Annotated in this window: 55 protein-coding genes, 1 tRNA gene and 1 pseudogene (2 of these 57 cut by a window edge); 31 read left to right on the forward strand and 26 right to left on the reverse strand. The window is 70.2% G+C overall.

Translation table 11 applies throughout. From position 1 onward, the window contains the following. Both ACFUCU_RS07215 and ACFUCU_RS07220 read right to left on the reverse strand, forming a co-directional pair. Nucleotides 1-1,367 carry the 5' portion of a lipopolysaccharide biosynthesis protein gene (locus tag ACFUCU_RS07215; RefSeq protein ID WP_377971700.1) on the reverse strand. The gene continues 88 nt to the left of window position 1, outside the view, so 1,367 of the gene's 1,455 nt are visible here — the first part of the coding sequence; the start codon lies at nt 1,365-1,367; its stop codon lies beyond the left edge, outside the window. Further along, nucleotides 1,364-2,539, reverse strand: coding sequence for a glycosyltransferase (locus ACFUCU_RS07220; RefSeq protein WP_377971701.1), 1,176 nt, complete (start codon nt 2,537-2,539; stop codon nt 1,364-1,366). Before ACFUCU_RS07220 ends, ACFUCU_RS07215 begins: the two co-directional genes overlap by 4 nt. 167 nt (nt 2,540-2,706) lie before the next feature. On the opposite strand from ACFUCU_RS07220, the gene ACFUCU_RS07225 reads away from it, so the two are divergent. Further along, nucleotides 2,707-3,300: a DUF1992 domain-containing protein gene (locus ACFUCU_RS07225; protein WP_290256220.1), complete on the forward strand. Its 594-nt coding sequence runs from the start codon at nt 2,707-2,709 to the stop codon at nt 3,298-3,300. A gap of 15 nt (nt 3,301-3,315) precedes the next feature. Here the strand turns inward: ACFUCU_RS07225 and ACFUCU_RS07230 are convergent, their stop codons facing one another. From ACFUCU_RS07230 to ACFUCU_RS07255, 6 genes are all read right to left on the reverse strand, one after another. Continuing rightward, nucleotides 3,316-3,957: an NADPH-dependent F420 reductase gene (locus tag ACFUCU_RS07230; protein WP_377971703.1), complete on the reverse strand. Its 642-nt coding sequence runs from the start codon at nt 3,955-3,957 to the stop codon at nt 3,316-3,318. 111 nt (nt 3,958-4,068) lie between these two features. Continuing rightward, entirely contained in the window at nt 4,069-4,398 is a 330-nt protein-coding gene (locus ACFUCU_RS07235) for a DUF6221 family protein (RefSeq protein ID WP_377971705.1), read from the reverse strand. Nucleotides 4,399-4,507: 109 nt separating this feature from the next. Next, nucleotides 4,508-6,382, reverse strand: a complete 1,875-nt coding sequence (locus ACFUCU_RS07240; RefSeq protein ID WP_377971707.1) for a Na+/H+ antiporter — start codon at nt 6,380-6,382, stop codon at nt 4,508-4,510. A 42-nt stretch (nt 6,383-6,424) separates the two neighbouring features. Beyond that, the gene (locus ACFUCU_RS07245) at nt 6,425-7,795 is read right to left on the reverse strand and encodes an ammonium transporter (protein WP_377971708.1); all 1,371 of its coding nucleotides are present in this window, start codon (nt 7,793-7,795) and stop codon (nt 6,425-6,427) included. A gap of 267 nt (nt 7,796-8,062) precedes the next feature. Further along, nucleotides 8,063-9,484, reverse strand: coding sequence for a S8 family serine peptidase (locus tag ACFUCU_RS07250; RefSeq protein WP_377971710.1), 1,422 nt, complete (start codon nt 9,482-9,484; stop codon nt 8,063-8,065). Nucleotides 9,485-9,662: 178 nt separating this feature from the next. Next, a complete protein-coding gene (locus ACFUCU_RS07255) occupies nt 9,663-9,914 on the reverse strand; it encodes a DUF2630 family protein (RefSeq protein ID WP_290256214.1) in 252 nt (83 codons plus the stop codon). A gap of 267 nt (nt 9,915-10,181) precedes the next feature. On the opposite strand from ACFUCU_RS07255, the gene ACFUCU_RS07260 reads away from it, so the two are divergent. Further along, on the forward strand, nt 10,182-10,748 hold the full coding sequence (locus tag ACFUCU_RS07260) for a type 1 glutamine amidotransferase domain-containing protein (protein ID WP_364133985.1): 567 nt from the start codon (nt 10,182-10,184) through the stop codon (nt 10,746-10,748). 193 nt (nt 10,749-10,941) lie between these two features. Further along, a complete protein-coding gene (locus ACFUCU_RS07265) occupies nt 10,942-11,355 on the forward strand; it encodes a VOC family protein (RefSeq protein ID WP_364133982.1) in 414 nt (137 codons plus the stop codon). Here the strand turns inward: ACFUCU_RS07265 and ACFUCU_RS07270 are convergent. After that, nucleotides 11,352-11,594, reverse strand: a complete 243-nt coding sequence (locus ACFUCU_RS07270; RefSeq protein ID WP_377971712.1) for a hypothetical protein — start codon at nt 11,592-11,594, stop codon at nt 11,352-11,354. The genes ACFUCU_RS07265 and ACFUCU_RS07270 overlap by 4 nt on opposite strands. A 196-nt stretch (nt 11,595-11,790) precedes the next feature. Between ACFUCU_RS07270 and ACFUCU_RS07275 the strand changes: the two genes are divergently transcribed. From ACFUCU_RS07275 to ACFUCU_RS07285, 3 genes are all read left to right on the forward strand, one after another. Then, entirely contained in the window at nt 11,791-12,132 is a 342-nt protein-coding gene (locus ACFUCU_RS07275) for a cupin domain-containing protein (protein ID WP_377971714.1), read from the forward strand. Between the two features lie 180 nt (nt 12,133-12,312). Beyond that, complete coding sequence (locus ACFUCU_RS07280; protein ID WP_377971716.1) at nt 12,313-13,161, forward strand: alpha/beta fold hydrolase; 849 nt, start codon at nt 12,313-12,315, stop codon at nt 13,159-13,161. Beyond that, entirely contained in the window at nt 13,158-13,838 is a 681-nt protein-coding gene (locus ACFUCU_RS07285; RefSeq protein WP_364133970.1) for an alpha/beta hydrolase, read from the forward strand. The genes ACFUCU_RS07280 and ACFUCU_RS07285 overlap by 4 nt, the downstream gene beginning before the upstream one ends. Here ACFUCU_RS07285 and ACFUCU_RS07290 read toward each other — a convergent pair. Next, nucleotides 13,835-14,569, reverse strand: a complete 735-nt coding sequence (locus ACFUCU_RS07290) for a GAF and ANTAR domain-containing protein (protein ID WP_364133967.1) — start codon at nt 14,567-14,569, stop codon at nt 13,835-13,837. The genes ACFUCU_RS07285 and ACFUCU_RS07290 overlap by 4 nt on opposite strands. Before the next feature lie 299 nt (nt 14,570-14,868). Between ACFUCU_RS07290 and mgtA the strand changes: the two genes are divergently transcribed. The 3 genes from mgtA (at nt 14,869) to ACFUCU_RS07305 (ending at nt 19,488) form a co-directional block, all read left to right on the forward strand. Beyond that, nucleotides 14,869-17,604, forward strand: coding sequence for a magnesium-translocating P-type ATPase (mgtA, locus tag ACFUCU_RS07295; RefSeq protein WP_377971717.1), 2,736 nt, complete (start codon nt 14,869-14,871; stop codon nt 17,602-17,604). 102 nt (nt 17,605-17,706) lie between these two features. Continuing rightward, the gene (locus ACFUCU_RS07300) at nt 17,707-19,059 is read left to right on the forward strand and encodes a phosphoribosyltransferase family protein (protein WP_377971719.1); all 1,353 of its coding nucleotides are present in this window, start codon (nt 17,707-17,709) and stop codon (nt 19,057-19,059) included. Between the two features lie 3 nt (nt 19,060-19,062). Next, complete coding sequence (locus ACFUCU_RS07305; protein ID WP_364133958.1) at nt 19,063-19,488, forward strand: DUF302 domain-containing protein; 426 nt, start codon at nt 19,063-19,065, stop codon at nt 19,486-19,488. 36 nt (nt 19,489-19,524) lie between these two features. Here ACFUCU_RS07305 and ACFUCU_RS07310 read toward each other — a convergent pair whose 3' ends face one another. The 3 genes from ACFUCU_RS07310 to ACFUCU_RS07320 all read right to left on the reverse strand — a co-directional run bounded on the left by ACFUCU_RS07310 (nt 19,525) and on the right by ACFUCU_RS07320 (nt 21,106). Next, nucleotides 19,525-19,791, reverse strand: coding sequence for a DUF6480 family protein (locus tag ACFUCU_RS07310; RefSeq protein WP_290256203.1), 267 nt, complete (start codon nt 19,789-19,791; stop codon nt 19,525-19,527). A gap of 101 nt (nt 19,792-19,892) precedes the next feature. Continuing rightward, complete coding sequence (locus tag ACFUCU_RS07315; RefSeq protein ID WP_364133955.1) at nt 19,893-20,615, reverse strand: hypothetical protein; 723 nt, start codon at nt 20,613-20,615, stop codon at nt 19,893-19,895. A gap of 17 nt (nt 20,616-20,632) precedes the next feature. Beyond that, nucleotides 20,633-21,106 carry a universal stress protein gene (locus ACFUCU_RS07320; RefSeq protein WP_364133953.1) on the reverse strand — a complete coding sequence of 158 codons (474 nt, stop codon included), beginning with the start codon at nt 21,104-21,106 and terminating at the stop codon, nt 20,633-20,635. A 159-nt stretch (nt 21,107-21,265) separates the two neighbouring features. On the opposite strand from ACFUCU_RS07320, the gene ACFUCU_RS07325 reads away from it, so the two are divergent. After that, entirely contained in the window at nt 21,266-22,138 is an 873-nt protein-coding gene (locus ACFUCU_RS07325; RefSeq protein ID WP_290256200.1) for an NAD(P)-dependent oxidoreductase, read from the forward strand. Between the two features lie 8 nt (nt 22,139-22,146). Continuing rightward, nucleotides 22,147-23,178, forward strand: a complete 1,032-nt coding sequence (locus ACFUCU_RS07330) for an aldo/keto reductase (RefSeq protein WP_364133950.1) — start codon at nt 22,147-22,149, stop codon at nt 23,176-23,178. 19 nt (nt 23,179-23,197) lie between these two features. Here the strand turns inward: ACFUCU_RS07330 and ACFUCU_RS07335 are convergent, their stop codons facing one another. Next, on the reverse strand, nt 23,198-24,001 hold the full coding sequence (locus tag ACFUCU_RS07335) for an FCD domain-containing protein (protein WP_364133947.1): 804 nt from the start codon (nt 23,999-24,001) through the stop codon (nt 23,198-23,200). Between the two features lie 133 nt (nt 24,002-24,134). Between ACFUCU_RS07335 and ACFUCU_RS07340 the strand changes: the two genes are divergently transcribed. The 7 genes from ACFUCU_RS07340 (at nt 24,135) to manD (ending at nt 31,539) form a co-directional block, all read left to right on the forward strand. Continuing rightward, nucleotides 24,135-25,430: a sugar ABC transporter substrate-binding protein gene (locus tag ACFUCU_RS07340; protein WP_364133944.1), complete on the forward strand. Its 1,296-nt coding sequence runs from the start codon at nt 24,135-24,137 to the stop codon at nt 25,428-25,430. 110 nt (nt 25,431-25,540) lie between these two features. Continuing rightward, nucleotides 25,541-26,509 carry a sugar ABC transporter permease gene (locus ACFUCU_RS07345; RefSeq protein WP_364133941.1) on the forward strand — a complete coding sequence of 323 codons (969 nt, stop codon included), beginning with the start codon at nt 25,541-25,543 and terminating at the stop codon, nt 26,507-26,509. Beyond that, nucleotides 26,506-27,399, forward strand: coding sequence for a carbohydrate ABC transporter permease (locus tag ACFUCU_RS07350; protein ID WP_290256195.1), 894 nt, complete (start codon nt 26,506-26,508; stop codon nt 27,397-27,399). The genes ACFUCU_RS07345 and ACFUCU_RS07350 overlap by 4 nt, the downstream gene beginning before the upstream one ends. Before the next feature lie 6 nt (nt 27,400-27,405). Continuing rightward, nucleotides 27,406-28,554 carry a galactonate dehydratase gene (gene dgoD / locus ACFUCU_RS07355; RefSeq protein ID WP_377971723.1) on the forward strand — a complete coding sequence of 383 codons (1,149 nt, stop codon included), beginning with the start codon at nt 27,406-27,408 and terminating at the stop codon, nt 28,552-28,554. A gap of 5 nt (nt 28,555-28,559) precedes the next feature. Then, the gene (locus ACFUCU_RS07360; RefSeq protein ID WP_377971724.1) at nt 28,560-29,231 is read left to right on the forward strand and encodes a bifunctional 4-hydroxy-2-oxoglutarate aldolase/2-dehydro-3-deoxy-phosphogluconate aldolase; all 672 of its coding nucleotides are present in this window, start codon (nt 28,560-28,562) and stop codon (nt 29,229-29,231) included. Continuing rightward, nucleotides 29,228-30,247 carry a sugar kinase gene (locus ACFUCU_RS07365; RefSeq protein ID WP_377971726.1) on the forward strand — a complete coding sequence of 340 codons (1,020 nt, stop codon included), beginning with the start codon at nt 29,228-29,230 and terminating at the stop codon, nt 30,245-30,247. The genes ACFUCU_RS07360 and ACFUCU_RS07365 overlap by 4 nt, the downstream gene beginning before the upstream one ends. Before the next feature lie 62 nt (nt 30,248-30,309). Continuing rightward, a complete protein-coding gene (gene manD, locus ACFUCU_RS07370; protein WP_290256191.1) occupies nt 30,310-31,539 on the forward strand; it encodes a D-mannonate dehydratase ManD in 1,230 nt (409 codons plus the stop codon). A 176-nt stretch (nt 31,540-31,715) separates the two neighbouring features. Here manD and ACFUCU_RS07375 read toward each other — a convergent pair whose 3' ends face one another. Further along, nucleotides 31,716-31,925 (reverse strand): hypothetical protein, encoded by a 210-nt coding sequence (locus ACFUCU_RS07375; protein ID WP_290256190.1) that lies wholly within the window; start codon nt 31,923-31,925, stop codon nt 31,716-31,718. Nucleotides 31,926-32,161: 236 nt separating this feature from the next. Between ACFUCU_RS07375 and ACFUCU_RS07380 the strand changes: the two genes are divergently transcribed. Further along, entirely contained in the window at nt 32,162-32,944 is a 783-nt protein-coding gene (locus tag ACFUCU_RS07380; protein ID WP_377971728.1) for a phosphatase PAP2 family protein, read from the forward strand. A gap of 23 nt (nt 32,945-32,967) precedes the next feature. Here ACFUCU_RS07380 and ACFUCU_RS07385 read toward each other — a convergent pair whose 3' ends face one another. Beyond that, nucleotides 32,968-33,273: a MerR family transcriptional regulator gene (locus ACFUCU_RS07385; RefSeq protein ID WP_377971730.1), complete on the reverse strand. Its 306-nt coding sequence runs from the start codon at nt 33,271-33,273 to the stop codon at nt 32,968-32,970. A 170-nt stretch (nt 33,274-33,443) separates the two neighbouring features. Between ACFUCU_RS07385 and ACFUCU_RS07390 the strand changes: the two genes are divergently transcribed. The 4 genes and pseudogenes from ACFUCU_RS07390 to ACFUCU_RS07405 all read left to right on the forward strand — a co-directional run bounded on the left by ACFUCU_RS07390 (nt 33,444) and on the right by ACFUCU_RS07405 (nt 36,392). Next, nucleotides 33,444-33,869, forward strand: coding sequence for an Hsp20/alpha crystallin family protein (locus ACFUCU_RS07390; protein ID WP_290256484.1), 426 nt, complete (start codon nt 33,444-33,446; stop codon nt 33,867-33,869). Nucleotides 33,870-33,966: 97 nt separating this feature from the next. Further along, nucleotides 33,967-34,119: pseudogene (locus tag ACFUCU_RS07395) on the forward strand (DnaJ domain-containing protein); the annotation flags it as partial. A gap of 237 nt (nt 34,120-34,356) precedes the next feature. Further along, nucleotides 34,357-34,746 (forward strand): hypothetical protein, encoded by a 390-nt coding sequence (locus ACFUCU_RS07400; RefSeq protein ID WP_377971828.1) that lies wholly within the window; start codon nt 34,357-34,359, stop codon nt 34,744-34,746. A gap of 119 nt (nt 34,747-34,865) precedes the next feature. Beyond that, a complete protein-coding gene (locus ACFUCU_RS07405) occupies nt 34,866-36,392 on the forward strand; it encodes a GH1 family beta-glucosidase (RefSeq protein WP_377971732.1) in 1,527 nt (508 codons plus the stop codon). On the opposite strand, the gene ACFUCU_RS07410 is transcribed toward ACFUCU_RS07405, so the two are convergent. Beyond that, nucleotides 36,389-37,459: an App1 family protein gene (locus tag ACFUCU_RS07410; RefSeq protein ID WP_377971733.1), complete on the reverse strand. Its 1,071-nt coding sequence runs from the start codon at nt 37,457-37,459 to the stop codon at nt 36,389-36,391. The genes ACFUCU_RS07405 and ACFUCU_RS07410 overlap by 4 nt on opposite strands. Nucleotides 37,460-37,479: 20 nt before the next feature. Then, on the reverse strand, nt 37,480-38,250 hold the full coding sequence (locus ACFUCU_RS07415) for a DUF72 domain-containing protein (RefSeq protein ID WP_377971735.1): 771 nt from the start codon (nt 38,248-38,250) through the stop codon (nt 37,480-37,482). A 42-nt stretch (nt 38,251-38,292) separates the two neighbouring features. Between ACFUCU_RS07415 and ACFUCU_RS07420 the strand changes: the two genes are divergently transcribed. The 4 genes from ACFUCU_RS07420 to ACFUCU_RS07435 all read left to right on the forward strand — a co-directional run bounded on the left by ACFUCU_RS07420 (nt 38,293) and on the right by ACFUCU_RS07435 (nt 42,455). Continuing rightward, nucleotides 38,293-40,086 (forward strand): glycoside hydrolase family 15 protein, encoded by a 1,794-nt coding sequence (locus tag ACFUCU_RS07420; protein WP_377971737.1) that lies wholly within the window; start codon nt 38,293-38,295, stop codon nt 40,084-40,086. 110 nt (nt 40,087-40,196) lie between these two features. Then, nucleotides 40,197-40,496 carry a DUF1508 domain-containing protein gene (locus tag ACFUCU_RS07425; RefSeq protein WP_290256181.1) on the forward strand — a complete coding sequence of 100 codons (300 nt, stop codon included), beginning with the start codon at nt 40,197-40,199 and terminating at the stop codon, nt 40,494-40,496. Next, entirely contained in the window at nt 40,483-41,175 is a 693-nt protein-coding gene (locus ACFUCU_RS07430) for an HAD family hydrolase (protein ID WP_377971738.1), read from the forward strand. Before ACFUCU_RS07425 ends, ACFUCU_RS07430 begins: the two co-directional genes overlap by 14 nt. A 104-nt stretch (nt 41,176-41,279) precedes the next feature. Then, on the forward strand, nt 41,280-42,455 hold the full coding sequence (locus tag ACFUCU_RS07435; RefSeq protein WP_377971739.1) for a zinc-dependent alcohol dehydrogenase: 1,176 nt from the start codon (nt 41,280-41,282) through the stop codon (nt 42,453-42,455). Between the two features lie 13 nt (nt 42,456-42,468). Here ACFUCU_RS07435 and ACFUCU_RS07440 read toward each other — a convergent pair whose 3' ends face one another. Further along, the gene (locus ACFUCU_RS07440) at nt 42,469-43,410 is read right to left on the reverse strand and encodes a CHAD domain-containing protein (protein ID WP_377971740.1); all 942 of its coding nucleotides are present in this window, start codon (nt 43,408-43,410) and stop codon (nt 42,469-42,471) included. An 84-nt stretch (nt 43,411-43,494) separates the two neighbouring features. Between ACFUCU_RS07440 and ACFUCU_RS07445 the strand changes: the two genes are divergently transcribed. Next, entirely contained in the window at nt 43,495-44,253 is a 759-nt protein-coding gene (locus tag ACFUCU_RS07445; RefSeq protein ID WP_377971742.1) for an SDR family oxidoreductase, read from the forward strand. A gap of 97 nt (nt 44,254-44,350) precedes the next feature. Here the strand turns inward: ACFUCU_RS07445 and ACFUCU_RS07450 are convergent, their stop codons facing one another. The 3 genes from ACFUCU_RS07450 to ACFUCU_RS07460 are packed head-to-tail and all read right to left on the reverse strand — an operon-like array spanning nt 44,351 to nt 47,312. Then, nucleotides 44,351-44,716 (reverse strand): sterol carrier family protein, encoded by a 366-nt coding sequence (locus ACFUCU_RS07450; protein ID WP_377971743.1) that lies wholly within the window; start codon nt 44,714-44,716, stop codon nt 44,351-44,353. A 4-nt stretch (nt 44,717-44,720) separates the two neighbouring features. Next, on the reverse strand, nt 44,721-45,737 hold the full coding sequence (locus ACFUCU_RS07455; RefSeq protein WP_377971745.1) for an asparaginase: 1,017 nt from the start codon (nt 45,735-45,737) through the stop codon (nt 44,721-44,723). Between the two features lie 36 nt (nt 45,738-45,773). Then, nucleotides 45,774-47,312: a molybdopterin-dependent oxidoreductase gene (locus ACFUCU_RS07460; RefSeq protein ID WP_377971829.1), complete on the reverse strand. Its 1,539-nt coding sequence runs from the start codon at nt 47,310-47,312 to the stop codon at nt 45,774-45,776. Between the two features lie 166 nt (nt 47,313-47,478). Here ACFUCU_RS07460 and purD point away from each other — a divergent pair, with 166 nt between their 5' ends. Together purD and ACFUCU_RS07470 are read left to right on the forward strand one after the other, a co-directional pair. Further along, nucleotides 47,479-48,783, forward strand: a complete 1,305-nt coding sequence (gene purD / locus ACFUCU_RS07465; RefSeq protein WP_377971747.1) for a phosphoribosylamine--glycine ligase — start codon at nt 47,479-47,481, stop codon at nt 48,781-48,783. 2 nt (nt 48,784-48,785) lie between these two features. Further along, the gene (locus tag ACFUCU_RS07470) at nt 48,786-49,727 is read left to right on the forward strand and encodes a phosphoribosylaminoimidazolesuccinocarboxamide synthase (protein WP_377971748.1); all 942 of its coding nucleotides are present in this window, start codon (nt 48,786-48,788) and stop codon (nt 49,725-49,727) included. Between the two features lie 31 nt (nt 49,728-49,758). Here ACFUCU_RS07470 and ACFUCU_RS07475 read toward each other — a convergent pair whose 3' ends face one another. Then, nucleotides 49,759-51,042 (reverse strand): helix-turn-helix domain-containing protein, encoded by a 1,284-nt coding sequence (locus ACFUCU_RS07475; protein WP_377971750.1) that lies wholly within the window; start codon nt 51,040-51,042, stop codon nt 49,759-49,761. 131 nt (nt 51,043-51,173) lie between these two features. Between ACFUCU_RS07475 and ACFUCU_RS07480 the strand changes: the two genes are divergently transcribed. After that, nucleotides 51,174-51,392 carry a hypothetical protein gene (locus ACFUCU_RS07480; protein ID WP_290256171.1) on the forward strand — a complete coding sequence of 73 codons (219 nt, stop codon included), beginning with the start codon at nt 51,174-51,176 and terminating at the stop codon, nt 51,390-51,392. A gap of 167 nt (nt 51,393-51,559) precedes the next feature. Here ACFUCU_RS07480 and ACFUCU_RS07485 read toward each other — a convergent pair. The 3 genes from ACFUCU_RS07485 to ACFUCU_RS07495 all read right to left on the reverse strand — a co-directional run. Then, nucleotides 51,560-51,636, reverse strand: a tRNA-Pro gene (locus ACFUCU_RS07485). Nucleotides 51,637-51,760: 124 nt separating this feature from the next. Next, nucleotides 51,761-53,641: an ABC transporter ATP-binding protein gene (locus ACFUCU_RS07490; RefSeq protein ID WP_377971752.1), complete on the reverse strand. Its 1,881-nt coding sequence runs from the start codon at nt 53,639-53,641 to the stop codon at nt 51,761-51,763. Further along, a protein-coding gene (locus ACFUCU_RS07495; protein WP_377971753.1) for an ABC transporter ATP-binding protein crosses the window boundary here: on the reverse strand, nt 53,638-54,805 show its 3' portion. It continues 650 nt past the right edge of the window; the window shows 1,168 of its 1,818 coding nt (coding positions 651-1,818); its start codon lies off the right edge, out of view — the gene reads right to left on this strand; the stop codon is at nt 53,638-53,640. Before ACFUCU_RS07495 ends, ACFUCU_RS07490 begins: the two co-directional genes overlap by 4 nt.

Below are 54,805 nucleotides of genomic sequence, written 5' to 3' on the forward strand. Positions count from 1 at the left end.
ACGACCACCAGCACCATGCAGGGCACGGACCCCAGTTCCGGAGCCAGGAGGTTCCCCAGACCGGTCAGCGCCACCGCGGCACCGCAGACCAGACCGGGGGCGATGGCGCCCAGCAGTGCACGGGGCCGCAACTGGATGACCTTCGCCGCGACCACCTGCATTCCCACCGCGAACACCACGGCCACCACCAGTTGCGCCACCGCCACGCCCACGATGCCCCAGCGCGTGGAGAACAGCAGGACGGGCAGGAGGATCAGGAGGCGGACCAGGGACACCACGATCGAGAGCCCGGGCCGGCCCAAGGCCTTGTAGACATCATTGGCGCCCGCACCGAGGGATCGGGCCGCGGCGTAGAGGGCCAGGAAGACCAGCGGCAGCACGGCCTCGTCCCACTTGTCGCCGAACACCAGCGGCACCAGCACCGGCGCCACCACGGAGAGGCCCACCCCGGCTGTGACGCCGTAGAGGGACTGGATCCGCACGCTGGTCAGGTAGCCGGCACGGAGCCGTTCGGGTTCGCCGCGGACGCGGGCGTAGAGCGGGAAGAGGACTGTTGAGAGGACGAAGAAGACGTTGAGGATCACGACCTCCGGAAGCCGGAACGCCAGCGTGTAATAACCAAGGGCCTGGGCGCCCAGGATGATTCCGATGATCAGGTAGTCGATGTCGAAGATCAGCCGGGCGAGCAGGCTGCTTCCGGCCACGGGTGCGCCGTACTTGACGTTGGCCATCAGCGCTGCCTTGCTGATCCGCCAGATCTGCCAGGGTGCCTGCCTCCCGACCAGATACCAGCAGGTCGCCGCATACGCCACGGACCCGGCGGCGGTGCCCACAGCCAGCGACCATGCACCGTGGCCGGTGAACGCCAGGGACAGGGTCACCGTCCCCATGGTGACGGCCTTCAGGACCGGGGCGGCGGTGAGCTTCTTGAAGTGCAGGTCCCGGCGCAGCAGTGCCTCGGGGACCGCGCCCAGCGACGTGGCCAGCACGGAGACGCCCAGGATCTGCACCAGGGGGACCACATCCGGGAGCTGGAACAGATCGGCGATGAGGGGAGCGGCGAGGAAGGCCGTGAGCCCAAGCAGGGAGCCCAGGATCGCGGAGATCATGAGCGCGGACCGGGCGATGATTCCGGTCCGGGGGAGGTACACCAGGGCCTGGGCGACGCCGGCGTCGGCAATCGTCTCCGCGTAGCCCATCAGGACCAGGGCCAAGGCCACCAGGCCGTATTCGTGCGGGGACAGCAGCCGGGCCAGGACCACGGTGGTGATGAGGACGATGATGCGGCCGCCGGCGAAGGCAAGGCCCTGCCACATCGCGCCGCGCACGCCGGTCCGGGCCAGTTCCCCCGGCGGGGCCTGCGTCATGCGGAGCTGCTCCGCGCCGGAAGCCCCGCCCCCGCAGAGCCGATGGCCGACTGCAGCTCCGCCAGGTACTCCAGCGTTGCGGTCTGCCAGGAGCGGACCGATGCCGTGGTCTCGGGTCCTGCCGTCCCCGCGCCGGTCCCGCGGTTCTCGAGCGCCTCCACGACCCGCCGGGCGAAGACCTCCGGGTCCCCGACGACGGTCAGCAGCGGGTGGGCTTCCTGCTCCCGGGCCGCCACCGGGGTGGCCACGACGGGCACGCCGGCGGCCAGGGCCTCCCGCACCGAGTTGCGGATCCCGACGCCGTGTTCGTCCGGGAAGGCGGCCACGTCAGAGGCCCGGTAGACGTCCAGGACGGAGGGCACGTTGCCGGCGACCTCCACCCGCGGGCCGGCCAGGGCCAGGACAGCCGGGTCAGGCCGGCGCCCGGCGAGAACAAAGGTGGCCCGCGGGACGCTTTCCCAAACCAGCGGGGCGATGGTCCGGACCAGGACCCGGGCGCTGTCGATGTTCGGGCCGTAGTTCAGGCTGCCGACGAAGCAGACCACGGGGTCCTCGCGCCGGGCGGCGGGCTGATCCGCCTGGTCGGCGCCGTTGGGGATGCTGCGGACAGGGCGGCCCAGGCTGGCGGACCACCGGGCGGCGTCCTTGGCTCCGACGGTGAGCAGGCGGGCCCGGGCGGGGAGCCGGCGTTCGGCGCGCAGGGCCAGGAATTCCCGGGCCCGGTAGGCGGCCTTCAGCCGGCCGGCGATGGCGGTGTCCATCTGCGTCCGGACGGACCAGGGGTCAACGGTCTGCAGCACCAGGGGACCGTGGACGTACCGGGAGAGGAACAGGGCGTGTGGGCCGTGGATGAGGGTGGCGTCGGCGCGGGCGGAGAGCGAGGCGGTCAGCTCCGTCGCCTCGCGCGTCGCCCGTTCCTGCCGGCCGGCACCGTTGAGGCCGCCCAGGGAGCGGATGAGGGCGGCCGCACGCGGGCGGGGGGTGAGCATCTGGACCTCCGCGCAGCGCTCGCGGATCTCCTCCGGCAGCCCGACCCGGCCCTCGAAGCTGAGCAGGGTCACGTCGACGTCGCCGGGCAGATTCCGCAGGATTTCGTACGGGATCATGGAGCTGCCATCCCCGTACACGGGGTCGCGGTTGGGCGCACTTTCTGTGATGTACAGAAGCCTCATTGCATGAGTGTACTTGACCCTACCTACCCGTTATCGGGGGCCACATGGCCCTGTTCATAGGGACAAGGAGGGTCTAAGTTTCCGCCTGCGAGATGCAGGGGTTCCGTCGTCGTGGCCCGGCTGGTCATACTGGGAGAAAGGCATCGGACCCGGGAAGGGGTGCAGGTATGGTCGACGGCGGGAACCCGGCATTCCGGCGCCGGGTGGAACGGGCCGCCGAGCTGAGGTCCCTCCGGATCAGCGGCAGTTCGGTCGAGGAACAGGCCGAGTTGGACGCCGCCGAGGAGAACCTGAGGCGGAAGCGCGCCGCAGTGGACGACGCCGCCCGGGCCGAGTACCTGGTCCGGGACGCCATGGCGCAGGGGAAGTTCGACAATCTGAAGTACGCCGGCAAGCCGATTCCGGGCCTGGGCGAGGTGTACGACCCGGACTGGTGGGTCAAGGGGCTGCTGCAGCGTGAGGACCTCAGCGGACTGGGTCCGGCGGCGATCCTGCTGCGGACCGAGGATGCTGCGCTGGACGACCGGCTGGACCAGCAGGTGGCGGAATCCCAGGTGCGGGAGATCATCGCCGACTTCAACGCCCGGGTCATCGAGGCCCGGCGCCAGTTGCAGGGCGGTCCGCCGGTGATTACGAAGACCCGCGACGCCGACGTCGAGGTGGCCAGGTGGCGGGAGCGTCGTGCCGCGGCGGAGCCGGAGGTCCCGGCAACGGAGCCGGACCGCCGGCGCCCGTGGTGGCGCCGGCGGTCCGGGGGATAGCGCCGGAGAGCTCGGCTAGAGGGTGCGGGGCGCCTTGGCCAGGTTCTCGCGCAGTTCCTCGGCGTTTTGGCGGCTGCCGTAGGCAGGGCGGTCGCGTTCCACGCGCCAGCTCTCGGAGAGCGGGCCGATGTTGACGGTGTCGAAACCGAACTCGTCGTACAGCCGGGTGACCAGTTCCGCGGCCTCCGGGTAGTCACTGGCGGTGGCCAGCGCCCGGCGGTTGTCGGTGCCGGCCGGGGTGCCGTCGGTGGTGATCTGGGTGTACATGATGTGGTTGAAGCCCTTGGCCACCTTGGACTGCGGCAGGAGGTCCTGCAGCATGCCGGAGGTGGTGGCCTCGCCGTTATCCAGCGCGGCGATGCGGCCGTCGCGCTCCCAGTAGTAGTTGTTGGTGTCCACCACGATCTTCCCGGCCAGCGGTTCGGCCGGGATGTCGCCGATGTTCTTCAGCGGGACGGTAACGACGGCGAAGTCGCCGGCCGCGGCGGCTTCGGCGGCCGTGGCCGCGCGGGCCTTCGGCCCCAGTTCCGCGACGAGGTCGCCCAGCGTCTCGGGTCCGCGGGAGTTGCTGATGACGACGTCGTAGCCGAGTTCGACCGCCTTGCGGGCGACCTGGCTGCCAATGTGACCTGCACCGATGATTCCAATAGTTGTCATAGTGGGGGCAACGGCCCGAGGTCCCGGGATATTTCGTGGTGTGCGGGCCGTTCGCTCTGCGCGGAGCTTTCCTTGCCCGGACGAACCATCAGACGCGTCATGGCCGGCGCGTCAGAGCCTCAGCCAGTCCTCGTTGAAGTCGGGGTGGTCGACGTAGGGCATCGCCACCGCCCGCAGCGACCGTTCCATCCAGTCCAGTGACCGGGGCGCCCAGCCGCCGTCCCCGGAGCCCCCGTCAACCGATTCGGTGACCATGGCCGTCAGGGCGGATTGCCGGGCGGCCTCCACCACCTGGATCAGCCGCCGTTTGGCCTCGCACTCGAGCAGCAGCCGCTGTTCGTACCATTCGCCGGACTTGGAGAGGGTCCTGTCGGTCAGCAGCGATTTGGCCGCGGCCTCGTCCTCGCCGATCCGTTGGGACAGGAATTCAACGATGTCCACAGCTCCGAGGGTACGCCCGGGTACCACCGGCAGGCACGTGCCGGCGCCGGGATCCGTGTGTCCGGATCGTGATCCCCGGCGGCCCCGGCCGGTGCAAGCGAAGCGGTGCCTAGCCCAGCAGGTCGTCCTCGTAGCACCAGCGCCACTCCTCGCCGGGTTCGGCGCTGCGCATCACGGGATGGCCGGTAGAGCGGTAGTGCTTCGTGGCGTGGGTGCCGGGGGAGGAGTCGCAGCAGGCGACGTTTCCGCACGCCAGGCACATCCTGAGGTGGACCGGCGTCGTGCCCTCCCGTCGGCATTCGGCGCAGAAGGGGTCCTCGGGGACCTCGCGCTCCGGGGCGGATTCCAGGTGCCCGCAGGCGCCGCCGGGCTGCGCGACGCCCTCGCCGCCGCCGTCGCCGGCCGTGTCCAGCTCATCGAGGGAGATATCCAGCATGGATTCCTCGACGTCCAGCCGGTCCAGGACCTCGCTCAGCACCTCGTGGGCGTACTCCCCGCCGCGCCTAAGCTCCAGCACCTTGGCACGTTCCGCCTCCAGCATGGCCAGGCGCAGCTCCGCATAGCGCTGGCTGGGGGTGGCGGCCTCGGAGGTGGGCCGGCCCAGGCGCTCCCACGCCGCCAGGCCGCGCTCCTGGGTGCGCCGCTTCAGCATCGCCATCACTTCGGGCGGGTCGTTGTCGGTGCGCAGTTCCTGCAACCGCTCCACGCCCGCCGCCGTCGCCAGCTGCATCAGGGACGCCTGGTTGAGGGCATCCTCGCGCCGGTCCGGGCCCTGCACCCGCAGCCACCGGACCAGCGGGGGCAGCGTGAAGCCCTGCAGGGTGAGGGTGCCGGCCACCACCACCAGGGCGGCGAGGATCAGCACGGAGCGGTGTTGCAGGTCCGCCGGCAGCACCAGCACCGCGGCGAGGGTCACCACCCCGCGCATGCCCGCCCAGGACACGATCGCTGCGAACTGCCAGGGCGGAGCCGGGTCCTTGCGCCTGATGCTGGGAATCAGCCGCGGCAGGTAGGTGGCCGGGAAGACCCACACCGGCCGAAGCACCAGCACCGCCAGCAGGATCACGGCGCACCCGGCCCAGATCCGGCCCGCGCCGAGCGAATCGTCCTGGACGCCCTCGATGATGGTCCGGACCTGCAGGCCGATCAGCAGGAAGACGGAGTTCTCCAGCAGGAACTGCACGGTGTTCCAGTTGCTGCGCTGGCTGAGTCGGGCCGCGCCGTTGGGCATGGACGGCGCCTTCATCCCCATCACCAGGCCGGTGACGACGACGGCGAGGACCCCGGAGGCGTGGATGGCCTCGGCCGGCAGGTAGGCGACGAACGGGGCCATCAACGACGTCGAGGTGTTGATCGCGACGTTGCGGATCCGTTTGCGCAGCATGGTCAGCACGTAGGCCGCGGCCAGGCCCACCACCAGGCCACCGCCTGCGGCGAGCACGAAGCCCCCCGCGATGCCGGCCGCGGAGACGGTTCCGGCGATGGCCGCGATGGCGCTGCGCAGGCAGACCAGGGCGGTGGCGTCGTTGACCAGTGACTCGCCTTCCAGGATGGTCACGATGCGTCGCGGCATGCCCACCTTACGGGCGATCGCGGTGGCGGCCACGGCGTCCGGCGGGGCGACGACGGCGCCGAGGGCGATCGCCGCCGCGAGCGGGATTTCCGGGAACAGCCACCAGACCACCAGCCCCACGGCGATGGTTCCGAAGATCACGTAGCCCACCGAGAGCAGGCCGATGGCGCGGCGGTTGGAGCCGAAGTCGAACAGCGAGGTGCGCAGCGCCGCCGCGTAGAGCAGCGGCGGCAGCAGGCCCACCAGCACCATTTCGGGGTTCAGTTCGATGTCCGGGACGAAGGGAATGAAAGACCCCGCGACGCCGGCCAGGACCAGCAGCAGCGGGACGGAGATGTCCAGCTTCCGGCCCAGGGCGCTTCCGGCGCAGACAACCGCAACGAGCACCAGCAAACCGAGGGCTATGTCCATAGGCTCATTCTGTCAGGCGCTCACCGCGGTGCGGGCCGGCACTCAGGCGGCGTTGCCCGCCGTGACGGACTCTTTGACACGACCATGTTCTTCTGCCGGTTCCCCGGTCCGTTGGTGGTCCGACGGAGCCGCCGCGTGCACCGGGTGGGGGAGGCCGTGGTGGCCGAAGGGGTTGAAGCGGCTGTGTGCCAGGCCGTCGAATTCGTAGGCGGTCTCGGCGTGCTCGGAGCGGTCGACGCCGGCCACCTCGGCTTCGTGGCTGACCCGGAAACCGATCGTCTTGTGGATGGCCAGTCCGATGACCGCCGTCGCCAGTGCCGAGAGCAGCACGGTGATCAGCACGGCAACCGTCTGGGCCACCAGCTGCTGCAGTCCGCCGCCGTAGAACAGCCCGCCGCCGTGGCCGTCCACGGGCAGGGCGATGAAGCCCAGGGCCAGGGTGCCGATCAGGCCGCCGCCGAGGTGGACGCCGACGACGTCGAGCGAGTCATCGAAGCCGAAGCGGAACTTCAGGTCCACGAACACGCAGCAGGCGGCGCCGGCCAGCAGGCCCAGGCCGACGGCGGCGAGCGGACTGACGTCGGCGCACGACGGTGTGATGGCCACCAGGCCCGCGACGACGCCGGACGCGGCGCCGAGCGAGGTGGGGTGGCCGTGGCGGACCTTCTCGACGGCGAGCCAGCTGAGCATGGCGGCGGCCGGGGCGGCGAGGGTGTTGACCCAGATCAGCCCGGCCTGTTCCACGGTGGTGGCGGCGCCGGCGTTGAAGCCGAACCAGCCGAACCAGAGGATGCCGGCGCCCAGCATGATGAAGGGGATGTTGTGCGGGCGGTGCGAGGGGTCCTTTGCGAAACCGTGGCGGTTGCCGACGATCAGGACCATGACCAGGGCTGCGGTGCCGGAGGCGATCTCGACGACGGTGCCGCCGGCGAAGTCGATGACCTGGCCGAAGATCTTGCTGACGGCCCCGCCGGGGCTCATCAGCCCGCCGCCCCAGACCATGTACGCCAGCGGGCAGTAGACGGCGGTGATCCACACCGGGACGAAGAGGGCCCAGGCGGAGAATTTGGTGCGGTCTGCGATGGCCCCGCTGATGAGGGCGACGGTGATGATGGCGAAGGTGGCGCTGAAACCGGCCTTGATCAGGTCCGGGGAGCCGATCAGCCGGGAGAGCCCCGCGTTGGCGAACGGGTCTCCGAAGATGCCCAGCACGCCCTGGCCGGTGGACATCGAGTAGCCCCAGAGGACCCAGACGACGCCGACGATGCCCGCCGAGACGAAGCTCATCATGATCATGTTCAAGGAGGCCTTGGCGCGGGTCATGCCGCCGTAGAACAGGCCCAGGGCCGGGGTCATGAGCAGCGCGAGGGCTGCAGAGATGATGATCCAGACGCTTCCCGCGGTGAGCTGCACCTGCGTGTCCCTTCGTCAACCGTCGTACCGGGACACTTCGCCGCCGGCCCCCAACCGGGTTTAATCCTCGCGTCGGAGTGTTTCAGGCAGTCGGGCTCTGCGTTGCAGGAAAGTTACAGGATTCAGGCTTTCGTGTCGGGGCGTTAACGGGTATGTTTCGGGGATGTTAACGAACGCTCACGGATGCGCCGATTCGACGGTTCCCTGCCGACTCGACGTTTGGAAGCGTCGAAACTGCAGGGAACCGTCGAAACGGGCGGGACAGACTCAGAAGCGGGCGATCTCCGTCAGGTAGCCGTAGTACTTGGCGTCAACGGGCCGGAGCGGGTCGCCGGTGAAGCCGAAGTCCCGGTGCCGGTGGTTGTACGCCTCGATGTGGTCCAGGAATTGCTCGCCCACCTCGGCCCCGGAACCATGGCAGGCCCCGTCGCTGATGCAGAGGGCGACGGCGCCGGCCACGGCGGGGCTGGCGAAACTGGTTCCGTGGTTGATTCCGTAGCCCCCTGGTGCGGTGGAGAGGACGCAGACCCCCGGCGCCGCCACCGTATGGCGGCGCTCCTTGGCGGCTACCGCGTAGTTGGAGAAGAAGGCCGGGGCGTCGTCCTTCTGGCCGAAGATGCCGAAGTCCACCGTCCCGCAGACGGTGCCTGCGAGTCCGCCCGGCTGCCCGTCAAAGTCGGCGATCGCGGTGGCAGTGAGGACCTCGTGGTAGCTGGCCGGAACGGTGCCGGCCAGGTTGGAGGACTCGTTCCCCGCGGCCACAGCGTAGGTGACGCCGGCGCGGATCGAGCGGCAGATGGCGTAGTGCATCGGGTCGGTGCCCTTGCCGCAGTTGGCCGTGTCCGAGCCGGGGCCGCCGATGCTGATGTTGGCCACGGAGATGTCGTTTGTCGGGTCGTCGTCGCGGCGGGTGGAGGTGACCCAGTCGATCGCGCAGATGAGGCTCGCCTCGGTGATGACGTCGTCGTCCGTCACTACCCGGACCGACCAGAGCGGGGTGCCGGGCGCCGTGCCGATGATGCCGAGGTTGTTGTTGCGGGCGCCGATGACGCCGGCCACGGCCGTGCCGTGGCCCAGCTTGTCGATGGGGGTGACTTTGACGGGCTGGCCCGAGGTGCAGTCGACGCCGCCGCGGACGTTCAGGTCCGGGTGGTTGCCGTCGATGCCGCTGTCGATCACGGCCACGTTCACGCCGGTGCCTTTGTCGCGGGCCGGGTTGGCCCGGGCCGATTCCTGGGCCTCCTCCGGGTCGCCGCCGATGCGCTGCCACCACGCCGGCGCCACCTGGGACCCGGCCGGTTTCGGCTCGTCAGGCTGGCCGAAGCGCCGGTCCGCGGTGACGAAGTCCACGCGCGGATCCTTGGCCACCTGGGCCGCCTGGGCTTGGGTCATGGTGCCGGCATAGCCGCTGACGGCGTTGCGGTAGACGGTGGCGGCGGTGACTCCGAAGCTGCTCCGGTGCGCGGCCGCGATTTCCCCGGCGTCGCCGGTGCCGTCCTTGAGGACCACGATGAAGCTTTGTGTGGGTGCGGCCGCGGAGGCCGGGGAGCCGCCCAGGGTCGCCGCTCCGAGCGCGACGACGACGGCGGCGGCCGCTGCCCAGGGCCGGGAGCGGCGGGGGCGGCCCGGCGGGGCGGCCACGGACTCCTTCTGCGCCGACGGGAAAAGTGTGCGGACAAAAGTGAACATCGTGGCCTCCATTAAGCGACAGCGCTTCCGGGTGCCCCCCCGTCCATATGGTAGGCCGGTGCCACCGAAAAATCAGGGGCCCTTTGGTCCTTGGCCGCCCCCATAAAGTGCCGGCCGCCGTCGGGCGCCGCCTTCGTGCGCCGCGCCAACCAAGGGCGCCTCGGCCGCCCGCGCCGCGTCAGCCCTTGTAGCCCTCCACCTGGCTGACCGGGCGGGCCTCGGCTTCATCCGGGTTCTCCCCGTACTGCCGCTTCGCGCGCCGCTGCCGGAGCAGGTCCCAGCACTGGTCCAGGTCCTCCTCGAGCTGCTGGAGGCGGAGACGGTCCGGAGCGTGGTCGTGGTCCGGGCTGGACGCCTCGGCCTGCTCCCGGAGTCCGCGCTCCTCGTCCACCAAGGCGGTGATGCGCTGCAGAATGTCGCGTTCGTCCATGATTGCCTGCTTCCTGCGGTGAGCCCGCGGTTCCGGTGCCGGATTGACCCCGCCAGCGTAGCCACCGCCCGCCCCTGCTGAATAGAGGGCTGGTCCAGAGGGCCGGTGTGCCGGGCGGCGACTCCGGGCGGCTTACACCCATCATATGATCAGCTTGCTTATTATTTTCGAAGTTCCTAGAGTGGGAAAGGCAAGCCACCAATCTTTCTGCGCGGGGCAGCGCGGCCGGCAGGCCGCCAGCGACGCGCACCGCTTAGAGGAGGACGTATGTCGGAACACAACATCTCGGGCAAGAAGGTCGCTTTCCTGCTGACGGACGGCGTCGAGCAGGTCGAGCTGACCGGCCCCTGGAACGCGGTCAAGGAAGCCGGCGGCGAGCCCACCCTGGTGTCGCCGAAGAGCGGCACCCTGCAGGGCTACGACGGTACCGACAAGGGTGAGACGTTCACCGTGGACCTGACCGTCGACCAGGCCAACGCCGACGATTTCCACGCGCTGGTCATCCCCGGCGGCGTCGTCAACGCCGACCACCTCCGTGCCGACAAGGGAGCCCAGGCCTTCGCCCGCAGCTTCTTCGAACAGCACAAGCCGGTCGCCTCGATTTGCCACGGCCCGTGGCTGCTGATCGACGCCGGTGTGGCCAACGGCCGCAGCCTGACCTCGTACTACACGCTCGAAACCGACCTCAAGAACGCCGGCGCCAACTGGTCCGACGAGCAGGTCGTGGTCGACCAGGGCCTGGTCACCAGCCGGACCCCGGACGATCTCGAGGCTTTCAACGCGAAGCTGATCGAAGAGATCGCCGAGGGCGAGCACGCCGGCCAGACCGCCTAGCAGGCAGCCCCAGCCGCGCCGCAGGCCGCGTCCCCATTACGGTGGGAACGCGGCCTGCGGCGTTTGGACCCTGTGCAGCGCGACCTCGATCCGGCAGGATGTCACCCAGCGGGAACCGGTCCCTCCGCGGGGTCCGGCACCCGCGGGCAACTGACCAGCAACAGCACCAGACCAGCACCGGGAGGCCGGAACTATGACCACGCTGAACCCCTACCTTGGCTTTCGCGACACCGCCAGGGACGCCATGACGTTCTACCAGTCGGTCTTCGGCGGCGAGCTGACCATGAGTACCTTCGCCGACTTCCACGCCAGCGAGGACCCCGCCGAGCAGCACAAGATCATGCACGCCATGCTGACGGCGGACTCGGGCATGGTGCTGATGGGCGCGGACACGCCCAACAGCATGGACTACACGCCCGGCAACAACTTCTCCGTGTCCCTCAGCGGCGCCGACGAGGCCGAGCTGCGCGGCTACTGGGACAAGCTGTCTGACGGCGGATCGGTCACGGTCCCGCTTGACCGGGCGCCATGGGGCGACATGTTCGGGATGTGTAAGGACAGGTTCGGGGTGGACTGGCTGGTCAACATCGCCCCGCCCGCGACCTAGTCCGGCGTGGTGTCGGTCGTGAGGCCGCGGTCATCCGTCGTCTCGGCGTCGTCCTCTTCAGCGGGGCCGGGGACCTTGCGCGAGTCGGGGGTCCCGCCGCCGTCTTGCTGACCGTCCGTCCCAGGCTCGCCGGCGGACCGGCCGGCGGCGTTGCCTTCCTCGTCGCGGGGGACCGGATTGCTGCCCTCTTGCACTCCGTCGTTGACGATCTCTTCGGGCTCAACCGGCTTGTCGCTCACGTGTTCCTCCGATGACTCGCATTTTCCGATGACTCGCGCGGACCGGGGGCCCGGGCCGTCCTGCCACGCTACAGGGACCCGCCGCGGCGGTACAGGCCCGCGGCTGCCGTGACGTGGCTGTACCGGCGCGGCGCCGCGGGGACGGCCGGGCAGTAAGGCCGTGGTGCCCGGGGCCGTCCGGGGCTACAGTCCGGACATGAACCAGGATCCCGTGGAGACCAACCCTGCCCTGTACCGGGTGGTCTTCGAAAATGAGAGGGTCCGCGTCCTGGAATACGTCGATGCCCCGGGCGACAAGACCGTGGAGCACCGGCATCCGGACTCGGTGATGGTCACCCTCAGCAGCTTCCGGCGCCGCCTCACCGCCAACGGACGGGAGACCGCCGTCGAGCTCCCCGCCGGGCAGGCGCGGTGGCTGCCCGCCCAGTCCCACTCCGGGGAGAATATCGGCGCGAGCGCCACGCACGCCCTCTTCGTTGAACTCAAGGAACCGGCTCCGTCCCCGTCCACCGGCCCGGCGCCGCTCGGTCCGGCCTAGCCGCGCTGACCGGGGCGGGCGCCGCAACCGACCCGCCCGCGGCAAACCCCGATTCGACGGTTCCGCGCCGGATCGACAGTTCCGCGCGTCATATGGGCAGGGAACCGTCGAAGCGGCGCCCAGCACCCGCTCAGGTGTAGTCAGTATGCTTACGGGACGCCGAAAGAAACGAGATACCCCATGAGCAGGCCCGTGCGCATCGAGGTTAAGGTGGCCGGGCACGTGGGCCACGTGTTCGCCTCCCGCAGGACCGCGGACACCGACGACGCCGGAACCGCCGGCAACGGCATCGGAACCAAGGGCACCGCGGAGTCTGCGCCGGGAGCGCCCGCCGTCGTCCTGATCCACGGAATCGGCGCCTCCCACCGCTACCTAGAGCGGCTGCACCGGAACCTCGCCGCGACGGTGGACACCTACTCGATCGACCTGCCGGGCTTCGGGGCCACACCGGAACCGGACCACATCCTCAACGCCGCCGAACAGGCCACCTACATCATCGGCGCGCTGGAGCGGCTGGGAGTGCTGGACTTCGTCATCGTCGGGCACTCGATGGGCACCCAGTTCGCCACGGAGGTGGCCGCGCAGCAGCCGGCCCGGGTCCGGCACGTGGTCCTGATGGGGCCCGTGGTCAACGACCGCAGGCGCACCGTGGCCCGGCAAGCGCTGGCCCTGGGCCGGGACTGCCTGTTCTTCGAGAGCCCGTCCTCAAACGCCGTCGTCTTCACCGACTACCTGCGCTGCGGACCCGCGTGGTACCTGAAAAACCTCAGGGTGATGATGGACTACCGCCTGGAGGACCGGATTATGGACGTGTCCGCCCCGGTCCTGGTGCTCCGCGGCGAGCACGATCCGGTGGCGCCGCGGGACTGGTGCCACCGCCTGGTGGCCGGGGCCGCCGCGGGTGCGTTCCTCGAGATCGAGGGCACCGGACACGTGGTCCAGCACAATAAATCCGTCGAAGTGGCCGAGGCGATCCTCCGCTTCGCCGGCCGGACCGAAGCCGTCAACGCCGCGGAGCCCGCCGCATGAGCAGTCCTCTCCGGGTCGCCGGCTGGTGGGCGCTGGACTACGTGTACGCCGTCGGCCGCCAACTGCGAAGCGCCGTCTCCCGGGTGAGCCCGGATGAATTCCTCAGCGGGACGGGCCGCCCCGTCCTCGTCATTCCCGGCATTTTCGAGGACTGGCGCTTCATGCTGCCGCTGATCCGGACCCTGCACGACGCCGGGCACCCGGTGCACGTGGTGACCGTGCTGCAGCGGAACCGGCTGGCCGTGCCGAAGGCCGCCGAACTGATCGCCGGATACCTGCGGGACCGGGACCTGACGGACACCCTGATCGTGGCGCACAGCAAGGGCGGCCTGATCGGCAAGTACGCCATGATGGCCCTGGACCCCGAGCGCCGGCTGGTCCGCATGGTGGCCGTGGCCTCGCCGTTCTCGGGCTCGCGCTACGCCGGGTATCTGTTGCTGCCGAGCCTCCGGGCGCTCTCCCCGCGCAGCGCCGTGACCCTCCAGCTCTCCCGCGAGCAGCGGGTCAACGAGCGGATCACCTCCATCTACGGGCTCTTTGACCCGCATATCCCGGAAGGCAGCGTCCTGCCAGGGGCGCGGAATATCCAGCTCGACACCGGCGGACACTTCCGCATCCTGGCCCATGAACAGGCCCTGAAGACCGTTCTCGAGGAGGCGGCCGCCCCGCCGGCCTAGCTGTCGAAGTGCGTCCGCGCCGGTCCCTGCCCGAGGGAATCGACGATGCTTGCCGCCACGGTGTGCAGCTTGACGTTGCGGGTGCTGGAGGCGGTCTTGAGCAGCTCGAATGCCTCCGCCTGGCTGCAGCGGTTCTGCGCCATGATGATGCCGACGGCGACGTCGATGCCCGTGCGGGTCTCCAGGGTCGCCTTGAGGTTGCTGGCCTTCTCGCTGTAGTGGGCGAACCGGACCGCGAGGCGCAGCGCCATGGAGGTCTGGTTCACGAAGCCGTGAGCCAGATCGCGGGCCCGCTCGTCGAAGCGGTGCGGGCGGCGCGAATACAGGTTGAGCGCGGCCCGGGTGTCGCCGTCTAGGAGGAACGGGACCGCCAGAATCGAGCGCATGCCGTGTTCCCGGATCCGCGCCGTGCACTGCGGCCACCGGTCGTCCGCTTCCAGGTCCTCGATGTGAACCGGGACCTGTTCGCGGGATGCCGTGACGCACGGGCCGTCGCTGAAGCCGTACTGGATCTCGTCCATGGCCTGCGCCGCAGCGCTGCTGCTGGCCACGGTGGCAGCCTTGCGTTCCCTGAGGAGGGTAATGCCGCAAAGTACCTCGTCACCGTCCTCGGAGAGGGTGCGTGCGGAGACCTTCGCCAATTCGCCGAGGAACTCTTCCATGTCAGCGCTGGTGAGCACGAATTGGTTCAGGTGTTGGCTGATCGAAGCCACAGATGAATCACTTGCCACTGTTTGATAATGCCGTTTCGCTCGAGGTGTCGATCCGGCAGCTGCGGCACCACGGCGAGCAAGTTCACGGTGGGAACGGTGGCAGGGCCGGACCAAATTCGTCCAACGGCCTTCTGCTAAACCGTACCGAGAAAAAGTATATACAGGACGCCGGACTCTTTTGGCGACGACAAATCCGGCCGGCCGCCGGCAGCGGACGGCGCCCCGACCGCTGACGGCAAATCCGCCAAACCGCATGACGGGTGCCGGTGCCGGTCGTAGTCTTAGGCCTAACTGGCAGGCACTCGGACGGACACCGCATGTCACAGCTTGAACTACGGGAGGCCGCCTCCCCGCCGTTGACCATCACCGACGCCGCGCGGCAGGCGCCCGACGCCGTCCTGGCCGCCCTCGGCTCCGGGCCGGACGGGCTGTCCCAGGCTGCGGCCGTGGAGCGGCTGGACGCGGTGGGTCCCAACGCGGTACGGACCCACGAGGCCAGTGCCTGGTCCGTGCTGGCGCGGCAGTTCCGCAGCCCCATCCTGATCCTGCTGCTGATCACCGCCGGGCTCTCGCTCTTCCTGGGCGACGCCACCAACTCCCTGGTGATCGGCGTGATCCTCCTGGTCAGCGTCGGCCTGGGGTTCAGCAATGAATTCCGCGCCGAGCGTGCCGCCGAGGCCCTGCACTCCCGCGTCACCCACACCGCCGTCGTGGTCCGGGAGGGGGCGGCCGCGGAGCTGGACGTCACCGCCCTGGTCCCGGGCGACGTCGTCCGGCTGGGCCTGGGCGCCATCATCCCGGCGGACCTCCGCCTCCTCGCCGCCAAGGACCTGCTCTGCGACGAGAGCATCCTCACCGGCGAGTCCCTGCCGGTAGCCAAGACGCCCGCGCCGGTGACGGAGAAGGCCTCCCTGGGCGACCTGACCTCCTGCCTCTTCATGGGCACCGTGATCCAGTCCGGCAGCTGCACCGGGGTGGTGGTCGCCACCGGCGGACGGGCCGAATTCGGCCGGATCGCCCTGGGACTGGGGGAGCGGCAGCCGCAGACGGAATTCCAGCTGGGACTCAAACGCTTCTCCTTCCTGTTGCTGCAGGTCGCGATCGGGCTGACCACCCTGATCTTCGCCGCCAACCTGCTCCTGCAGAGGCCGGTGATCGAGTCGCTGCTGTTCTCCCTGGCGATCGCCGTAGGCATCACCCCGCAGCTGCTGCCCGCCGTCGTCAGCACCAGCCTGGCCACCGGTACCCGGCAGCTGGCCCGCCGCCGCGTGCTGGTCAAGCGGCTGGTCTGCATCGAGGACCTCGGCGACATGGACATCCTGGTCACGGACAAGACCGGGACCCTGACCGAGGGCCGGATCACCTTCACCGCCGCACTGCCCGTGGCCGCCGGGCCGGACCCCGGGGAGCTGTTCACCCTCGGCCTGCTGGCCACGGAGGCGGACTACACCGCGGCGAAGGCCTCGGTGATCGGCCAGAACCCGCTGGACGCCGCGCTCTGGGAGTCCCCGCAGGCCGCCGGCTTCACCCCGGCCGGCCACGAACGGCTGGACATCATCGGTTTCGACCACCTCCGGCGCCGCACCTCGGTGCTGGTCCGCGACGGCGCCGGCACGCCGCGGATCATCACGAAGGGATCCCCGGAGGACGTCCTGGCCCTCTGCGGACCCGTCACGGCCGAGGTGCAGGCGCTCCTGGACGCACAGTTCGACGCCGGCTCCCGCGTCGTGGCGGTGGCCGCCCGGGAAGCGCCCGGGCTGGCAGACCTCACCCCCGCCGACGAAACCGGGCTGCGGCTGGCCGGTTTCCTGGTCTTCCTCGACCCGCCCAAGGCCAACGCCCGCGAATCGCTGGACCGGCTGGAGGCACTCGGCATCACGGTCAAGATCGCCACCGGGGACAACGCGAAGGTGGCCGAGCGGGTCTGCGACGAACTCGGCGTGCTCTCCGGCGGCACCATCACCGGCGCCGAGGCCGAGGCCATGTCCGACCCGGAGTTGAGCGCCGCCGCCCGCGAGGCCAGCATCTTCGCCCGCGTCTCGCCCGAGCAGAAGGCCCGGATCATCCGGCTGCTGCGCCAGAGCGGCGGGGCCGTGGGATTCATGGGTGACGGCGTCAACGACGCGCTCGCGCTGCACCAGGCGGACATCGGCATCTCCGTGGACAGTGCCACCGACGTGGCCAAGGACGCCGCCGACGTCGTGCTCCTGGACAAGGACCTGGGCGTCCTGGCCGACGGCGTGATGGAGGGCCGCAGGATCTTCGCCAACACCATCAAGTACGTGCTGATGGGGACCTCCAGCAACTTCGGCAACATGTTCAGTGCCGCGACGGCCTCGGTGGTGCTGAGCTTCCTGCCGATGCTTCCGGGCCAGATCCTGCTCAACAACCTGCTCTACGACACCGGCCAACTGGCCATCCCCGGCGACCGGGTGGACCGCGAACAGCTGCTGGCCCCGGCGCACTGGAACATCGGCTTCATCCGGCGCTTCATGTTCCTCTTCGGCCCGATCAGCTCCCTCTTCGACTTCGCGACCTTCGGCCTGATGCTGTTCGTCTTCAACGCCGCTCCGGGGGAGTTCCGGGCGGGCTGGTTCATCGAATCGATCGCCACGCAGACGCTGATCATCTTCGCCATCCGCACGCGACGGGTTCCCTTCCTCCGCAGCCGGCCCTCCATGGGACTGCTCGGCGCGTCCCTCGGGGTCGTGGCCCTGGGCATCTTCCTGCCGCTGTCCCCGCTGGCCGGGCTGCTGGGATTCGACCCGCTGCCGGTGCCTTTCTTCCTGGCGCTGCTGGGCATGACCGTGGTGTACCTGGTGCTGGTGGAACTGGCGAAGCAGTGGTTCTTCGCCCGGACCGCCCAGCAGCCCCCGGCGCCGGTCCTGCCCCGCGTCCGGCGCCGCGGCCGGGACCACCGCATGGCCCGCCGCGCAGCCCGCTTCAGCACCCCCGGGGCGGCCCGCCGGGGCCCGCTGGAACCGCGCCGCGGCAGGGCAAACCGGCGCAAACGAAACCGGGTCCAAGGGCCCTCACGCCCCCGAAAGCCGTGAACGATAGTGAGATGAAGCGGCCCGGCCGGGCATCCACCGCCCCCGCGGCCCGCTCCGCCGGCATCGCCCGGCGGCCGCACGCCTGATCGGAAAGCCGGGACCATGAGCATTTTTGAAGACCGGGTCGACGCCGGGCGGCAGCTGGGGAGGCGCCTCTGGGACCTGCGGGGCAAGGAAATCGTGGTGCTGGGACTTCCCCGCGGCGGCGTGCCCGTGGCGGCGGAGGTGGCCGCGGCCCTGGACGCCCCGCTGGATGTGATCGTGGTCCGGAAACTGGGCCTGCCCTACCAGCCGGAACTGGCCATGGGAGCGATCGGGGAGGGCGGGGCCCGGGTCCTCGAACAACACGTCCTGGCCCAGTCCCGGGTGGGCGAGGACGAGCTCCTTGCCGTCGAGGACCGCGAGCGTGCGGTCCTGGAGAACCGGGTGGCCCGCTTCCGCAAGGGCCGGCGCCGCCAGGACCTGACCGGCCGGATCGCCGTGATCGTCGACGACGGGATCGCCACCGGCTCCACGGCACGGGTCGCCTGCAAAATCGCCCGCCAGCTGGGCGCCGCCCGGGTGGTCCTGGCCGTCCCGGTGGCGCCCGCGGACACGCTCGCCCGGCTGGTGGAGCCCGACGAGGTGATCTGCCTGGCCACCCCGCGCCAATTCACCGCCGTCGGCTACCACTACCGGGACTTCTCACCCACCGAGGATGACGAGGTGGTCCAGCTCCTCGACGCCGCAGCCCGCCGGCTCCACGACGCCCCGTCTTATCAGGGCACGGGCACGGCCGAGGCACCGGAACCGGCGGAGGTCGAGGAAGAGGTAGAGATCCCGGCCCACGGCGTGCGGCTGGCGGGACAGCTGCACCTTCCGGTCCCGGCGCGCGCCGTCGTCGTCTTCGCGCACGGCAGCGGCAGCAGCCGGCACAGCCCCCGGAACCGCTTCGTGGCCGGGGTGCTGCAGCACGCCGGGCTGGGGACCCTGCTGCTGGACCTGCTGACCCCGGCCGAGGAACGCGACCGGGCGAACGTCTTCGACATCCAGCTGCTCGCCCGCAGGCTTACGGCCGCCACGGAATGGCTGGGTACCCGGGAGGACACCGCAGTGTGCGATGTGGGCTACTTCGGGGCCAGCACCGGCGCGGCGGCGGCGCTGTGGTCCGCCTCCGAACCCTTCGCCCGCGTCACGGCCGTGGTCTCCCGCGGCGGCCGGCCGGACCTGGCCGGCCCGCGGCTCGCCGCCGTGCGCGCCCCGACGCTGCTGATCGTGGGCGGCCTGGACACCGAGGTCCTTGAACTGAACCGCCAGGCCAAGGCCCAGCTGCGTTGCCCGAACCAGCTGGCCGTGGTCCAGGGGGCCACGCACCTCTTCGAGGAACCCGGAACCCTTGCCGCCGCGGCCATCCTGGCTAGAGACTGGTTTGGCAAGCACCTCGCCCCCGCCAGGGCCGCCACCGTCAAGGAGTGATGCATGCAGTACACCTACACCGCCGTCGTGCCGGCCAGCTGGGAAGAAGCAGTGGCGAGGACCAAGGCGGCGCTCGCCGCCCAGGGCTTCGGGGTGCTGTCCGAGATCAACGTCCGCGACACCTTCGCGGCAAAACTGGGGGAGGACGCCGCGTCGGCCGTGGGCGACTATGTGATCCTGGGTGCCTGCAACCCGCACCTGGCCAGCAAGGCGCTCGCCGCCGAACCGGAGCTCGGCGCCCTGCTTCCGTGCAACGTGGTGGTCCGCCGCGGGGCGGGGGATCCGGCCACGACGGTCCAGGCGATCGACCCGCAGACCATGGTGCAGCTCAGCGACAGCGATGCGGTGCGTGAGGTGGCGGACGACGCCGGCACCCGGCTCCGTGCAGCCCTCGACGAACTGGTGCAGGGCTCCGACGCCGGCTCATAGGACCGGGGCCGGGCCGGAGTCCCTGCCTGGAAACCGCTACTCGGCGTGCCCTTGGTCCCGGCTCATCTGGCCCTCCGCCGGGGGAGTCTCGCCGGGCGGAACGCCGCCGCCGGGCTCCAGCCCGGTGATGTTTCCCTCCAGCGGGTCCGGGTTCGGGGACGCCGCGGCATCGGGCTGGCCGTCGCCGCGGGCCGCGGCATGCCGGGCCTTCAGCGCCTCCGCGGCCTCCGGGTCCGCCGAGCCGCCGCCGGGCTTGGGCGGGTCCGGGTTGGCCGGGTCATTTTCGGGGTGGTAGCTGCTCATGGTGGTGCCTTCCGTCGGGCCTGCTCAGGACGCTTTGATAAGCATGCTGACTATCCTAACCGCCCGCGGCACCCGCCGGACAGCCTCCCGCCGAACCCGGCCTAGATGCCGTGCCGGCGGTTGCCCCCGTGCCGGTGCGCACGGACCGCGTAGGCGAGCAGCGCGACGCCGGCGAGGATCACCACCGCCGGGACAACGACGGCGGACGGTACCAGGACGGCGGCGGCCTGCACCAGGAACGCCAGGCCCAGCACGCCCAGTACGGCCGCCGGCGCCAGCGGCCACCGCATCCGCACTTGCCGCACGGGGGTTCCGCCCGCGGCGGCGGCACGCGACGCCCCGGACTCCGGTTCCCCGTGGACCGGGACCAGGGCAAGCACGGCGAAGGTCACCGCCAGGCCCAGGAAGAAGACGGCGGCGGTGGTGGCATCCGGGAGGCCTGCCGGCAGGGCCACCACCACCGCCAGGGTCAGCATCACCCCGCACGGAATCAGCGCCCACCAGAAGCCGGGGACCCGCAGGAAGGCGGCCGCGAACCCCGCCGCCATGAGGACGAACAGGAAGGCGCCGGCCCGGCCGCCCGCGCCGGCCTGGCCGGCCAGGATCACGGCGGCCAGGCCCAGGAAGACCGAACCGGGTATCGCCGCCCACCAGAAGGCCCGGTCCCGGACGAACAGCACCGCGAAGGCCACGCCCACGGCCGCGAAGATCAGCGGCGGGATCACGACGGCGCCCGCCAGCACCCCGAGGACGTCGAGCAGCCACAGCAGCCCGACGCCCATCAGGGCCAGACCCGCTACGATGCTGGTTCGCGCCGACTGCATGGGTTGCCTCCCGGGCGTCACGCCGTCCCGGCAGCCCCGGCCTGTGCGGCGTCGTCCTGGCCCACGATCAGGACCGGGCACTTAGCGTGGGCGGCGCAGGCGCCGCTTACCGATCCCATCACCTGGGCGAGGAAGCCGCCGCGGCCCCGGCGGCCCACCACCAACAGCTGGGCGTCGGCGCTTTCGTCGACCAGCACCTTCGCCGGGGGGCCGAACCTCACCTCACGGCTCAGCCGCTCCGGGCGCTCGCTGCCGAAGGCCCGCTCCAGCGTCTCCTCCAGCAGCCGTTTGGCGGTCTCCTCCAGCTCTTCGGTGGACGCGGCGCGCTCCTCCGGCAGGTGGGAGGCGAAGAAGTGGTCGGAACTGCCCAGGCAGGTGACCACGGCCAGGGGGGCACCCAGACCGTCGGCCATGCGCCCCGCGAGGCGCAACGCAGTCGTCGAGAATTCCGAGCCATCGACACCCACGACAATCCGCTGATCTGCGCCCATGCCCCCACGATCGCCGCCGCCCCGGCCGCCGCCTAGGGCCGAAAGTCACCGCGGGAGGAGCGCGTGTAGCACTGTCCTCTGGGCGGACCCTGTGTGCGGCGGGGCCGCGGCCGATCTAGGGTGGAGCCACGGCAGCGTCGCGATCACCGAGGAGAACCGATGAGAATTGCACTAACCGGAGCAAACGGAAAACTGGGACGGCACGTGGTCCGCAGGCTTAGGGCCGACGGCCACCAGGTGACAGCCCTGGACCAGACCGGGGAACGGGACCCCGGTTTCACCCGGGTTGACCTGCGCAACTACGGCCACGTGGTGGACGTGATCCTGGGCCTGGACGACCGGCACGAGGGATTCGACGCGATCGTGCACCTGGCCGCCATCCCGGCGCCCGGACTGGCCCCTGACGCGGCCACCTTCGAGAACAACATGCTGGCCACCTACAACGTTTTCCAGGCCGCCCGCCGGGCCGGCATCAAGAAAATCGTCTACGCCTCCAGCGAGACCGTGCTGGGCCTGCCCTTCGACATCGACCCGCCCTACATCCCGGTGGACGAGGAATACCCCGCCCGCCCGGAGAGCACCTACTCCCTGGTCAAGCACCTGGAGGAGCAGATGGCGATCCAGCTGACCCGCTGGGACCCCACCCTGAGCATCAGCGCCCTGCGGTTCTCCAACGTCATGGACGCCGAGGACTACGAGGAATTCCCGTCCTTCGATGCCGACGCCCGGCTCCGCAAGTGGAACCTCTGGGGCTACATCGACGGCCGCGACGGCGCACAGGCCGTGGCCCGGGCGCTGGCCTACACCGAACCCGGCTTCGAGGCCTTCGTGATCGCCAACGCCGACACCGTCATGAGCCGGCCCAGCGCCGAACTCGCCGCCGAGGTCTTCCCCGGTGTGAAGGTGGTCAAGGACCTCGGCGAGCACGAGACCATGCTCTCGATCGACAAGGCGCGCCGCGTCCTCGGGTACGAACCGGAACACAGCTGGCGCGACTACCACTCGCTCGAGACCACCCCCACCGAAGACTGAGGACCCGCATGGACTACCGCACCCTGGGCGCCAGCGGCGCCGTCGTCTCCAACTACGCCCTCGGGACCATGACGTTCGGCGCCGAGGCCACCGAGGAACAGTCGCACGCGATCCTCGACCGCTACGTCGCCGCGGGCGGCAACTTCATCGACACCGCCGACGTGTACTCCGCCGGCGTCTCGGAGGAAATCATCGGCCGCTGGCTTGCCGCCCGTCCGGACGCGCGGGACTCGGTGGTGATCGCCTCCAAGGGCCGCTTCCCGATGGGGGCGGCACCCAACGACGTCGGCACCTCCCGGCGGCACCTGACCCGGGCGCTGGACGATTCGCTGCGCCGGCTGGGCGTGGACCACATCGACCTCTACCAGCTGCACGCGTGGGACCCGATCACCCCGCTGGAGGAGTCCCTGCGGTTCCTCGACGACGCCGTGCGCAGCGGCAAGATCGGCTACTACGGCTTCTCGAACTTCCTCGGCTGGCAGCTGACCAAGGCCGTGCACCTGGCCCGCGCCCACGGCTGGAACCCGCCGGTGACCCTGCAGCCGCAGTACAGCCTGCTGGTGCGCGAGATTGAGTCGGAGATCGTGCCGGCCTCCCTCGACGCCGGGATCGGCCTGCTGCCCTGGTCGCCGCTGGGTGGCGGTTGGCTCTCCGGCAAGTATCGGCGCGACCAGGCCCCGCAGGGCGCAACCCGCCTGGGCGAGAACCCGAAGCGCGGCATGGAGGCATGGGAGGCACGCAACGCGGATCCGCGCACCTGGGAGATCGTCGACGCCGTGCACGCGATCGCGGAAGGGCACAACGTCAGCGACGCCCAGGTGGCGCTGGCGTGGCTGGCGGAGCAGCCGGCGGTCACCTCGGTGATCCTGGGCGCGCGGAGCGTGGAGCAGTTGGAGGACAACCTCGCGGCGGCCGGGCTGGAGCTCTCCGCCGACGAGCTGGCGCGGCTCGATGAGGTCAGCGCGCCCCGCGTCGGCGTCTACCCGTATGGGCCGATGGCCCGGGAACAGCGCAGCCGCAAGATCGCCGGCGGCCGCTAGCGCAGGGTTGCCTCCCGGCTTACGGGGCGGCGGCCGTCCCCGGTTGCGGGGCGGCCCCCGGCCCGGGGGCGGCCGCGGCGTCGTCCTTGCCGGCGTTTTGCTGGTGGCTGCTGGACCAGATGTCGCCGATTTCCTCGGTGGACTGCTCCACAATGCGCCGCATGGCGGCGTGGGCGGCGTCCATTTCGCCGCGCTGGATGGCGCTGGCGACGTCGACGTGCAGCTGCAGCGCCTCGTGCTGGGGCAGGTGCGGCATCAGGCCGTGCTCGGTGCGGCCGGTGAGGACCTCGGCCACCAGGTTGTGGAGCTGGGAGAACATCGGGTTGCCCGAGGCCCGGAGCACGGCGGCGTGGAACTCAATGTCCAGGCGGAGGAACTCGTCCTGATTGCCGCGCTGGCCGGCCGCCCAGAGGCGGGCGGCCTGCGCCACCAGGTCGCTGCCGGCCTCCCAGGTGGCCCGCTCCGCGGCGAGCCGCGCCGCCTGCGGTTCGATGGCGCCGCGCAGTTCGTTCAGGGCCCGGAGCTGGTCCACCCGGCGCGACGAGGCCAGGCGCCACCGGATCACCTGCGGGTCGTAGAGGTTCCAGCATTCCTCCGGCCGGACGACGGTGCCGAGCCGGCGGCGGGATTCCAGCATGCCCATGGCCGAGAGCACCCGGGTGGCCTCGCGCACCACGGACCGGGACACCCCGTGCCTGGTCTCGAGTTCATCCAGCCGCAGGATTGAGTGCGGCGCCAGGGTCCCCTCGGCAATGGCGAGGCCCAGCGTCTGGACCAGCACGGAGTGCAGGTCAGCTGAAGACTCCGCCTTTGGGGTTTGCATGAATAAAGCATACGGGTGGGCGCAAGGGGTTGTTTAAGTCTGCTTTATTTCACTAGGATCGCTCCAGAGCAGATGTAAAGATGCATCCGCGCACGGCTGGACCGGGTCCGGCCCTGAAGACAAGGGAGTCGTAATGAAGCGGCGTTCTATGGTGAAATACGCGGCGGTGGCCGCGGCCCTCTCGCTCGGACTGACAGCCTGCGGCGGTGGCAGCGGCAGCAGCGATGCCAAGGCAGCCGGCACCGTCCGGGTCACCCTGGCCAACCACGTGTGGACCGACGGCATCAAGGCCGCGATCCCCGAGTTCGAGAAGGCCACCGGCCTCAAGGTCGAACTCACCCAGCTCGGTGAGGACCAGCTCTCCGACCAGTACAACGTCAAGCTCAACGCCGGCAGCGACGAGATCGACGTCATGATGTACCGCCCGCTCCAGGAGGGCAAGGCGTTCGCCAAGAACGGCTACCTCGCGGACCTGACCTCCAAGGTCACCGGCGACGCCGGCTGGGACTGGAAGGACTACCAGGAGGGCCCGGTCAAGGCTTCCACCGTCGACGGCAAGGTGGTCGGCGTCCCGATCATCACCGAGCGCGAGGTCCTCTACTACCGCAAGGACCTGCTGCAGGCCGCCGGTATCGAGGTTCCCAAGACCATGGACGAGCTGCAGGCCGCCGCGCAGAAGATCTCGACCGCCAACCCTGACACCGCCGGCTTCGTGGCCCGCACCGGCAAGTCCGCCGCCGTCACCCAGTTCTCCAGCTTCCTCTACAGCTTCGGCGGCGACTTCATCGATGCCAACGGCAAGTCCGCCATCGGCAGCGACGCGGCCAAGAAGGCCTACTCCTTTTACGGCGGCCTGATCAAGAACTCCGGCCCCAAGAACGTCAGCACCGACATGAGCTGGCCCGAGGCGATGGCCATCTTCACCCAGGGCAAGGCTGCCTTCTACACCGAGGCCGACTCGCTCTACAAGAACGCCACCGACCCGGCCAAGTCCAAGGTCGCCGACAAGGTGGGCTTCGCCGCCCTCCCCGCCGGCCCGGCCGGTTCCAAGCCGTACAACATCCCCTCGTGGGGCCTGGCCATCAACAAGGCCTCCAGCAACCAGGACAACGCCTGGAAGTTCATCCAGTGGGCCACCAGCAAGGACCGCACCCTGGCCGCACAGAAGGCCGGCGTCCCCGGTCCGCGCGCCTCGGTCTGGGCCGACCCGGCCGGCACCTCCACCTACCCGAAGGACCTCGCCGACGCGATCGCCGTCAGCGCCAAGAACGGCGTCGGCCACGACCGTCCCGAGGTGGTCACCGTCGGCAAGGCCCGCGAAATCGTCGGCGCCCCGATCGTCGCCACGATCACCGGCGCGGATGCCTCCACCGAGGCCTCCTCGGCGTCGGACGCGTTCCAGAAGTTCCTGGACAGCGAAAAGAAGTAGCGCTCCCTCCTCCGCGGGACGGCCGGTTCTCCGGCCGTCCCGCAGGGGACCGCTCCACTCCGGGCCGGACCGCCGGCCTCACCTTCACCCCCTGACTCCTTAGGTGAACCATGTCTGTTCTGAACACCACCCGCAGCGACACGCCGCCGGGGACCGCCGGCCGCGGCCCGGCCCGCTCGGCCGGCCCGCAGCGGAGCTTCTCCGCCTGGGCCAACCGGCACCGCAAGTGGCTCTTCGCCGCCCCGGCGATGATCTTCGTCGGCGTCCTGATCATCTTCCCGCTGGCCTGGACCCTGTACCTGAGCCTGACCGACTCGCAGGGCTCGGTCCGCGCGGCGTCGGAGTTCATCGGCCTGGACAACTACGTCACGGTGCTCTCCGACGTCGAACGGTTCTGGCCCGCCGTCGGCCGCACCCTCTCCTTCACCGGCGTGGCCCTGATCTGCGAAGTAGTTCTGGGCATGGGCATCGCCCTGCTGCTCTGGCGGCCGTTCCGCGGCGAGAAGTGGGTCCGCGTCGCGATCCTGCTCCCGCTGGTGGCCACCCCCGTGGCGGTCGGCATGATGTGGCGCCTGATCTTCGACCCCAACATCGGCTTCGTCAACCAGCTCCTGGGCATGATCGGCATCCCGCCGCAGCCCTGGCTCTCCGGCCAGGACACCGCCCTGGGAACCACCATCTTCATGGACATCTGGCAGTGGACGCCCATGGTGGTGCTGATCCTCCTCGCCGGCCTGACTTCGCTCTCGGACGAACCCGACGAGGCCGCCCGGATGGACGGCGCCAACTCCTTCCAACGGTTCTTCTTCATTACCCTGCCGCTGATGATGCCGACCGTGATCGTCGCCATCCTGCTGCGCGGCATCGACGCGCTGAAGACCTTCGACATCCTCTACGCCACCAAGGGCAAGGGCGGCGGCTCCTTCCACGAGGTGGAGACCCTCAACGTCTACGCCTACGGCCTGAGCTTCGACTACAACCAGTACGGGCTCTCCTCCGCGGTGCTGATCCTGTTCTTCATGATCATCATCGGCACCATGTGGCTGCTGACCATGCGCAAGAAAGCGGTAAGCAAATGACCGTCCCCACCCAGACCCCGGCCGGCACCGTCCCCGCCCCGTCCGCGGCGCCCCGTCCCGCCCGCCGCCGCAAGCCGCTGGCCACCCGCGCCTATAAGGTCTTCCGCGTCGTCGCGCTGATCGCCGTCGTGCTCTTCCTCATCGCCCCGCTGATCTGGATGCTGCTGGCCTCCTTCAAGACCAACGTGGACATCTACGACACGGCCAAGTCCTTCGTCTTCACGCCCACCGGCGAGAACTACGCCAACGTGCTGCAGCGGAACAACTACTTCATCTTCATCTTCAACAGCTTCTGGGTGGCCTTCGTCTCCACGGCGCTGTCCCTGGTGCTCGGCGTCCCCGCCGCCTACGCCATGAGCCGGTTCACCATGCACCGCTCTGCCCTGGTGGTCCTGATGGCCCGCGTCATCCCCGGCGTCTCGCTGCTGGTGCCCTGGTACTACGTCTTCTCCAACCTGAAGATGGTGGGCGGCTTCGAGGTGCTGATCCTCAGCCACATGTTCGTCGCGCTGCCGCTGATCGTCTACATCATGATGAGCTACTTCGACTCGCTGCCGCTGGAGCTGGAGGAATCCGCCCAGGTGGACGGTCTCACCCCGATCGGGGCGTTCCGCCGGATCACCCTGCCGCTGTCTGTCTCCGGCATCGCCACGGCCGGCATCCTGTCCTTCATCTTCTCGTGGAACAACTTCATGTTCGCCCTGGTGCTCTCCGGCTCCAAGACCAAGACCCTGCCGGTGGCGATCTTCGACTTCGTCTCCTACGCCAGCATCGACTGGGGCGGACTGATGGCCGCGGCCACGGTGGTCACCATCCCGATCATGATCATTGCGCTCTTCACGCAGAAATACATCGTCTCCGGCCTCACGGCCGGGGCCACCAAGGGCTAGGCACGAATGACACGCATCAGCAGAATCGAAACCTTCCTCGTCGCGCCGCGCTGGCTCTTCGTCCGGATCGAGACCGAGAGTGGAATCGTCGGCTGGGGCGAGGCCACCTGCGAGGGCCGCAGCGAAACCGTCCGCACCGCCGTGGACCAGCTCTCCGAGGTCCTGATCGGCCAGGATGCGCTGCGGATCGAGGACCACTGGCAGGTGATGACCAAGGGCTCCTTCTACCGCGGCGGCCCCATCCTGGCCAGCGCCGTCTCCGGCCTGGACCAGGCCCTCTGGGACATCGCAGGCAAGCACTTCAACACCCCCGTGCACCAGCTCCTGGGCGGCCACGTCCGGGACCGGATCCGGATGTACGGCTGGGTGGGCGGTGACGAACCCAACGAGGTGGCGGACCAGATCAGCGCGCAGCTGGAGGTGGGCCTCACCGCGGTGAAGATGAACGCCAGCGGACGGATGAGCCCGCTCGCCTCCGTGGCCGAGCTCGACGGCGTCGTCCGCCGGGTCGCCGCCGCGCGCGAGGTCCTGGGCGACCACCGCGACGTCGCCGTCGACTTCCACGGCCGCTTCAGCCTGGCCAACGCCCGCCGGGTGGCGCCGCTGCTGGAGCCCTACCGGCCGTTCTTCCTCGAGGAGCCCGTGGTGCCGGAGAACACGCACCTGCTGCGGGAGTTCACCGCCTCCACCACCACCCCGGTCTCCACCGGCGAGCGGCTCTACAGCCGGCAGGAATTCCTGCCCGCCCTGCAGGCCGGCATCGCCGTGGCCCAGCCGGACCTCTCCCACGCCGGCGGCATCACCGAGGTACGCAAGATCGCCTCGCTGGCCGAAATCTACGAGGTCCAGCTGGCCCCGCACTGCCCCCTGGGGCCGCTGGCCCTGGCCGCCTGCCTGCAAGTGGGGTTCGCGACGCCGAACTTCCTGATACAGGAGCAGAGCATCGGCATCCACTACAACCAGGGCGCCGAGGTCCTGGACTACGTGGTGGACAAGACGCCGCTGAAGTTCGTCGACGGCCACATCGAGCGGCTCACCGGCCCGGGCCTCGGCATCGAGATCGACGAGGCCGTGGTCCGTGCCGCGGACAAGCGCGGCCATGCCTGGCGCGGCCCGGTCTGGCGCCACAACGACGGCGCCTTCGCAGAATGGTAGGAAGCGTGAACACCACCCTCACTTCAGCGGCGCTGCTGGGCGGCATCCGCGCCACCCGCCTGGTCGCCATCGTGCGCGGCAACGACGGCGGAGCGGCCGCCCGGGCGGCCCTTGCCGCCCTCGGGGAGGGCTTCCGCTTCGTCGAGATCGCCCTCACCACCCCGGACGCCCTGGGCGCCATCGCGGCGGTCCGGGCGACGGCGCCCGAGGGCTGCTACGTCGGCGCCGGTACTGTCCTGACCGCCCACGACGTCGCCGACGTGGCGGAGGCGGGCGGCCAGTTCATCGTGACCCCCTCGCTGGCTTCCTCCATCGAGGAAGCGGTCCGGCTGGAGATGCCCGTCCTGGCCGGGGCGTTCACCCCCAGCGAGTCCTACGAGGCGATGAACCGCGGTGCCACGGCCGTGAAACTCTTCCCCGCCTCCGTCGGCGGCCCCGGCTATTTGAAGGCCGTCCGCGACCCGTTCCCCGGCATCCCCTTCATCGCGGTGGGAGGCGTGGGACTGAACGAGGCCGAAAGCTACTGGGATGCGGGCGCCGTTGGCGTGGGCCTGGGCGGTCCGCTGTTTGGCGACGCCGCCTCCGGCGGGGACCTCGAACCCGTCCGGGAACGCGCCCGGGCCTTCGTGGAACTGGCCTCAGGCTACGCCGCCGTCCCTGCCGCGGGTCAGCCGTGAGCGTCGACCTGCTCACCCTCGGTGAGGCCATGGTCTCGCTCCGCTCCGCCGGTCCGCTCTCGGCCGGCGGGAGCCTGGGCATGCACGTGGCCGGGGCCGAATCCAACGTGGCGGTCGGCGTCGCCCGGCTGGGCCACCGCGTGGCCTGGGCGGGCGTCGTCGGGGCCGACCCGCACGGCGAATTCATCCTGCGCGGCCTGCGCGGCGAGGGCATCGACGTCCGCCACCGGGTGGACACCCGCGGCACCGGGGTGATGTTCCTCGAACGGCGCACCGCGGACATCAGCCGGGCGTTCTACTACCGGGCCGGGTCCGCCGGCTCCACGCTCAACCGGCACGACGTGGACCGGGCCTTCGCCGCCTCGCCCCGGGCGCTGCACCTGACCGGCATCACCCCGGCCCTCAGCCCGGACGCGCGCCGGGCCGTGGAGTACGCCGCCGCCCGCGGCGCCGCCGAGGGGCTCACCGTCTCCCTGGACGTGAACTACCGCGCCAAGCTCTGGTCCCGCGACGAGGCACGCGCCGTGCTGACGCCGCTCGCCCGGCATGCCACGATGCTGATCGCCTCCGACGACGAACTGGACCTGGTGGCCGACGGCGGCGCAAGCGGCCGCCGGGGGACCGGGGCCGCCGCCGCCGATCCGGTTGCCGGTGCCGCTGCCCAAAGCGCCGGCGCGGAGCGGGAGGCGGCCATGGCCGCGGAACTGCTGGGCCGAGGCGTCCTCGACGTCGTGGTCAAACGCGGCGCCGCCGGCGCCGGCGTCTACACCGCCGCAGGGCGCCTGGAGGCCCCCGCCGTCCCCGTCACCAGCATCGACACCGTCGGCGCCGGCGACGCCTTCACCGCCGGCTACCTCTCGGCCGTGCTCGAGGGCCTCGGCACCGCCGAACGCCTGCGCCGCGGCACCCTGGCCGGCGCTTTCGCCGTCAGCTCCGCCGGCGACTGCGAGGGACTGCCCACCGCCGCCGAACTGGCCCTGCTGGGCGCCGTCCCGGACGGCGGCACGCAGCGCTGAGGCGCCCTCATCCTTTGTCACCGTCCGCCGTCACTGTCCGCCGCGAAAGGACCGCTCCACCCATGAAAATCATTGCCGCCGACGTCTTCGTCACCAGCCCGTCCCGGAACTTCGTGACCCTCCGGATCACCACGGAGGACGGGGTGACCGGCATCGGGGACGCCACCCTCAACGGCCGCGAACTGGCCGTCGCCGCGTACTTGAAGGAACACGTCGCCCAGCTCCTGATCGGCAAGGACCCGCACCGGATCGAGGACACCTGGCAGTTCCTCTACCGGAGCTCCTACTGGCGCCGCGGCCCGGTCACCATGGCCGCGATCGCCGCCGTCGACATGGCGCTCTGGGACATCAAGGGCAAGCTCGCCGGGATGCCCGTCTACCAGCTGCTCGGTGGCGCCTCCCGCAACGGGCTCCGCGCCTACGGCCACGCCTCGGGCTCGGACCTGCCCTCCCTGTTCGACTCGGTCCGCGAACACCTGGAGCTGGGCTACAAGTCCATCCGGATCCAGACCGCGGTCCCCGGGATCAAGGCCGTCTATGGGGTGGCTGCGCAGGCCCAGGCCTCCGGTGAGCGGTACGACTACGAACCGGCCGGGCGCGGCGCGTTCCCGCAGGAGGAGGACTGGGACACCCGCGCCTACCTGCGGCACCTCCCGACCGTCTTCGAAGCGGTCCGGAACGAGTTTGGCCCGGAACTGCCGCTGCTGCACGACGGCCATCACCGCATGACGCCCATCCAGGCCGCCAAGCTGGGCAAGGCTCTGGAACCCTACGACCTCTTCTGGCTGGAGGACTGCACCCCGGCGGAAAACCAGGAGGCGCTGCGGCTGGTGCGGCAGCACACCACCACCCCGCTGGCCATCGGCGAGGTCTTCAACACCGTTTACGACTTCCAGGCCCTGATCAAGGAACAGCTGATCGACTACGTGCGGGCCGCCTCCACCCACTTCGGCGGCATCAGCCCGCTGAAGAAAGTGATGGACTTCGCCGCCCAGTACCAGGTCAAGTCCGGCTTCCACGGCCCCACGGACATCTCCCCGGTGGGCTTCGCCGCACAGCTGCACGTGGGCCTGGCCATCCACAATTACGGCATCCAGGAGTACATGCAACACTCGGCGGCGACAAACGAGGTCTTCGAACAGTCGATGACCTTCACCGACGGCTACCTGCACCCGGGGGAGGAGCCCGGCCTGGGAGTTGAATTCAATGAGGAAGCCGCTGCCGCGTACCCCTACCAGCAGGCCTACCTGCCCTACAACCGCCTGGTCGACGGGACCGTCCACGACTGGTGACCGGCAGTGCCGGGCACCGAGTGGTGCCTGGCGTCGCCCTGCACTGCCGGGCCGGGCGTCCCAGGAGCTGACAACGCACAGAAGGCCCCGGGCGGCGAGTCGAGGCTCAGCCGGCCGGGGCCTGGTCTGTGGACGGTGCGGCGCACCGGTGCTCCGGTCTGCGCCGTCGGGCGGGCCTAGTGGATCAGTTCCCGGGTCATGCCGAAGGGGACCTGGTCCGAGAGCGCCGCGGTGTAGTGGCCGGGCTTGTGGCGGGTCAACAGGATGCCGTGGGTGCCGGTGAGCATGGCCACCCGCTGCAGGCCCTGGACCGCGTCGTTGAGCCGCTCGTCCAGCAGCCGCCGGCTGTCCACCTGGATCTCAATGCACTCGTTGGCTGTGGTCATCGGAACTGCCTCTCCCGGAGCGTCCCCTGCGCACCATTTCACCCCGCTGTGTCACCGTGCGGACCACGGCTGAAGTGAGATTAGCCTCTGGGTTAAATGTGAGTCAAATCACCACGCGGGCGGCGCGCCGGAGCATTTTCCCGGCGTCCGGCGCCGTCAAAAGCCCGGCTCCCAGCAAACCGGGATAATCTTCCCTGAACATTAATGGCCACGGAGTGAAAAGGCGGACGCGGGCAATGGCGCAAGACCAATCAGGAGAACGCCCGGGCTGGTGGCGGGTCTTCCACGACAAGTTCGTCGTCGAAGAGCGGTACATGGAGCCCGAGGACCGCCGCAGGCTCTACCGCACCGGCGCCATCCTCATGGTCGTCGGCGCCGCGCTGTTCACCTTCATCCTGATCAGCGTCCTGACCCACACCGGCATCAGCGCGGTGGACGAGCCGATCCGCTCCGGCCTGGTGGCCCTGCGCGGCGAGCCCGCCACCACCATCATGATCATCCTTGCGATCGTCTTCGGCCCGATCGGCCTGCCCATCATCATCCTGGTGGTGACCGTCGCCTGGGGCCTGCTGGCAAAGCACGCATGGCGCCCCATGGTGCTGGCCGGCGCCATGCTGACAGGCGTCATCCTGGCCCAGCTGATCGGCCACGCCGTCGAACGCCACCGCCCCCCGGTGGACCTGATGCTCTTCGGCGCCGACGCCACCTTCTCCTTCCCCTCCGGCCACGTCCTGGGCGCCTGCGACTTCCTGCTGATCACCAGCTTCCTGGTCTTCTCGCGGCGCCGGAACCCGCGGGCCGCCGTCGTCGGCTTCACCGTCGCCGGGATCGGCATTGTCTTCGCCGCGCTCAGCCGGCTGTACCTGGGGTATCACTGGACCACCGACGCACTGGCCTCGCTGTCCATCTCCTTCGTGATCCTGGGCGCGGTCATACTGCTCGATACGTGGCGGACCGCCCGCATCCCGGGCGAGCCGGTCACCGGCGAGCTCTCCAAGAAGGAAGCCGCCGCGGAGTAGGCCCCCGACGGCGCGCCGCTCCTCTAGCGGGCCGCGCGCCGCTGCGCCTCCTTGCGCCGCTCAAGCTCCCGGCGAAGCCCGGCGTTGGCGGCCTCCAGCTCCAGCACCTTGGCGACGCCGGCCAGGTTCAGGCCCTCCGCCAGCAGCTCACCAATCCGCCGCAGCACGGCAAGATCCATCTCGCTGTATTGCCGGGTGCCGCCCGCCGTGCGGTCGGGCGTCAGCAGGCCCTTGCGCTCGTACAGCCGGATGTTCTGCTGCCCCGTGCCCACGAGGTCGGCCACCACCGAAATCGCGTAGACCCCCACGTCGTCCCCCCGTTGCGCCATGCTGCCCTCCTCCGGGTCGACGCCGCCGCGGCGCCGGAAAATCCTCTTGCACCAGTTTCACGCCGGTGCTATAAAAAAACTATATCCGCCACCATAGATAATCCATAGATGGGAGGGGCGGCGGATAGCCCGAAAACCTGAAGGACTCTCGGATGAAGGAGTGGGAAATGATGTTGATGCGTACGGACCCGTTCCGTGAACTGGACCGGCTGACCCAGCAGGTCTTCGGAACCACGGCGCGGCCTGCCGCGATGCCGATGGACGCCTGGCAGGAGGACGGCGAATTCGTCGCCGCCTTCGATCTCCCCGGCGTCAACGTCGACTCGGTGGACCTCGACATCGAACGGAACGTCCTGACCGTCCGGGCCGAGCGCCGTGACCCGACCCAGCCGAACGTCGAGATGATCGCCTCGGAGCGGCCCCGCGGCGTCTTCAGCCGGCAACTGATCCTAGGCGATTCGCTGGACACGGAAAACATCAAGGCCAGCTACACCGACGGCGTGCTGACCCTGCGCATCCCGGTCCTGGAGAAGGCCAAGGCGCGCAAGATTGAGATCACGCACAGCCAGGACAGCATGCACGAGATCGCCAAGTAGCACCGGCGGCATTGCTGCCGGTTTGGCGTAGGATCCGGTGCCCTCGGGCGCCGGGTCCCCGCCGTTCCCAAGTAGCAGTCGAAAGGAGCCGTCCGAAATGAGGGGCGGGGCCGTGAACCGTGACCCGCGGGGCCTGTATGCCGCCCTCGGCGTCGGGCCGGATGCCACCGGCGCTGACATCCGGCGCCGGTACCGGGCGCTGTTGCGCCACCTGCACCCCGACGTCGGGGCGCCGGGAGGGGAGGACGTGCGCCGGGTCCTTGAGGCCTTCGCCGTGCTCCGCCACCCGAAATCCCGGGCCAGCTACGACCCGGCCTACGGGCGGACCGATGGCTTCGAGCGCGCCGGCCGGGATATCCCGGTGCGGCGGCATGCGACGCAGCCGGCGGCCGCGGGTCACCCCGGTGCGCTGGGAACGCGGACCGGGGTGACCCGCGGCCGCCGGGGCCCCGCACCCCCACCACAGCTGGATAAGAGGAGGGCAGCCATGAGCGCATGGCGGCAATACGATTCACACCTGATCCCCGCTTTCCACGAACGCTTCGAGGAACGCTGGGGCGAGGGCACGGCACCGTTCCTTGACCCGGAGGCGCACGAACTTCCCCTGCCGCGCGCCCAGTGGATCAACGTCGACACCGGCGCGGCGCTGGCGGTGGTGCCGATCTGGGCCGCCGAGGACAGCCAGCACCGCTCGTTCGGGGTCTTCTACCTGCCCCCGGCGGGCGACATCTGGGTCCTGCGCCCCGGCTTCACCGCCTACCTGGAGCCCGCGGCGGACGACGCCGAGCAGCTGCTCACCCTGCGCAATGACGCGTTCAAGAAGGCCGTGACGCACGCGAAGGAGTTCCTGTTCGGCCCCGACGGCGTGCACTACTGAACCTGCACTCCGGGCGGCGGCCGGCCGCGGCACGGCGGCGCGGGCCGGGGTTTAGGAAGCGCCCCGCTCCGGGCCTAAGATCAATCAATCACCAGCGCAACTGCATAGGGGAACCACCGATGAAAGCTTCCGCCCGCGATCTGGCCGCCATCCTGCCCGCAGGGTTCACCATGGGCGTGGCCACTGCCGCGTTCCAGATCGAAGGCGCGCTGGACGAGGACGGCCGGGGCAAATCCGGCTGGGATGTCTTCGCCGCAGTGCCGGGCGCCATCGTGGACGACCACAGCCCGGTCATGGCCTGCGACCACTACCACCGGATGCCCGAAGACGTCGCGCTGATGAAGGACCTGGGCATCGACTCCTACCGGTTTTCGCTCTCCTGGCCGCGCATCCAGCCCGGCGGCAGCGGACCGGTCAACCCCAAGGGCCTGGACTTCTATGACCGGCTGATCGACCTGCTGCTGGCCAACGGAATCGCCCCGATGGCCACCCTCTACCACTGGGACACCCCGCTGGAACTGGACGAGGCCGGCGGCTGGATGAACCGGGACACCGCTTACCGCCTGGGCGAATTCGCCGAGATCGCGGCCGCGGCGTACGGCGACCGCGTGGCCCGGTGGGTCACCATCAACGAACCCGCCACGGTCAGCGCCAACGGGTACATGCTGGGCGTCCACGCCCCCGGCGAATCGCACATGCTCAAGGCCCTGCCCAGCGTCCACCACCAGCTCCTCGGCCACGGCCTGGCAATGCAGGCGCTCCGGGCCGCCAAGGTCCCGGGCGGGATCGGCATGACCAACGTCTATTCGCCGATGGTCCCGGCGTCCATCAACCCGCTGGACAAGGTTAGCGCCGGCATCATGGACATGGGCCAGAACCGGCTCTATGCCGATCCCGTCCTGCTGGGCAAGTACCCGGACGCCATCCGTGCCGCCACCTTCTTCTCCTCCTTCAGCCCTTCCAAGGAGGACATGGAGCTGATCTCGCAGCCCCTGGACTTCTACGGGCTGAACTACTACATGCCCACCCGCGTCGCGGCCGGCCCCGGCGAGGGCACCGTTCCCGAGGGCATGGCGGAGGCCATGGGCAACGACCTGAACGGCGGCGGGGGAGCGACGCCGTTCCACGTCGAGAGCTTCCCGGATACCGAACTCACCGCCTACGGCTGGCCGATCAAGCCCGACTACATGGCCGTGGCGCTGGCCGAGATGGCCGAGCGCTACCCCAACCTGCCGCCGGTCTACATCACGGAGGGTGGCGCCAGCTTCCAGGACCTGGAAATCCACGACGCCGAAGGCCGGCTGATCGTCCCGGACGAGCGCCGCGTGCGCTACCTCGCCGAGCACATCGAGGCGGCCATCGAGGCGACCTCCCCGGGCGGTTCGGCGGAATCGATCGACCTGCGCGGCTACTACGTGTGGTCCCTGCTGGATAACTTCGAATGGTCCGCGGGCTACCACCAGCAGTTCGGCCTGCTGCACGTGAACCGGGACACCATGGAGCGCACGCCCAAGGCCTCGTTCCACTGGCTCCGCGAGGTCATGGCGGCCCGGCGGGCGTCGGCAAGCACGCCGGCCGAAACCAGCACGAAGGAATCCGCACCGGCCGAAGCCGGCCCGGCGGAAACCGCGCCGGCGGCCGGCTAAAGCAGGTTGAGTTCCTGCAGGCGCTTGACCATTCCGGCGCCGTCGGGAGAGTAGATCCACGGCACCCCGGACGCGCTGTGATCGCCGCTGCCCGAGTGGCCGCCGGCCAGCACCGCCTCACCGGCGGAGAGCTGCCGGATCCCGATCGCCGCCACCTGGCTGGCGTGCTCCCGCACGAATTCCGAGTAGATCTCCTCGTCGTGCTGGCCGTTGTCGCCGAAAAGCAGCCAGCGCATGTTCGGGAACTCGGTGGCCAGCAGTTCCAGGTTCCGGCCCTTGTGGTCCTGGCCGCTGCGGAACCAGCGGTCGTGGGTCAGGCCCCAGTCGGTGAGCAGCAGCGTCCCCTGCGGGTAGAGATTGCGGGTCATGAACCGGGCCAGGGTGGGCGCCGCGTTCCACGGCCCGGTGGACAGGTAGATCACCGGCGCCTCCGGGTACTCCACCATCAGCCGGTCCATCAGCACGGCCATGCCCGGGGTGGCCATCCGGGCGCGTTCGTTCAAAACGAAGGTGTTCCATAGCGCCAGAAACGGGCGGGGGAGGGCGGTGACCATGATCGTGTCGTCGATATCGGAGACGATGCCCAGCGTGGTGTCCGGGGAAATGACATAAATCCGGGCCTCGGCGGGCTCGGTGCCCTCGGCGTGGATCGTGGCGGTGTGCCAGCCCGGTTCGAGCCGCACGGGGATCACGGTGTCCACGATCCCGCCGCGGTCGGCGTGGACCGTCGTCGTGACGCCGCCGATCTCGATCTCCACCTCGACGAACTGGATCGGCACCGAGGTGAACGCGCGCCAGCCGCGGATGTTTTGGTTCCCGTTGAGTGCCACCTGCTCGGCCCGGCTGCCGGGTGCCGGTTTGCTGGTCAGCAGCACCCGGGCCAGGACCCGGACCCATTCGGTGGAGCCGTACCCCTGGTAGGCGATGGTCTGCGGCGAGAATTTCCAGCGGCGCGCCGCCTTCAGGCGCAGGTGGTTTACCGAATCCGAGACCAAGTGCGCGAGCCGCAGCGCCTGGCTGGCTGACGGGGCGGACCTGGGGGCGGGTTGTTGGGGCGCCATTTCCATGACACCACTCTCCCACAGCGTCAGGGCGGCCCCAGCAGATCCCGCAACGTCAGGGCGTTGCGCACCGCGTGCCCGCCGCCGTCGTTGTTGAAGTAGGCGTAGAAGTCCCGCCCGGCGTCCAGCCACTCGCCAATCCGCGCCGCCCACCAGCGGAGGTCATCGTCCGGGTAGGAGCCGGCGTAGAGCCGGTCCGGGTCCGGGCCGTGCAGCCGGACGTAGACGAACGGCGCGGTGGCGCGCAGGATGCAGGGCAGGCCGGCGCCGCTCATCACGCAGTACGCCGCGGCATGGCGCTCCAGCAGGGCGTACACCTCCGGATGGTCCCAGCTGGGGTGCCTGAACTCGATGCTCACCCGGATCCACCCGGGCAGCGCCGCGAGGAAGTACTCCAGCCGCGCGTCGTCGCGTTCCAGGTCCGGGGGCAACTGGACCAGCAGCACACCCCGCCGCTCGCCCAGCTCGTGCCATCCGCGGACGATCCGCTCCGTCCACGCCTCCGGCCCGTAGAGTTTCCTGCCGTGGGTCAGGCCCCGCGGTGCCTTGACGGACAGGACGAACCCTTCCGGGAGCCGCTCCCGCCAGCCGGCGAACGAGCTCTCCCGCGGCCAGTGGTAGAAGCTCGCGTTCAGCTCAACCGTGTCGAGACGGGCGGCGTAGTAGGCCAGCCGCTTGGCCGCGGGCAGCCCGGGCGGGTAGAACACGCCCGCCCAGTGGTCGTAGCTCCAACCGCTGGTCCCGATGTGGGCCGTCCCGCGCGGAGGCCGCGCCTGCCCTGGCTGATCCTCCGGCATGGGAGGGATCCTAGCCCAGGCCCGTATGGCACGCTAAGAGCCATGGCACGCATCGAGGATTATGCAATGGTCGGCGACCTGCACACCGCCGCCCTGATCAGCACCGAGGGTTCGATCGACTGGCTCTGCCTGCCGCAGTTCGACTCGCCGGCCTGCTTCAGCGCCCTGCTGGACACCCCGGAGGCCGGCCGCTGGCTGCTCGCCCCGGCCGGGGGCGGCGAATGTACCCGCCGGAAGTACCGCAAGAACACCCTCATCCTCGAGACCGAGTGGGAAACCCCGGAGGGCAAGGCCAAGGTCATCGACTTCATGTCCCCGCGCGACGGCGCCGCGGACATCGTCCGGATCGTGGTGGGCATCCGCGGCAGTGTCCGGATGCGCGGCCAGCTGGCGCTCCGGTTCGACTACGGCAACATCATCCCGTGGGTCCGCCACGACGAGCACGGCATCCACGCGATCGCCGGGCCCGACGCCGCCTACCTCGTCACCGACGCCCCGCTGCGCGGCGAGCACCTGCAGACCGTCTCCGACTTCACCGTCAAGGCCGGCCAGCGGATCCCGTTCGTCCTCACCTGGGCCCCGAGCCATCTGGGCCGGCCGCGGAAGGTGGACCCCGAGGCGGTGCTGGAGGCCACCGAATCCTTCTGGCTGCAGTGGGCGGACCGGTGCCGGATCACCGGCCCGTACCGGGAGCCCGTGCTGCGCTCGCTGATCACGCTCAAGGCCCTCACCTTCGCCCCGACCGGCGGGATCGTTGCCGCCGTGACCACGTCCCTGCCGGAGGAACTCGGCGGCGAACGCAACTGGGACTACCGGTACTGCTGGCTGCGGGATGCGACCCTGACGCTGCAGGCGCTGTTGGCGTCCGGCTACTCCGAGGAGGCCGGGGCGTGGCGGGACTGGCTGCTGCGCGCCGTCGCCGGAGACCCCGCGGACCTGCAGATCATGTACGGCCTGCACGGCGAACGCCGGCTGCCGGAACTGACCCTCGACTGGCTGGCCGGTTACGAGAAATCGACGCCGGTCCGGGTCGGCAACGCCGCCGCCGGGCAGCTGCAGCTGGACGTCTGGGGCGAGGTGCTGGACGGGCTGGCGCTGACCCGCTCGGCCCTGTTGCAGCACCCGGACGAGTCCTGGGACGTCCAGGTGGCCCTGATGGAGCACCTGGAGACGGCCTGGAACCAGCCGGACAACGGGCTCTGGGAGATGCGCGGACCCCGCCGGCATTTCACCCACTCCAAGGTGATGGCCTGGGTGGCGGCGGACCGGATGGTCAAGGGCGTGCGCGACTTCCACCTGCCCGGCCCCGCGGACCGCTGGGAAGACCTCCGGGACCGGATCCACGCGGACGTCATGGCCAACGGGTTCGACGCCGAACGCAACACCTTCGTCCAGTCCTATGGCCGGCCGGAACTGGACGCCAGCCTGCTGCTCATCCCGCGGGTGGGCTTCCTGCCGCCGGACGATCCGCGGGTGGTCGGCACCATCGAGGCCATCCAGCGGGAACTGACGCACGACGGTTTCGTACTGCGCTACCGGGTGGAGCAGAGCGACGACGGCGTCGCCGGCGGGGAGGGCGTCTTCCTGGCCTGCTCGTTCTGGCTGGTGGAGGCCCTGCTCGGGGCCGGTCGGCGCCGCGAGGGCGAGGAGCTGTTCAAGCGGCTCCTGGCGCTGCGCAACGACGTCGGCCTGCTGAGCGAAGAATGGGGCGTCGAGGAGGCCCGGCAGCTGGGCAATACCCCGCAGGCCTTCAGCCATTTCGCCCTGGTCCGCACCGCGTTGCAGCTGGAGCCGGAGAAGGCGGACCACGGCAGCTCACCGCTCCGGCGGCATTAAGCGCGGTGCCGGCAACCGCCCCGCAGAACGCCGGGGACTTTCCTCCAGAGCTTAGATAAGTATACTTACTAACGTCCCCCACGAGGGGAACAGCACTGAAGGAGTTGGCGATGGCAGGATACTTTGAGCTCGTAGACGCACCCGACGGCGGGTACCGGATCCGGATGATTGACGCCGCAGGGGACCTGATGGCGGTCTCCGTGACCTTCCCGACCAAGCGTGCGGCGGTGGCCGGGATCGCCCAGGCCCGCGAGATCGCGGGGACCGGACTGGTCCGGGACCGCAGCGGCGACGGGCAGACCGCGATCATGGCATCCATGGCCAAGCGGCGCACGGCGGGTGCGGGGCGTGGATCCTCCCTCACCGGCGGCACGCTGGCTGCGACGAAGCGAACCCGTGCCCATCACTGACCACCCGCGCGCGGCCGTCCTCTTCGACGTCGACGGCACGCTGGTCGACTCCTCCTACCTTCACACCCTGGCGTGGTGGCAGTCCTTCCGCCAGGCCGGCCTCGACGTGCCGATGGCGAGCATTCACCGCTCGGTTGGCATGGGCGGGGACAAGCTGCTGGATCATCTGCTGCCGGACCGGGACCGGGACGGCGACGACGCCCTCACCGCCTCCCAGGCGGCCGTCTTCGCCACGTACTGGCCGGCGCTGCGCCGCACCGACGGGGCCCGCGAACTCCTGGTCCAGTGCCACGACGTCGGGCTCGCCGTCGCCCTCGCCTCCTCCGCCCACGGGCGGGACCTGGAGATGCTGCGCGCCGCGATTGACGCCGACGCCTACCTGCACGCGGCCACCAGCTCGGCCGACGCGGAGGAGAGCAAACCGCAGCCGGACATCCTGGTCGCCGCGCTGGAGACCGTGGGCGTTGCCGCGGCCGACGCGGTCTACGTCGGCGATTCGGTCTGGGACATCAAGGCCGCCGCCAAACTCGGCATTCCCACGGTCGCCGTGACCTGCGGTGGCACCAGCGAGGCCGAATTGCGCGACGCCGGCGCGGCCGAGGTCTACGAAAACCCGCGCGCCCTGCTCGCCAACCTCGCCGGCAGCGCCATCGGAAAGCTCGCCGCGCGGAGCCGCTGACGCACTGGCACCCGGCGCTGGCCGCCGGTGGAGTGAACCGTGCCCCGCGCCGGTCCCGCCCATAGTTTTCACCGAAAGATTCGACCCGAGAGAGAGGAATGCGCATGCAGGCACTCACATGGCAGGGCAAACGATCCGTGAGCGTGGAAGAGGTCCCGGATCCGGTCATCCAGGAACCGACGGACGCGATCGTGAAAATCACTTCGACCGCGATCTGCGGCTCCGATCTGCACCTATACGAGGTCCTCGGCCCGTACATGCACAAGGGTGACGTGATCGGCCATGAGCCGATGGGCGTCGTCGTCGAGGTAGGCAGCGCCGTCACCAACCTGGCGATTGGCGACCGCGTGGTCATTCCCTTCAATATCTCCTGCGGCCACTGCTTTATGTGCAACATGGGGCTGCAGTCCCAGTGCGAGACCACCCAGGTCAAGGAGAAGGGCTCCGGTGCCTCGCTGTTCGGCTTCTCCGAGCTGTACGGCTCGGTGCCCGGCGGCCAGGCCGAATACCTGCGGGTCCCGCACGCAGACTACGGTCCGATCAAGGTGGGCTCGGAACTGCCGGACCAGCGCTACCTCTTCCTCTCGGACATCCTGCCCACCGCCTGGCAGGGCGTGAAGTACGCCGATGTGCCCAAGGGCGGAACCCTGGCCGTGATGGGGCTGGGACCCGTGGGGCAGTTCGCCTCGCGGATCGGCCGGCACCTGGGGCTGCGGGTCATCGCCGTGGATCCGGTGGCCGAGCGGCGTGCCATGGCCGAGCGGCACGGCGTGGAAACCCTCGACTTCTCCAAGGACGTGGCCGACGAGTTGCGTTCCATGACCCAGGGCCGCGGCGCCGACTCCGTGGTGGACGCCGTCGGCATGGAAGCGCACGATTCGCCGGTGGCCTCCTTCATGCAGCACGCGGCCGGGCTGCTCCCGGACAAGCTGGCGCAGAAGACGTTCGAGAGCGCCGGTGTAGACCGGCTCTCGGCCCTGCACACCTCCCTCGACGCGGTCCGCCGCGGCGGCACCGTCTCCCTGAGCGGCGTGTACGGCGGCGAGGCCTCGCCGATGCCGCTGATGTCCATATTCGACAAGCAGATCCAGCTGCGGATGGGCCAGTGCAACGTCCGCCGGTGGACCCAGGACCTGTTGCCGCTGGTGGAGGACGACGCCGACCCGCTGGGCGTCATGGACCTTGTCACCCACGAGGCCAGCCTGAGCGAGGCCCCGGCCATGTACGAGATGTTCCAGAAGAAGCAGGACGGCTGCATCAAGGTGGTCCTGAAGCCCTAGGCAGCCGACGGGTTTACAGCTTGCGCCGCAGCCTCCGCCAGGACTTGTGGAACTTCCTCTCGGCCGCCGCTGCACGTACGTCCTCCGCGGCGTGCAGCCGGCCGAGGCCGAAGCCGACGGCGGACCCGGCGCCGGCGCCCGGGTCTGATTCCCTGGCCAGCTCAACGAGAACCGACCGGGCCATGACGCTGTCTTGATGCAGGCCCAGGACCTGCTGTACTGTCCGGGCCCCCTTGGCCGCCCGGCGGGCGTACTTCAGCCGCTTGGTCGGTCCGTCCGGGACGGCCTCCAGCATCAGCTCGGCGGAGTACCGCAGTCGCTTGGCGGCCTTGCGCACCGTGTGCAACGCGACGTCGTGCTCTGCGCCTGACGCCCGGCCTGCCCCGGAGCCCTGGGCCGCGGCCCCATTGGCTTCATCCAGGGCTGCGGCGGTCCGGACCAGCCGCTTTGAGTCCCGGCGCACGGCGCGGTGCACCCGGCGCGCCGGGGCAGCGGCGGCAGGGGCCAGCGGCGGGACGGCGAGGAAGGTATCGATGGCCACCAGCAACTGCTCGTAGCGGGTACCCGTGAGGGCGTCCGCGGCCGCGGCGAGCCCGGCCGCGGTGTCCGCGTCCAGTCGCGTGCCAATCAGGGCCGCCGCGGGGTCGACTGCCCAGCGCAGGGCCTCCGGCTCCCGGGCCGCCGCTTCCAGGAGCCGGTCCCGCACCACGCCGGGGTCCCGGGCGGCGCCCAGCACCCTTGAGAGCCAGCGCAGCCCGTCGCGCAGCGGGTCTACCGCGCCGCCGTCGAACAGGGGCCGACAGGACCCCAGGACCGAGCGGAGCCGCCGGACTGCGACCCGCATTTGGTGGATGTCCTCGGCCCGGCCTGCCGCGGCGCCGGGCGCCAGGCGGCGCACCTCGGCCACCTGCCCGGTCAGGTAGGCCAGCACGACGTCTCCCGCGGTGGATGCCACGCTTCACTGTACGTCTTCAGCGCCGGAGCCCGTCCGGCATAGGCTGGGCTGGAACGCAACTGCCGCCGCGCCCCAGGAGAGCCCATGACACACCACCACGCCGGCCCGGTCGCTGTCGTCACCGGAGCGGGATCAGGCATCGGACGGGCGGTGGCCCGGCTCATGCTGGCCGAGGGCTACCGCGTGGTTCTGGCCGGCAGGCGGGAAGAGAAGCTGCTGGAGACCGGGGCCGGGCACGCCCTGGCGCTCCCCGTACCGTGCGACATCACCCGGCCGGACGACGTCGAACGCCTCTTCGCGGCGACGCTTGAGCGCTGGGGCCGGGTGGACGTGCTGTTCAACAACGCCGGCACCTTCGGGCCGTCGGCGAGCGTGGACGAGCTCAGTCCCGAGGACTGGGAGGCGACGGCGGCGGTGAACATCACCGGGTCCCTGCTCTGTGCCGGTGCCGCGGTCCGGGCGATGAAGGAGCAGACGCCGCAGGGCGGCCGGATCATCAACAACGGCTCCATCTCCGCGCACTCGCCCCGGCCCCGGTCCGTGGCCTACACCGTGACGAAGCACGCCATCACCGGGCTGACCAAGAGCATCGAGCTGGACGGCCGCGGCTTCGGCATCACCTGCGGCCAGATCGACATCGGGAACGCCGCCACCGGGCTGATGGACGCGATCGGCGTGGGCGACGGGGCCCTTCAGGCAGACGGGAGCCGGAAGGTGGAGCCGACCTTCCCGGTGGAGGATGCGGCCAGGGCGGTGCTGATGATGGCCGGGATGCCGGCCGCCGCCAGTGTGGGATCGGTGGTCATTACCGCCGCCGGCATGCCCTTCATCGGCCGCGGCTGAGGTTGCCCGCACCGGCGCAGCGGCACCGCCGCGGCCCTGCCGCCGTGGCCGGGCTCAATCGTGGGGGCCGGCCCTTTCGCCCCGGCCCGTGGCGGGACTAGAACGGAAGCAGCCGGGACAGGTCCGCCCGGAGGCCCGAGGCGGCCACCTTGCCGGCGTCCACCGCGTCCGCCCAGGCCAGGGAGCCGGTGACCATGGCGAGCCAGGTGGCGGCGTCGCACTCGATCACGTTCGGGGGAGTGCCTCGGGTGTGCCGCGGGCCCTCCACGCACTGGGTGACGCCGAACGGGGGCACCCGGACCTCCACGGAGTTCCCGGGCGCCCGGGCCGTGACTTCCTCCAGGGTGAAGCGGACGGCGGTGGCCACGGTGGCGCGGGGTACCGCCCCGTCCGTGGCTGCACGCCAGGCCGCCAGGGCCGCGCGTCCTTCGTCCACCGGGATCCGGCGCCGTGCCACTGCCATGGCCCTAGTCCAGCAGCGCCGAGACGGCGTGGCCGAGGCGGATCTTGCCCACCGGCCGGCCACCTCCCAGCACCGGGTCGATGACTTTTTCGAGCACGCTGGAGACCTCGGGAATGTCCACGGCGCCGGCGGCGGCCAGCAGGGTCAGCCCCACCAGGGTGGTGGCCCGGATATTTCCGTCGAGGACCTTGATGGCCACGGCGACGCCCTGCGGGGTGGCCATGGCCAGGACGCCTTCGGCGCCGATCTTGGCCATGATGCCGAGGTCGTTCATCACGATGGTGTTGGCCTCGCCGCGGCCCTGGACCGCCCAGGGGTAGTCCAGCATGGAGGTGGCGATGGTGGCGGCCCGGGCGTTGGAGTGGTGGTCACCGGGGGCCTTGGCCAGCTGCGAGTAGGCGCGGGCCAGGCCGGTGAGGGAGACGGCGGCCACGGGGGCGCCGCAGCCGTCGATGCCCAGGTGGGCGATCCGTTCCCCGCAGTATTCCTCGATCACGGAGCGGACCCGCTGCTGCAGCGGGTGGTTCGGCTCGAGGTAGCTGTGCGTGTCCCAGCCGTTCTCCGTGCAGGCCCAGAGGAACGCGGCATGCTTACCGGAGCAGTTGAAGGCCAGCCGGGACTTGCCGCGCTCGGTCTGCACCAGCCAGGTTCGGGCGGTCTCGTCGGCCGGCCAGTCGGCGGGGCACTGCAGCTGGTCCTCGGTCACCCCGGCGGCCTTGAGCATGCCCTCCACCACGTCCATGTGGTCGAGGGACCCGACGTGGCTGCCGCAGGCGATCGCTACCTGGGCGCCGCGGAGGGGGACGCCGGCCTGCATAGCGGCGAGCGCCTGCAGCGGTTTCAGGGTGGAGCGGGCGAACACCGGGGCGGCGATGTCGCCCAGTTCGGTGACCACCTGGCCGTCGGCGGAGAGCACGACGGCGGACCCGATGTGCCGTGATTCGATGAAGCCGCTGCGCTCCACCACCGCCAGTTCGACGGCGGAATCGACGGAGAAGGTGGCATGCGGGTTCAGAGGCATGCTGCCAGTCTAGGTGCCCGGGCCGCCGTCGCCCGGTTACTCCACGGTGACCATGACGGACTGCCAGCCGGAGGCGCCGTCGGGGACCGGATCGGCCCGCTTGTCCGTCTGCACCTCGCCGGTTCCGTCGGTGGCGCGGACCTTGAGGTAGTGCGGTCCGGGGGTGGCGTCCCACTCATAGGACCACTGCCGCCAGGTCACCAGGGACGCCTCGGTGGACAGTTCCACCGGGGTCCAGGGTCCGTTGTCGATCTGGATCTCCACCTTGGTGATGCCGCGGGTCTGCGCCCAGGCGGTGCCGCCCACCGCTACCTTGCCGGCGGGGACCTTGGCGAAGGACTTGGGCACCTCCACCCGGGCCATGGTCTTGATCGGTCCGCGCTCGGACCAGCCGCGCTGGGTCCAGTAGGCCTTGGCGTCCGCGAACCGGGTCACCTCCAGGTCAACGACCCATTTGGTGGCGGAGACGAAGCCGTACAGGCCCGGGACCACCATCCGCACGGGGTAGCCGTGTTCCAGCGGCAGCGCCTCGCCGTTCATGCCGATGGCCAGCATCGCGTCGCGGTCATCCCGCAGCACCTCGATGGGGGTGGAGGCGCTGAAGCCGTCCACGGAGGTGGAGAGCACCATGTCGGCGCCGTCCTTGGGCCGGGCCATCGCGAGGACGTCCCGGATGGGCATGCCGAGCCACTTGGCGTTGCCGGCCAGGTTGCCGCCCACCGGGTTGGACACGCAGGTCAGGGAGACGTGGGACTCGATCAGCTGCGCGTCCAGCAAGTCCTGGAAGCTGAGCCTGACCTCCTGCTCCACCATGCCGTGGACCCGCAGTTCCCAGTCCTGGGCGTTGACCTCGGGCACGCTGAGGGCGGTGTCGATGCGGTAGAAGTCTTTGTTCGGGGTCAGCCACGGCGTGACGCCGGGAACCTTGGATTGCACCCCGGCGGGCACCGGCGCGGCGGCCTTGGCCGGGGTGGGCAGGGTCAGGCTCTCGCGGGCCTTGGCCACGTTGCTGCGGGCGGCGCTGAGCAGCCGGCCACCGGCGGCGGCCACGGCGGCCCCGACGGCGGTGATGCCGGTCGCGGCGAAGAAGGCGCGCCGGCTGGTGGCCGGACGGTCCGGTTCCTTGGCGCTGCGCCCGACCTCGGCGTCGGGCCAGGACCGCATCCGCCAGACTTTGCCGATCAGGAACCGCAGCGCCACCAGGCCCGCGGCGGTGCCGATCAGCGAGGGGATCGCATCCAGTGGTTTCACGCTGGCGCGCGTCACCACGCTGGCGACGATCACCGCGCCCATCAGCAGCACGCCGGCGACGCCGAGCGACCAGCGCCGGTAGGCGACGATGCCGAGGACGCAGGCGAGGAGGAAGATGGTCAGGCCCATCCCGGCGAAGAGGGCGGCCTTGTCATTGGTGCCGAACGTGGCGATCGCAAAGTCCTTCATCCACGGCGGGGTGAAGTCGATGAAGGTCGAGCCGAGGGCAATCAGCGGGGTGGCGCGGGCCGTGAAGAAGGCCCCCACGAGTTCCGCGACGGCCAGGACGACGCCGGCGGACACCACCCCGGCCAAGGCGGCCATGACCGTGGGCCCCGAGGGCAGGAAACGCTTCCGCGGCCGCGCGGTGGTGCCGGGCTGGGTGCTGCTGGACGATGTCATATCCCTTATTCGGAGCCGCGGGCCCGGGGGATTGCCGGCCCGACACAGCTTAGGAGCCTGCCGGGTGCACAAAGTACCCTAGGGAACTGTGAAGGTACTCGTCATCGGCCCCGGCGGCCGCGAACACGCCATTGTCCGTTCCCTGCTCGCCGATCCGAATGTCTCCGAGGTCCACGCGGCCCCGGGGAACGCCGGCATCAGCACCCTGGTCCCCACCTACGCCATCGACGCCAACGATCCCGACGCCGTCGCCGCCCTGGCGACCCGGCTGGCCGTCGACCTGGTGGTCGTCGGCCCCGAGGCGCCGCTCGCCGCGGGTGTGTCGGACGCGGTCCGTGAAGCCGGGATCCCGGTCTTCGGGCCCAGCAAGGCCGCCGCCCAGCTCGAGGCCTCTAAGGCCTTCGCCAAGGACATCATGGCCGAGGCCGGCGTGCCCACGGCCATGGCCCGCGTGGCCTCCAACGCCGAGGAAGCCGCCGACGCCCTGGACACCTTCGGCGCCCCGTACGTCGTCAAGGACGACGGGCTCGCCGCGGGCAAGGGCGTCGTGGTCACCAACGACCGGGACGAGGCGCTGGCCCACGCGCAGAGCTGCTTCGACGCCGGCGGTTCCGTGGTCATCGAGGAGTTCCTCGACGGCCCCGAGGTCTCGCTCTTCGTCCTCTGCGACGGCAGCACCACGGTGGCGCTCTCCCCGGCCCAGGACTTCAAGCGCATTTTCGACAACGACGAGGGCCCCAACACCGGCGGCATGGGCGCGTACACCCCGCTGGAATGGGCGCCGGAAGGCCTCGTGGACGAGGTCCTGGAACGGGTGGCGCAGCCCACCGTCAGCCAGATGGCCCACCGCGGCACCCCGTTCGTCGGCGTGCTCTTCATCGGCCTGGCGCTGACCTCGCGCGGCACCCGGGTGATCGAGTTCAACGTCCGCTTCGGGGACCCGGAGACGCAGGCGGTACTGGCCCGGCTCAAGACCCCATTGGGTGGTCTGTTGATGGCGGCCGCGAAGGGCGAACTCGCCGAGGCCCAGCCGCTGCGCTGGTCCAGGGACACCGCGGTGGCCGTCGTCGTGGCCGCCGAAAACTACCCCGGCACCCCGCGCACCGGTGACCGGATCCGCGGGCTCAAGAAGGCCGAGGCTCTGGAGGGCGTCCACGTCATCCACGCCGGCACCCGGCTGGACGACGACGGCAAGGTGGTCTCGGCCGGCGGCCGTGTCCTCGCCGTCGTCGCGCTTGGAACGGATCTGGTGGAGGCACGGGAACGGGCGTACGACGGCGTCGAACTGATCCAGCTGGAGGGATCCCAGTACCGCACCGACATCGGTGCCAAGGCCGCCCGCGGTGCGATCACCGTGGCCGGCCCCGCCGCCGCGACGAAAGCGAAGTCCTGACCATGAACGCACACGAACCCCTCGCCGGCGGCCTCCAGACCCAGGCCCCCGAGCTGCCGGGCTGGAAGCACGTCTATTCCGGCAAGGTCCGCGACCTCTACGCGCCGGAGGATCCCGCCATCACGGAGCGGATGGGCCAGGACTGCGTCCTGGTGGTGGCCAGCGACCGGATCAGCGCCTACGATCACGTGCTGGCCAGCGAGATTCCGGACAAGGGCCGCATCCTGACCCAGCTGAGCCTGTGGTGGTTCGACCAGCTCGGCGTCGAGCACCACGTCCTTGCCGCCACGGCCGCCGACGGCGTCCCGGCAGAGGTGGAGGGCCGGGCCATGATCTGCAAGAAGCTGGACATGTTCCCGGTCGAATGCATCGCCCGCGGCTACCTCACCGGCTCCGGCCTGGTCGAATACCGCGACTCCGGCACGGTTTGCAGCATCCCGCTGCCGCCCGGGCTGGTCGACGGGTCCCGGCTCGAGCATGCCATCTTCACCCCCTCCGCGAAGGCCGAGGTGGGCGAGCACGACGAGAACATCACGTACGACGCCGTCGTGGACATCGTCGGGGCCGACACCGCCGCGCGGCTGCGGGACCTGACCCTCGAGATCTACACCAAGGCCGAGGGCATCGCCCGGGGCCGCGGGATCATCCTCGCGGACACCAAGGTGGAGTTCGGCGTGGATGCCGCCACCGGCGTGATCACCCTCGGCGACGAGGTGCTGACGCCCGATTCGTCACGGTTCTGGGACGCAGCCACCTACGAGCCGGGCAAGGCGCAGCCCTCCTACGACAAGCAGTACGTCCGCGACTGGCTGACCTCCGCCGCGTCGGGCTGGGACAAGTCCTCCGACACGCCGCCGCCCGCGCTGCCGGACGACGTCGTCGCCCGCACCCGGAGCCGCTACGTGGAGGCCTACGAACTGCTGACCGGCCGCACCTTCGCCTGAGGCGCCTCCGGCCGCTGGCTAATGGCCCCTCTCAGCTGGTGGTCGGCTGCTGGCTGCCTGCGGACGCCGCCTCGGCGCGGCGCTGGGCCAGCTTGATCTCCAGGACCGCGTCCAGCGCCTGCTGGACGCGGTCCGAGGCCCCGGCGGCGCTGAAGTCCTTCTGCGCCTCGTCCAGGTAGACCAGCGCCTCCTCCACCTCGCCGGCGGCCTTGAGTGCCTTGCCCAGCAGCAGCGACACCTCGCCGGCCGTGTGCCTGGCCAGGACCGAGCGTTCCGCGTGGATCTCGCGCAGTTTCTGCACCGCGCCCATGATGTCCCCGGTGAGGTAAAGCCACCTGGCGCGGATGAACGCGACCTCCAGACGGTCCGTGTCCGTGCCGCCGACGATCGAGAGGGCCAGCTCCGCCCGCTCGATCGCGGACAGGGTTTCCGGCTCGACGATCCCGGAGGAGAGCCGCACCGCGGCGGAGGCCTTGTTGAACCGGGCCCAGAGGTCGATGTCGTAGGCGGGGGAGAGGAGCTTGCCGGCCTCCTCGTGGTACTTGATGCCCTCCGCGTAGTCGTGGCGCATGAAGGCGACGTTGCCCACCACCCAGGCCACCTCGCCGGCCAGCTGCGGCAGCGACTGGCCTTCCATTTCCGCGTTCATCTCCTGGCAGTACTTCCATGCCTCGTCCAGGCGGCCGCTCTCGGCCAGGGCGCCGATCAGGGCGCGCAGGGCACCGATGATCATGGTGGAGCCCTTCGGCAGCTGTGCGCAGAGCCGGACAGCCTCCTGGGCGTAGTCGACGGCGTCCTTCAGCTGGCCCTGGCCCTGGGCGGCGGCGGCGAGCATCTGCCGGGCCCGGACCCCCAGGCCCGCCGATTCGGCGGCGAGGGGGTGGTCCAGGAGGCGCTGGACCATGGCCCGGCACTCGGCCCAGAGGCCCTGCTTGATCAGGCACTCGGCCTGCATATAGGTCATGTTCCACCAGGCGCTGGTGTTCTTGGACTCCAGGGCGATCTGTGCGGCGGTCGCGGCGTGCTGCGCGGCCAGCGGGTAGTCCCGGAGATCCCAGGCCTGGCGGGCGTAGAGGCCGGCCAGCACGTACTCGGCGTCGCTGATGGAGACCGGCTGGCTCCAGGCCTCCAGGGCCTTCGGGGCCAGGTCCAGGCGGCGGGCCAGTTCCTCGATGACGTCGGCGGTGGGTTCGCGGCGCCCGGTTTCGAGCAGGGAGATGTAGCTGGGCGAGTACAAATCCTTGCCCAGTTCCGCCTGCGTGAGCCCGCGGTCCAACCGCTCCGCGCGGAGTTTTTCGCCAAATCCGTTCCCCACGGATCCCACCTCATTCCGGACAATCGATGTACTAAATGCTTGACAGTCTCTGTGGAAGAAATTTTACAATGTATGTCAACAAGGGAACTACAGACTTGGTAACGACTCCGACTCAAGATTTGAGGATCACCATGGTGAAGAAGATTGCAGCAGGCCTGGCACTCGCAGGGGCCTTGGCCTTCTCCGCAGCGGCTCCCGGCATCATCGCCGCCGGCTCAAGCTCCGATTCCACGCAGGTTACCGCCGTCGGCAACTGGCCCGACCCGATGCGCGTGGCCTCCGCGGTGGGCAACTGGCCGGACCCGATGACCTACTCCACCAACGTCGGCAACTGGCCCGACCCGATGTAATCCCTGATTCGATTTCATAACCGACCGGCAGACTCCACGGCCCCGGCATCCCAGGATGTCGGGGCCGTGACGTGTCTGCCGGAGTTTGGTCCGGCCGCCCCGAAGCTGCATGCCCGGGGAGCGGACACAAAAAAGAGGGCCTTCCAGCTGGAAGGCCCTCTTTTGACTGGTCGGGATGACAGGATTTGAACCTGCGACCTCGTCGTCCCGAACGACGCGCGCTACCAAGCTGCGCCACATCCCGATCCGTTGCTGCAAAAGCAACTTCACAAGAGTATCCGATACCGGCCCCGGATGCGAAATCGGGACCGCCGAAACGCCCTCCCGCGGCGTTGTTACCCATCCGGGTGGGCACCGGCGGCTCCGGCTCAGACCAGCGAGTCCTTCCAGGCCCCGTGCAGGGTGGCGAAACGGCCGCCCCCGCCGATCAGCTCCGCGGGCGACCCGTCCTCCACCACCTTGCCGTCGTGAACCACCAGTACCCGGTCCGCGGTCTCCACGGTGGAGAGCCGGTGCGCGATGATGAGCGCGGTGCGGCTGCCGACGTGGCCGTTGTCGGGGCCGGCCGAAGCGCCGTCCGCAGCGGTTCCATCCGCCGCCCCGGTGCCGCGGAGCAGGCTGGCCAGTCCGGCCTGGACCATGCGCTCGGACGGGATGTCCAGGGAGGAGGTGGCCTCGTCCAGGATCAGCACCGCGGGCCGGGCCAGGAACGCGCGGGCGAAGCTGATCAGCTGGCGTTGGCCGGCCGAGACGCGTCCGCCGCGCTTGTTTACATCGGTGTCGTACCCGTCAGGGAGTTCGGTGATGAACCCGTGCGCGCCGACGGCCTTGGCCGCCGCCTCGATCTCCTCGCGGCTGGCGTCCGGCCGGCCCAGGGCGATGTTGTCCGCCACGGTGCCGCTGAACAGGAAGGCCTCCTGGGTGACCATGACGACGTTCCGGCGCAGGTCCGCCGTCGCGAGTTGCCGGAGGTCGACGCCGTCGAGCGTCAACGACCCGGCCGAGACGTCGTAGAACCGGGCGATCAGCTTGGCCAGCGTGGACTTGCCAGCGCCGGTCTGGCCCACCAGCGCGACCGTCTGGCCGGCGGGGATGTGCAGGTCCAGGGTGGGGATGATGACCGGGCCGTCACCGTAGCGGAATTCGACCTGGTTGAAGTCGATCCGTCCGGTGGCGCGGGGGAGGGCCACCGGGTGTTCCGGCGGACGGACCGTGGGCACCTCCTCGAGGAGGCCGGAGACCTTCTCGAGGGCCGCCTGGGCGCTCTGGAACGAGTTGTAGAACATCGCCATCTGGTCCACCGGCTGGAAGAAGCGCTTGGTGGAGAGGATCAGGGCCAGCAGCACGCCGACGGCCAGGCCGCCGTCGAGCACCCGGAAGCCGCCCACCAGCAGGACGACCGCCACGCAGATGTTGCCGATCAGCACCAGGCCGGGCTGGAAGACGCCGTTGAGGTTGATCGAACGGACCGTGACCAGCCGGTACTCCTCGGACAGCTCGGCGTAGCGTTCGGCGTTCTGCCGTTCCTTGCGGAAGGCCTTCACCGCGCGGATGCCGGTCATGGTCTCGACAAAGTGCACGATCAGCCGGGCCGAGACCACCCGGGACTCCCGGAATGCGATCTGCGAATGCTTCTGGTACCAGCGGGACAGGAAGTACATCGGGACGCCGGCGGCCAGAACCAGCAGGCCGCTGAGCCAGTCCAGGGCGAAGATGGTGATGGCCGTGAAGATCATGAACAGCAGCCCCGACGCGAGCGACGAGACCCCGGAGTCCAGGAGTTCACGCAGCGCCTCCAGATCGGAGGTCTGCCGGGCGATGATCCGGCCCGAGGTGTACTTCTCGTGGAACTCCAGGCTCAGCCGCTGCGTCTGTCGGAAGACCCGCACCCGCAAGTCCAGCAGCATTGACTGGCTCAGCCGGGCGGTGGACGTTACGTAGAGGGCGGTCAGTCCCGCCGTCGCGATCGCCGCCCCCAGGTAGGCTGCGCCGGCGAAGACCAGCGGGAAGCTGTCGCCGGAGCGCAGCGCGGGGAGCGCCCGGTCGATGCCGAAGGCGATCAGGGCGGGGCCGGCCACGCGGGCGGCCTGGGACAGCACGACGGCGGCGATGGTGAGCCAGAAGCGCAGCCGGACGGGCCGGATCAGCGAGCCCAGCAGGGCCAGGGAGCGGCGCCGCACGGCCCGGCTCTCGGCCTTGGAGAGGTGGGCGTTGTCCTCGTTCGCGGTGCCGAAGGTGGCGGTGCTCATGGCGAGACCTCCTCGGCCTCGAGGGCGGAAAGTTCGGAGTCCAGGTCCCGCGGTTCCGGGTCCAGGCTGGCGATGACGTAGCGGTAGTGGCTGTTCTCCGCAAGCAGTTCGGTGTGGGTGCCCACCGCGGTGATCCGGCCGTCCTGCAGCAGGGCCACCCGGTCCGCGAGGGCCACGGTGGAGGGCCGGTGTGCCACCACCAGGGTGGTGGTGTCCGCGAGGACCTCACGCAGCCGGGTTTCCACCAGTTCCTCGGTATTGACGTCCAGGGCGGACAGCGGGTCGTCGAGGACCAGCACGGTGGGGTCAGCGGCGACGGCGCGGGCCAGGGCGATGCGCTGGCGCTGGCCGCCGGAGAGGCTCAGGCCCTCCTCGCCGATCAGGGTGTCGAGTCCCTCGGGCAGCGAGTAGGCGAAGTGGGCCTGGGCGGTGTCCAGGGCCTCGGCCAGGATCTCCTCGCGGCGCTCGGCCGGCACGGTGTCCGCGACGCCGAGCAGGACGTTGTCCCGGACGGAGTTGGAGAACAGGGTGGTGTCCTCGAAGGCGACCGCCACGGCGCTGCGCAGCCCGGCGACGTCGAACTCGCGCACGTCGACGCCGTCGATCTCCACCGACCCGGCGGTCACGTCGAACAGGCGGGGGACCAGTTGCAGCAGGGCGCTCTTGCCGCTGCCGGTGATGCCCACCAGGGCCATGGTCTCGCCGGGCCTGATGTCCAGGGTGATGTCCTTGAGGATGGGCTTGTCCGGGGCGTCGTCGAAGGCGAAGGTGGCGTGCCGGAAGGACAGCGCCCCCTTCAGGTCGGCCGGGCTGCGGGGCTGCTCGGGGCTGGTGATGGTGTTCACCGCGTCCATCACCTCGAAGTGCCGGTCGATGGCGGTCTTGGCGGTCAGCGCCATGGCCAGGAGCATGCCGCAGACTTCCACGGGGGCGGCGATGACGGCGGCGGTGGCGAAGAAGGCCACCAGGGCGCCGATGCTGAGCTGGCCGTCGGCGGCGAGCAGGACGCCGACGACGAGGCCGGCGCCGAGCGCCAGTTCGGGCAGCAGCGTGACCACCAGGCTGAAGGTGGCCAGGTGCTTGGCCTTGTCGATCTCGGTCTGGCGCAGCTCCTCGGCCTGTTCGTTGAAGTTCTCCAGGGCCTCGCGGCTTCGCCCGAACGCC

This window comes from Arthrobacter sp. NPDC057259, from assembly GCF_042668995.1.
Lineage (GTDB): Bacteria > Actinomycetota > Actinomycetes > Actinomycetales > Micrococcaceae > Arthrobacter.

Excerpts from the sequence above, each read along its gene's own strand:
- ACFUCU_RS07390 (WP_290256484.1), top strand. The coding sequence starts at position 33,444 with ATGTTGATGCGTACGGACCCGTTCCGTGAACTGGACCGGCTGACCCAG.
- manD (WP_290256191.1), top strand. The coding sequence starts at position 30,310 with ATGAAAATCATTGCCGCCGACGTCTTCGTCACCAGCCCGTCCCGGAAC.
- ACFUCU_RS07285 (WP_364133970.1), top strand. The coding sequence starts at position 13,158 with ATGAGCAGTCCTCTCCGGGTCGCCGGCTGGTGGGCGCTGGACTACGTG.
- ACFUCU_RS07340 (WP_364133944.1), top strand. The coding sequence starts at position 24,135 with ATGAAGCGGCGTTCTATGGTGAAATACGCGGCGGTGGCCGCGGCCCTC.
- ACFUCU_RS07240 (WP_377971707.1), bottom strand. The coding sequence starts at position 6,382 with ATGGACATAGCCCTCGGTTTGCTGGTGCTCGTTGCGGTTGTCTGCGCC.
- ACFUCU_RS07445 (WP_377971742.1), top strand. The coding sequence starts at position 43,495 with ATGACACACCACCACGCCGGCCCGGTCGCTGTCGTCACCGGAGCGGGA.
- ACFUCU_RS07460 (WP_377971829.1), bottom strand. The coding sequence starts at position 47,312 with ATGGCCGCCTTGGCCGGGGTGGTGTCCGCCGGCGTCGTCCTGGCCGTC.
- ACFUCU_RS07405 (WP_377971732.1), top strand. The coding sequence starts at position 34,866 with ATGAAAGCTTCCGCCCGCGATCTGGCCGCCATCCTGCCCGCAGGGTTC.
- ACFUCU_RS07315 (WP_364133955.1), bottom strand. The coding sequence starts at position 20,615 with ATGCAGTCGGCGCGAACCAGCATCGTAGCGGGTCTGGCCCTGATGGGC.
- ACFUCU_RS07230 (WP_377971703.1), bottom strand. The coding sequence starts at position 3,957 with ATGACAACTATTGGAATCATCGGTGCAGGTCACATTGGCAGCCAGGTC.
- dgoD (WP_377971723.1), top strand. The coding sequence starts at position 27,406 with ATGACACGCATCAGCAGAATCGAAACCTTCCTCGTCGCGCCGCGCTGG.
- ACFUCU_RS07425 (WP_290256181.1), top strand. The coding sequence starts at position 40,197 with ATGGCAGGATACTTTGAGCTCGTAGACGCACCCGACGGCGGGTACCGG.
- mgtA (WP_377971717.1), top strand. The coding sequence starts at position 14,869 with ATGTCACAGCTTGAACTACGGGAGGCCGCCTCCCCGCCGTTGACCATC.
- ACFUCU_RS07275 (WP_377971714.1), top strand. The coding sequence starts at position 11,791 with ATGAACCAGGATCCCGTGGAGACCAACCCTGCCCTGTACCGGGTGGTC.
- ACFUCU_RS07385 (WP_377971730.1), bottom strand. The coding sequence starts at position 33,273 with ATGGCGCAACGGGGGGACGACGTGGGGGTCTACGCGATTTCGGTGGTG.
- ACFUCU_RS07325 (WP_290256200.1), top strand. The coding sequence starts at position 21,266 with ATGAGAATTGCACTAACCGGAGCAAACGGAAAACTGGGACGGCACGTG.
- ACFUCU_RS07470 (WP_377971748.1), top strand. The coding sequence starts at position 48,786 with ATGAACGCACACGAACCCCTCGCCGGCGGCCTCCAGACCCAGGCCCCC.
- ACFUCU_RS07300 (WP_377971719.1), top strand. The coding sequence starts at position 17,707 with ATGAGCATTTTTGAAGACCGGGTCGACGCCGGGCGGCAGCTGGGGAGG.
- ACFUCU_RS07415 (WP_377971735.1), bottom strand. The coding sequence starts at position 38,250 with ATGCCGGAGGATCAGCCAGGGCAGGCGCGGCCTCCGCGCGGGACGGCC.
- ACFUCU_RS07410 (WP_377971733.1), bottom strand. The coding sequence starts at position 37,459 with ATGGAAATGGCGCCCCAACAACCCGCCCCCAGGTCCGCCCCGTCAGCC.
- ACFUCU_RS07225 (WP_290256220.1), top strand. The coding sequence starts at position 2,707 with ATGGTCGACGGCGGGAACCCGGCATTCCGGCGCCGGGTGGAACGGGCC.
- ACFUCU_RS07490 (WP_377971752.1), bottom strand. The coding sequence starts at position 53,641 with ATGAGCACCGCCACCTTCGGCACCGCGAACGAGGACAACGCCCACCTC.
- ACFUCU_RS07255 (WP_290256214.1), bottom strand. The coding sequence starts at position 9,914 with ATGGACGAACGCGACATTCTGCAGCGCATCACCGCCTTGGTGGACGAG.
- ACFUCU_RS07330 (WP_364133950.1), top strand. The coding sequence starts at position 22,147 with ATGGACTACCGCACCCTGGGCGCCAGCGGCGCCGTCGTCTCCAACTAC.
- ACFUCU_RS07375 (WP_290256190.1), bottom strand. The coding sequence starts at position 31,925 with ATGACCACAGCCAACGAGTGCATTGAGATCCAGGTGGACAGCCGGCGG.
- ACFUCU_RS07320 (WP_364133953.1), bottom strand. The coding sequence starts at position 21,106 with ATGGGCGCAGATCAGCGGATTGTCGTGGGTGTCGATGGCTCGGAATTC.
- ACFUCU_RS07345 (WP_364133941.1), top strand. The coding sequence starts at position 25,541 with ATGTCTGTTCTGAACACCACCCGCAGCGACACGCCGCCGGGGACCGCC.
- ACFUCU_RS07435 (WP_377971739.1), top strand. The coding sequence starts at position 41,280 with ATGCAGGCACTCACATGGCAGGGCAAACGATCCGTGAGCGTGGAAGAG.
- ACFUCU_RS07250 (WP_377971710.1), bottom strand. The coding sequence starts at position 9,484 with ATGTTCACTTTTGTCCGCACACTTTTCCCGTCGGCGCAGAAGGAGTCC.
- ACFUCU_RS07480 (WP_290256171.1), top strand. The coding sequence starts at position 51,174 with ATGGTGAAGAAGATTGCAGCAGGCCTGGCACTCGCAGGGGCCTTGGCC.
- ACFUCU_RS07305 (WP_364133958.1), top strand. The coding sequence starts at position 19,063 with ATGCAGTACACCTACACCGCCGTCGTGCCGGCCAGCTGGGAAGAAGCA.
- ACFUCU_RS07420 (WP_377971737.1), top strand. The coding sequence starts at position 38,293 with ATGGCACGCATCGAGGATTATGCAATGGTCGGCGACCTGCACACCGCC.
- ACFUCU_RS07335 (WP_364133947.1), bottom strand. The coding sequence starts at position 24,001 with ATGCAAACCCCAAAGGCGGAGTCTTCAGCTGACCTGCACTCCGTGCTG.
- ACFUCU_RS07350 (WP_290256195.1), top strand. The coding sequence starts at position 26,506 with ATGACCGTCCCCACCCAGACCCCGGCCGGCACCGTCCCCGCCCCGTCC.
- ACFUCU_RS07380 (WP_377971728.1), top strand. The coding sequence starts at position 32,162 with ATGGCGCAAGACCAATCAGGAGAACGCCCGGGCTGGTGGCGGGTCTTC.
- ACFUCU_RS07280 (WP_377971716.1), top strand. The coding sequence starts at position 12,313 with ATGAGCAGGCCCGTGCGCATCGAGGTTAAGGTGGCCGGGCACGTGGGC.
- ACFUCU_RS07450 (WP_377971743.1), bottom strand. The coding sequence starts at position 44,716 with ATGGCAGTGGCACGGCGCCGGATCCCGGTGGACGAAGGACGCGCGGCC.
- ACFUCU_RS07310 (WP_290256203.1), bottom strand. The coding sequence starts at position 19,791 with ATGAGCAGCTACCACCCCGAAAATGACCCGGCCAACCCGGACCCGCCC.
- ACFUCU_RS07260 (WP_364133985.1), top strand. The coding sequence starts at position 10,182 with ATGTCGGAACACAACATCTCGGGCAAGAAGGTCGCTTTCCTGCTGACG.
- ACFUCU_RS07265 (WP_364133982.1), top strand. The coding sequence starts at position 10,942 with ATGACCACGCTGAACCCCTACCTTGGCTTTCGCGACACCGCCAGGGAC.
- ACFUCU_RS07220 (WP_377971701.1), bottom strand. The coding sequence starts at position 2,539 with ATGAGGCTTCTGTACATCACAGAAAGTGCGCCCAACCGCGACCCCGTG.
- ACFUCU_RS07455 (WP_377971745.1), bottom strand. The coding sequence starts at position 45,737 with ATGCCTCTGAACCCGCATGCCACCTTCTCCGTCGATTCCGCCGTCGAA.
- ACFUCU_RS07400 (WP_377971828.1), top strand. The coding sequence starts at position 34,357 with ATGAGCGCATGGCGGCAATACGATTCACACCTGATCCCCGCTTTCCAC.